Source organism: Mesorhizobium sp. WSM4871, assembly GCF_055811295.1.
On record NZ_JBVVPU010000003.1, the window covers coordinates 350632 to 406756 of the forward strand.

Sequence of the window (56125 nt, forward strand, 5' to 3'; positions counted from 1 at the left end):
CGGGCCAACGCCGAGAGGATGTTCCTGTCGATGCGGTCCAATTGGTCTTCTGTCATCGATTTTGTGGTTCAATTGAGGGAAATCAGGCCATATGATAGGTCAATCGACCTATCATGTCGGTTTCTTTGGCACGACTGAAATTTGGCTTTGTGCTAGCTTGCGCCATTCGGTCCGGTGATCGCCGGCCCGCTCCCTGATGCTCGCTTCATAGGACCGCCATGCCAGCGCTCGAGCCCATCCGCCAGCAGATCCGTGCCAATTATCTGCCAGACGAAGACCAGGCGGTGAAACGGCTGGCCGAGGCGACGGGGCTGTCGACAAAGGACCGCAACGCGATCTCGGCCCGCGCCGCCGATCTGGTGCGGGCGGTGCGCGGCTCGTCCGATCCCAGGCTGATGGAGGTTTTTCTCTCCGCCTACGGCCTCTCGACAAAGGAGGGCGTGGCGCTGATGTGCCTCGCCGAGGCGCTGCTGCGGGTGCCCGACACCGAGACGATGGACGATCTCATCGCCGACAAGATCGCGCCGCACGACTGGTCGGCGCATTCGGGCGGTTCGAGCTCGATCTTCGTCAATGCCTCGACCTGGGCGCTGATGCTGACGGGCCGCGTGCTCGACGAGGGCGAGGGCGGCATCGAGGGCACGCTGCGGGCCATGGTGCGCCGTCTGGGCGAGCCGGTCATCCGCAAGGCGGTTGCGGCCGCCATGCGCGAAATGGGCGAGCAGTTCGTGCTCGGCCGCACCATCGCCGAGGCCGTCAAGCGCGGTCGGCCGATGACGCAGAAGGGCTATCTCTATTCCTTCGACATGCTGGGCGAGGCGGCTCGCACCGAGGCCGACGCACTGCGCTATCACAAGGCCTATGCCGACGCCATTTCCTCGCTAGACGCCGGCGCCAACGGGCCGGACATCCGCCAGAACCACGGCATCTCGGTCAAGCTTTCGGCGCTGCATCCGCGCTATGAGGTGGCGCAGAAGGAAAAGATGCTGCCTGTCATGGCGGAGCGGCTTTTGTCGCTGGCGCTGGCGGCGCGCCATTCGCGCATGGGCCTCAACATCGACGCCGAGGAGGCCGACCGCCTCGACCTGTCGCTCGACGTCATCGAGCGGGTGCTGGCCGAGCCGGAGCTGGCCGGCTGGAACGGCTTTGGCGTCGTCGTCCAAGCCTATGGCCCGCGCGCGGCCTTCGTCATCGATTGGCTCTACGCATTGGCGAAGAAGTACGACCGCACCATCATGGTGCGGCTGGTCAAGGGTGCCTATTGGGACACCGAGATCAAGCGGGCACAGATGCTGGGACTCGACGGTTATCCCGTCTTCACCCGCAAGGCCAACACCGATGTCTCCTACATTGCCTGCGCGAAAAAACTGCTGTCGATGACCGACCGCATCTATCCGCAATTCGCCACCCACAATGCCCACACCGTGGCCGCCATCCTGTCGATGGCCGAGAACCGCGATTCCTTCGAGTTCCAGCGGCTGCACGGCATGGGCGAAGCGCTGCACGAGACGGTGCGGCAGGCCGAGGGCACGCGCTGCCGCATCTATGCGCCGGTGGGCGCGCATTCCGATCTGCTGGCCTATCTGGTGCGCCGGCTTTTGGAGAACGGTGCCAATTCCTCCTTCGTCCATCAGCTCACCGACGAGGAGGTCGAGCCGGAGGATATCGCCCGCGACCCGCTCGAAACGGTGGAGAAACAGGGCCCTGCCGCCAATCCAGCGATTGCGCGTCCCGCGATGATCTTCGGCGCCGGACGCCGCAATTCCAGGGGCTTCGACATCACCGATACGGTGACGCTGGCCGCCATCGACAAGGCCAGGGCGGGGTTCGCCGGGCCGGATCGCTGGCACGCCAAGCCGATCACCCGCGCCGCCGGCTACGGCAAGCAACGCTCCATCGTCAATCCGGCCAGGCCTGACGAGGTGGTCGGTACGGTCAGCGAGGCTGCCGCCAAGCAAGTGGCGACCGCCGTGCGCATAGCGGTCGAGGCGCAGCCGGCCTGGGCGAAACGTCCGGTCGCCGAGCGTGCGGCCATCCTCAACCGGGCCGCCGATCTCTACGAGGCCAACGCGGTCGAGTTCTTTGCGCTGGCGACGCGCGAGGCCGGCAAGTCATTGGCCGACGGCATTGCCGAAGTGCGCGAAGCGGTCGACTTCCTGCGCTACTACGCAGCCGAAGCAGCCAACGCCGAAGCGGGCACACAGGCGCGCGGGGCCATTGTCTGCATCTCGCCGTGGAATTTTCCGCTGGCCATCTTCACCGGCCAGATCGCCGCTGCGCTGGTGACCGGCAATTCGGTGATCGCCAAGCCGGCCGAACAGACGCCGCTGATCGCCTTCCGCGCCGTCGAGATGCTGCGCGAGGCCGGCGTGCCGGAAGACGTCATCCAGCTTCTGCCCGGCGATGGACCGTCGGTCGGCGGACCGCTGACCGCCGACCCGCGCATTGCCGGCGTCTGCTTCACCGGCTCGACCGAGGTCGCCAAACTGATCGAGAAGCAACTGGCCGAGACCGCCGCGCCCGATGCGATGCTGATTGCCGAGACCGGCGGGCTGAACGCGATGATCGTCGATTCCACCGCACTCCCCGAACAGGCGGTGCGCGACATCCTGGCGTCGGCTTTCCAGAGTGCGGGCCAGCGCTGCTCGGCGCTGCGCGTGCTTTACGTGCAGAAGGACGTCGAGAAGAAGATGCTGGAGATGCTGAAGGGGGCGATGGAAGCGCTCAGCATCGGCGATCCCTGGCGGATTTCCACCGATGTCGGCCCGGTCATCGATGACGAGGCTAAGGACTCGATCCGCGACTATTGCACCAAGATGGGCCTGCAGGGCCGGCTGATCGCCAAGCTCGAAGCGCCGAAGAGCGGCCGCTTCGTCGCGCCGCATGTGTTCCGGGTCAAGGGTATCGAGGAGATGGAGCGCGAGGTGTTCGGGCCGGTGCTGCATGTTGCCAGCTTCGACGCCGAAAAGATCGATGCCGTCATCGCCGCCATCAACCGCAAGGGCTATGGCCTGACCTTCGGCCTGCACACCCGTATCGAGGGCCGCGTCCAGCATTTCGTCGACGGCATCCATGCCGGCAACATCTACGTCAATCGCAACCAGATCGGCGCCGTGGTCGGTTCGCAGCCCTTTGGCGGCGAAGGACTTTCCGGCACCGGGCCGAAGGCGGGCGGCCCGCATTATCTCCGGCGCTTTCGCAAGGGCCCCGAGGCCGGCACGCATATCGCCGATGGCCGCAAGGTGACGGCGACCGAACTTGCCGACAATCTGCCGGACCCCGCGCTTGGTGGCTGGTCGACACGGCCCGACCGCGTCGCCATCCTGCGCAAACATCTGCGCGGCAAGGGCGCGGCGGCGATCGGTGCCGCCGCCAGCATCGATTTCGGCCAGGTCGACCTGCCGGGGCCGACCGGCGAGGCCAACACGCTGTCGCTGTCGCCGCGCGGAAGGGTGCTGTGCCTAGGCCCGGATCAAGACACGCTGCTGGCGCAGACCATTCAGGCGCTCGCGGCCGGCGATGCCGTGCTTGCCGTGGCGCCTGGTGCTCCGGCGGCGCTGTCGGCACTGACCGGCAAGGGCTTGCCACTCGCCGCCATCGACGGCCGTCCCGACCCGGTCGAGGCACGCTCGCTGCGTGTCGACGTCGTTGCCTTTTCCGGCACGCCCGAGGCCGCGCGCGTCGTGCGGAAAGTCATCGCCGATCGTTCCGGCCCGATCGTGCCGCTGGTCAGCGAAGTGCTCAACCCGGCGGCTTATGCTCATGAAAGGGCTGTCTGCGTCGACACCACGGCCGCCGGCGGCAATGCCAGCCTGCTGGCGGCAGCGTAAGGCTTTTCACTTGTTGGGAATCGCCCTGTATTGACAAGGAGCCGCACCGGGCCGAACAGAGGGGACAACTCGACCGGGCCCGAACAGATGCATCATACGCCACCACGCCTTGAGCTTCCGCGTGTTGGCGTCGTCATCACCAGTCACAATTATCGGGCCTATGTCGAGGATGCGATCCGTTCGGTCCTGGCGCAGACCTATGAGAAATGGGACTGCGTCATCGTCGATGACGCTTCGACCGACGGCTCGGCCGACCATATCCGCCGGCTACTCGAAGCGATCGGTGACCCGCGCTTCAGCCTGTTGGTGCGTTCGCAAAATGGCGGCCAGCTTGAATCGTTCCGCGATGGTTTCGCCGCGGGCGAGGCGCCATTCGTGGCGTTCCTCGATTCCGACGACATCTGGTTGCCGAATTTTCTCGTAGCGCACCTTGCCGCCCATTTGAATGCGACGCGCCCGGCGTCGCTGTCCAGTTCCGATGTCTTTCTGGTCGATCGCGACCGCACCTTGCTGGCCGGCACCTACATTCAATTGCGAAAGCCGCGTTCCAAGCCGGATACTTCAGGCGCGGCCATCACACCCGGTAGGCAGCTCGGCGAAATGGCGCCCGAGATCGCCTACGCTTCGGACCACCCGATCACCCATTTCAGACCCGGCGCCTATGGCTGGATGTGGGCGCCAACATCTTCGATGGTCTTTCGGCGCGGCGCGCTGGAACCGGTTCTGGCTTTCCCATTCAAGGCCAGGATAGGGACCGACTATCTGGCGGCGACATGCGCGCATCTGGAGGCCGGCAGCCTGATCTTGTCGGAATGCCTTGGCCTCTACCGCCTGCACGGAGCCAACGCATCCACCAACATCACCTACGCCGGAGGCCATGTGCAGCAGTCGCCGGTGTACCGAGCGCAGGAGATGACCATGGCGGCGGATGTGGTCGACTATGTCGTGGCCAATGCGGAGCGGCTCAGCGTCGTCAATGGCCAGGACTTCGTGCCCGGGTTCCTGTCGCAGCATGTCAGGCGGTTTGGCAGCCTGGGCGACGATCCGCGTGTCATGCCTTTTCTTGATCGCCGAAGCCGTTTGCGGCGACGGCGCAAGCGCTTCGTTCGGGCGCTGCGACGATTGTTCGGCGGGCCTGAGAATCGGCGGGCGTGAAGGGTGTCGCCGCCGAACCGTCACACCTCTTCCGGCGCGCAACCGAATTTCAGCAGATTGCCATGCGGGTCCCAGACGTAGAATTCCTTCATGTTCCACGGGCGAACGGTGAAGGGGCTGAGTTTCTCGACGCCGCGAGCGGAAAATTCGGCGTACAGCGCCGGCACCTCGCCGCCTCTGATGTAGCAGGACGACACTTCCGGCAGCCTGCGGTCGTCGCTCCTCCAGAAATGAATCTCCATCTCGTTGCGGCGCATGATCAGATACTCGTCCATCTCCGGTCCGACGATGCCGAAGCCGAGCTGGTCGCGATAGAAATCACGCGTTGCCGTGATATCGGGCGAGGGCAGGACGGGAATGGAGCGCGCCGGGTCAACAGCGGGCGATGCCATGTCACGCGCCCTCGACGACCGAAAAGCCCTCGAACTGCGGATGGCCGAGATAGTGCACCTTCGAGGTGCCGGTGTTGCGGTGCGCGGCGCGAAAATTCTCGGATTTTGTCCAGGCGACAAAATCCTCATGGCTCGCCCACACCGTGTGCGAGGCGAACAGCGTGTAGCCTTCGGTTTCGTTGACCGGTCCGCGCAGCAGGTGGAATTCCTTGAAGCCCTGCATCTCCGAAAGACTGGAATCGCGGTTCTTCCAGACGTCCTCGAAAGCGTCCTCCGAGCCTTTCTGGACCTTGAAGCGGTTCATGGCGATGTACATTGGGGGCTTCCTTTCAGGATTGGCGACGTGTGAGGATTGATGGATTGGAGGTTGTCAGAACGGGCCGATCCGCGCTTTGAATACCCAACTTGACCTGCCGGTCTCGACTGGGATGGGAGGGAACGGGGCTTGCTGGCGCACCAGTGTCAAAGCGAATTGATCAAGCTCGGCAGAGCCCGAGCTTTCTGTAAGCTGTATGTCGCCGATGCTGCCGTCGGCCACGACAACGAAAACGACCCTGGCATTGTTACGAGCTTTCGCCTGTATCGATTTCGAAACGCGACGGTTGGCGCGGGAAAGCTTCTTCTGAACTTCACCGCTGTAGCGGGATTCCGCCGCATTGCCAGCCACGGTCTGCTCTTTGCCCGTGCTGGAGGTCACCGCGTCGCGTTCTTCGCCATCCGCGGCGCCGCGGGCATCGTTCGTTTCGCCCGCTCCGCCAAAACCTGCCTCCGCGCGTGGCCTTGCGGTCGGGATCGGCGGCTGTCCGATATCGGCAGAAGGCGCCACGGTGCTTTCGGCCGGAGCAGCCGGTTCTGCAGGTGTTTCAATCTTTGGAACCACGTCCTGTTCGTCCAGGCGTGGGGTGTCGGCCATCAGTGTGTCCGGCGCGGGTTGTTTGATAATCTCCGGCGAGGGCGCGGGCGGCTGCGCGGCCATTTCCCTGGCTGGCCGGTCGGCAGGCGGCTCGGGCTTGACCCTGGCCGGCTGCGGATCGGGCACCAAGGCGACATCTATCGCGCCCGGGGTCTGACCATCCAAGGCGCTGCCGACCACGTTGGCTCCGGCTTGATCGGTGCCTTCCATCTGGATTGCATCCCTGGAATCGAATGTCCCGGCGGGTGCGATCAGAAACGCCGCCGCCACAGCGGCGTGGAGCAGGCAGGAGGCGATGATCGCCACCGTCCATTTGCGGTTCCCGGCTGACTGCGCCTGCGCAAGCGGCTCGGCTGGCGTGATCGCCAGTTCGCTGCCGGCGTCGGGGAGGGGGCTGATTTTCTGCATGTCTCGCGGCGAGACCTGCCGCGAGCGACATGGGATTGTCAAATCAAGATCGGTTGCCGCCCATGGCAGCGGACCGGACACGGGCCATGCCACGGTGTTATGCGTGAATGCGGTATGCAGCCCCACTCAGACCCCGAAGGCGATGCCGGTCTTGGTCTCGGTCTTCAGGCCGCGCATGCAGGCGGCGGGTTCGACGCTTGCGCCCGTGCATTCCGTCGCGCTGTTGATCAGCACGCGGCTGAGCTTGGTGCAATCGGTGCCGGCAAGGTCGAAACGCGTGACCTTGGTCTTGCCCGCAGGCAATTCCTTGAAGTCGAGCACGGTCAGCCGGTCGACGACGCCGGCCTCGTTGAACAGCGCGATCTCGAACGCAGCCTTGGTGAGATCCGTGCCAAGGCCGTTGTTGACGACGAAGGTCAGGCGGCAGCCCTTTTCGGAGGGCTGCGCTGCGTTGAGCTCGAGGGTCAGCGATGGGGCCGGCGCGGCCTGTTGCGCCAGCGCCGGGCCCATCGCAAGCGACACCGCAAACGCCGAGGTCAGCAGACGAAGCGATGTCGTCAAACCTGTCATTGTCATCAGCCTCCAAACCGCATGGTCGCCGCCAGCTTCAGCGTGACGCCAGGCTCGTAGATGACACTGGTGGACGATACGTTCAACGGGTTGGTGTATTTGGCGTCGAACAAATTGTCGGCGCGAAAGTCGACCTTGAAATTGTCGGTCGCCTGATAGCTGGCGAAGGCATTGACCAGCGTATAGTCCTTGGCGATCGCGTTGCCCTTCGGCTTGCCGTTGTACTGCACTTCGCCGCCGACCGTCAGTTTGTCCTCGAGGAAGCGCAGGCCGAGTTGCGCCGTGACCTGGGAGGAGGGGATGGTGGCAAGGTCCGCCCGGTCGCCTTCGTAGGAAATGGTGTGGCCATCGATGAACGACGCGGAAAGGCCGGCATATCCCCATGCGGCATCGTAGAACGCTTCCATTTCGAAGCCATCGATCTTGGCCTTGGCGAAATTCTGGTACTGGAAGCAGATGGGGATGCCCGGCCCGAACGGACAGCCGCTGGTCGGGTCGAAGGCCGACAAGGTGACGCCGTCGATATAGTCGTCGACATTGTTGTTGAAGTAGGCGGCTTTCAGCCGCAGCGCGTCGTCGGCCTGGATGACGCCGTTGGTGCTGTAGTTGACGCCGAATTCCACCGTCTTGCCGGTTTCAGGCTTCAGATTGGGATTGGGCAGGAACGGGAAGGTGACGCCTGCCGGATGGTTGCCGCTGATGAGGGTTTCCGACAGTGAAGGGGAGCGATATCCCTCGGCATAGGTGCCGTAGAATTGCAGTCCCGAAAGGCTCGCGCTCTCGAATGGCGAGACGCCGATGGTGATGCGCGGCGACAGCCGGTCGCCGGAGGTTTCGCCGACATCGCTGTCGAGCTTGTAGCTGTCGTAGCGCAGTCCGGCGATGACTTCGAGCCAATCCCAGGTGAGCTTGTCCTGGACATAGGCGCCGGAAACGTTCCGCTTGCCCGAGGGCGTGTAGAAGCTGTCGCCGCCTGCCGTACCGCCCGTCTCGACGTCGTCGCCAACCCAGTCGCCGCCATAGGTCAATTCGTGCGCAATCGTGCTGGTCTCGAACCGCGACGTGTTCCAGATGTCGATGCCGGTGGTACCGACATCGAAAGTCGATAGCGAACCTGCCGGCAGCACGACAGGAAGACCGGTGACCGGGTCGAAGCGGTTCTGGGGGACCAGCGTCGTCAGATCGAGGTTGGTCTTGTTGTAGGAGGCGTTGATGTGCAGATCGAGCCAGCTCCTGGCATCGTCTGTGATGTTGTAGCGGGCGGTGAAGGTGTTGGACTTCAAGTCGGCGTCGTTCACCGGGATGCCGCCGCTGATCTCGTTCCATCCGTCGCTCGAGCCGACCCAGCCGAGCTTCAATTCGCTGTTTTCGCTCGGGCGGATGGTGGTCTTGAGCAGGCCGCTCAGCACGTCGAATCCGGTGCCGTTGACTGTGTCGCCACCGCCGTCCTTGTAGTCGTCATAGTTGCGGTAGACGACGTTGCCCAGCACGTCCCAATTTTCGTTGAAGCGGTAGGCGCCGGTGGCGCTGGTGGTCCAGCCCTCGCCATTGCTCTCGTAGCGCCCGGTGAGGGAGCCAGCCCAGGTCTCGCCCGGCTTGAGGAAATCCTCGGCATCCTTGGTGTCGAAGAAGACGACGCCGCCGATCGCGCCGGAACCATAGGTGTTGGCCACCGGCCCGCGGATCACGTCGACGGATTTGATGAGCTCGGGATCGATGTAGAAGGTCGACTGAGGGCCATGATCGGAGCGCTGGAAGTTCTGGCGGGCGCCGTCGAGGATCACCTGGACGCGGCCGAAATCCTGCAGGCCACGGATGTTGATGGAGGAACTGACGCGCCTCGCATCGGCCTGGACCGCCACGCCCGGCACGCCCAGCAACATCTCGTTGGGCGTCGTTGCCATGCGCCGCTCCAGCTGCTCCTGGTCGACATGACTGGACGAAGACAGGGATTCGATCGCCGTCTCGCCAGTGCGGCTGACGACCAGGATCTGGTCCAGCAACGTCGCGCCGGCCGGCGTCTGGGCCGCTTCAGCCTGCTGCGCCTGATCAGTCTGCTCTGTCGCCTGTTGAGCGCCAGCCGGTGCTGTCAGCAAGCTGATTGCTGCCGCGCCGGTCAGCAATGCGGCTATTGTCCTTGCCGTCGACCGATGCACCGGGCCTGGATTCTCCAGACCAAGCCGTCCCCAATTTGCCAACCCCATGCCCCAACTCCAAAAATCCAGGTTCGATGCTGGCTGGCTTGGCGCTCGCTGGCATTTTGATCGTGTCCGGTGTCTTAAATGTTGACTCACTTACTCCGGTATTGCACTGACTAGTAAACATGATTATTCAAGTCAAGAAATGAATCGGCATCTACGCAACGCCTAGCCAGACGCCCGGCACAGGAAAGGGATCGATCCAATGAACACGCACAATCCCAGTGACTTTCGCTATCGCGTCCGCCGTTCCGACGACAACTCAGCTCGTTTCGACCGGGTCCCGCTTGCCGTGAGGACGCTCTCCAGCAACACGCTGTTCCAGGGCGAGCACGAGATCGGCATCGAGCACCACGGCGCGCTCTATCGGTTGAAGATCACCCGCCAGGGCAAGCTGATCCTCAACAAGTAGCTGCAGGCGCGTGGCTGTAAGACGAGTGGCTGTAAGACAGGCAGGTGTTCAAGACATGGACCAGCGCGTAAAACCCGCCCCGCATGAAATCCGGCGAGCGCGGGCGGACAATCCCAAGATGCGCGAGCGCGATCTCGCCGCCCAGCTCGATATTTCGGAGGCCGAACTGGTCGCCGCGCATTGCGGCGACGGGGTCATGCGCGTCGAGCCGCGCGTCAACGATCTTCTGACCGGGCTGGAGGCTGTCGGCGAGGTCATGGCGCTGACCCGCAACGAAAGCGCGGTGCACGAAAAGATCGGCGTCTACGACAAGGTCGTTACCGGCAACCATAATGCCATGGTGCTTGGCGAGAACATCGACCTGCGCATCTTCCCGAAAGTCTGGGCACACGGCTTTGCCGTGGAAAAGCGCGACGGCGGTGAGATCAGGCGCAGCCTGCAGTTCTTCGATGCGGCAGGCGAGGCGGTGCACAAGGTGCATCTGCGGCCCGCGTCCAACCTCTATGCCTATCAGAAGCTGGTGGCCGAACTCGAATCGCCGAACCAGGAACCGACCGTCGCGGTCTCAGGGAGCGGGTTCGAAGACGAGGCCGAAGCTCCGGCCGCTTCGGCTGATGTCGACGATTTGCGCGAGCGCTGGAGCCGGCTGACGGACGTGCACCAGTTCTTCGGCATGCTGAAGACGCTGAAGCTCGACCGCCGCCAGGCAATGCGCATGGTCGGCCAGGACTACGCCTGGCTGCTCGACAATGACGCCGCCAGCGCCATGTTCCATCATGCCGCCAAGGGCGAGATGCCGATCATGTGCTTTGTCGGCAATCGCGGCTGCATCCAGATCCATTCCGGCCCGATCAAGTCGATCAAGCCGATGGGGCCGTGGATCAACGTGCTGGACGAGACCTTCCACCTGCATTTGCGGACCGACCACATCCATGAGGTCTGGGCCGTACGCAAGCCGACCAAGGACGGCCATGTCACCTCGCTCGAAGCCTATGGCGCCGACGGCAAGATGATCATCCAGTTTTTCGGCAAGCGCCATGAAGGCGAAAGCGAGCGCGAGGACTGGCGGTTCCTTGCTGAAAACCTGCCGCGCATACCAAGCCCGACAGCAGCCTGAGGACAACGACATGGCTTCTTTTTTCAAGCTTGCTCGTGCTGGCAGGTTGGCGCCCCTTTCCAAACGGGTGCTTGCGCCGGCGGTCGCCCTTTCCGTCGTTTTCGCGGCTCTTCTGCCGGCCCGCGCCACGGAAGACGCAGCGGTCTTTGCCGACAATTCGAAAATCGCAGCCATTGGCGGCTCGATCACCGAGATCGTCTTTGCGCTCGGCGAGCAGAGCCATCTGGTCGCACGCGATTCAACCAGCCGATACCCCGAGGCGGCGCTCGGCCTGCCCGATGTCGGCTATATGCGCCAGCTTTCGCCGGAAGGTGTGCTTTCAGTCAATCCGTCGGGCATCCTGGCGCTGCACGGCAGCGGCCCGAAGGAGGCCGTCGACGTGCTGAAGAAGACGAGCATCCCGTTCATCGAGGTGCCCGAGCGCTACGATCGTGAAGGCATCCTCGAAAAGATCCATATCGTCGGCAAGGCGCTCGGCGCCGACGCCAAGGCCGATGCGCTGGCAGCCGAGGTCGATGCCAAGCTGGAGGCTGCCGAAAAGCAGACCGCTTCGATCAAGGACCGCAAGCGCATCCTGTTCGTCCTGTCGTTGCAGGGCGGCAAGATCCTCGCCGCCGGCAGCCAGACCGCCGCCGACGGCATCATCAAGCTTTCCGGCGGCGTCAATGCGATCGACGGTTTTTCCGGCTACAAGCAATTGTCCGACGAGGCCGTCGTCACCGCCAGGCCGGACGTGATCCTGATGATGAACAATGCCGGTCCGGCCGTATCGGATGACCAGCTGTTCGGCAGCCCGTCCATTTCATCGACGCCGGCGGGCGTTGCCCGCAAGGTGGTCCGCATGGATGGCGGCTATCTCCTCGGCTTCGGGCCGCGCACCGCCGACGCCATCCATGATCTTGCCGTCTCGCTCTATGGCGGGCAGGTCACGGACTGAGCGGGCGACGATGGCCGATCAATCGATCGCAGGTGCGGCGGGCGTTATGGCAACTGCATCCGAAGGCGACCGTTCGGGACGCGCCCGGATCGTCATCCTGTTTTTGTGCGTGGGACTTGTCCTTGTCGTGCTGTTGTCGCTGACATCAGGCGCATCCGATGCGTCGGCCGTCAGCGTGGTCAGCGACTGGTTGTTGGGTGCGGCGCCCGGCAATGAGGCGTTGAACGCTCGCGACCGCCTGATCGTCTATGACATCCGTTTGCCGCGCGTCATCCTCGGCGTGCTGATTGGCGCGGCACTTGCCGTCTCCGGCGCGGTCATGCAGGGGCTGTTCCGCAACCCGCTGGCCGATCCCGGCCTCATTGGCGTTTCGGCCGGATCGAGCCTTGGCGCGGTGGCCGTTATCGTGCTTGGCGCCACGGTGCTGGCGCCATTCACGGCGGCACTGGGGACGCTTGCCTTGCCGCTCGCGGCATTCTGCGGTGGGCTGGCGACGACATTGGTGCTTTATCAAGTCGCCACCAGGCATGGCCGAACCTCGGTCGCCACCATGCTGCTGGCCGGCATAGCACTGGCGGCGCTCGCCATGGCGCTCACCGGCATCCTGATCTTCATGGCCGACGACCGCCAGTTGCGCGATCTGACCTTCTGGCAACTCGGCTCGCTGGCTGGCGCGACCTGGCAGAAGATCGGTTCGGTCGGGCCGATCATCGTGCTGGCGCTGGCGGCGATGCCGTTCCTGGCGCGTGGTCTCAACGCGCTGGCGCTCGGCGAAGCCACCGCCGGCCATCTCGGCATCCCGGTGCAAAGGCTGAAATACACCGCGATCGTCGGCGTTTCGGCGGCGGTCGGGGCATCCGTCGCCGTCAGCGGCGGCATCGGCTTTGTCGGCATCGTCGTGCCGCATCTGCTGCGCCTGGCGATCGGTCCGGACAATCGCTATCTGCTGCCGGCGTCGGCACTGCTCGGCGCTTGCCTGCTGCTTTTGGCCGATGCCGTCGCGCGCACCATCGTGGCGCCGGCCGAACTGCCGATCGGCATCGTCACGGCGATCGCCGGCGCGCCGTTCTTCCTCTGGATACTGCTGCGCAAGCGCGGCGTCGTCGACCTGTGAGATGGGTTTCATGATTGAAGCGCGGGATGTTTCGGTGGCGATTGGCGGCAAACGCATTGTCGTCAATGTCGATTTCGAGATGCGGCCCGGCGAAGTCGCGGCGATCGTCGGTCCCAACGGTTCGGGCAAGACGACCTTTCTCAAGGCGTTGTCAGGCGATCTTGCCTATTCGGGCCAGATCGCCATCAACGGCCGCGATCTTGCCGCGATGAAGCCGGTCGAGGCCGCGACAGTGCGTGCCGTGCTGCCGCAGGCGGCGACGCTGTCCTTCCCCTTCACGGTGCGTGAGATCGTCAGGCTCGGCCTGATCGGCGGACGCTCTGGCGTGTTGCCCGGCGAGGACGAGCGCCTGCCCGAACGGGCGTTGGCGCGCGTCGATCTCGACGGCTTTGCCGGCCGTTTCTACCAGGAGCTTTCGGGCGGCGAGCAGCAGCGCGTGCAGCTAGCCCGCGTGCTCTGCCAGGTCTGGGCGCCGGTGCTCGACGGCAAGCCGCGCTATCTGTTCCTCGACGAGCCGGTTTCCAGCCTCGACATCAAGCATCAACTGATCATCATGAACATCGCCCGCGATTTTGCCAGAAGGGGCGGCGGCGTGGTCGCCATCCTGCACGACCTCAACCTGACGGCCATGTATGCCGACCGCATTTTCGTCATGCACCGCGGCAGGCTCGCCGCCACCGGCTCACCGCAGGATGTGCTGAGCGATGACCTGATCGAAAAAGTGTTCGACTGCCGGCTGAAGGTCGGCGCGCTGCCGCCGGGAAATATGCCGTTCGTGCTGCCGCAATCGGCGGCTTAGATTCAACTTTCGATAAGCAGACCAAAACCGCGCCGCCTTTCGACGGCGCGGTTTTTATCAGATAGTCAACACAAGCAACTGAAAAGCTTAGAAAAAGCCTTTTCGCTGCCACCAGCCGGCACGCTTCGGCTTTTCTTCAGTCTTTTCTTCAGTCTTGGCTTCCTCGGCAACGGTCGAGGAGACGACGGGCACGACCGGAGCATCCACCGGCGCGGGCTTGCGCCGCGACGGGCGGGCCTTCGGCGTTTCATCGGAAGCCGCCACGGCTATTTCTTCCGAAACGGGCGCAAGGGGTTCGTCCGGGGCTGCCGAGGTGACGTCCGCGACAGTTGCGGCGACAGTTTCCGCAGCCGCCTTCCTGGGCTTGGCGACGCGGCGCGGCTTTTTCGGCTTCTCTGTGCTCGGCGCTTCGTCATTGGCTGGAGCGAGAACCGCAAGCTCTTCGACCGGTGTTGCAGCGACCGGTACGATTGCTACAGGCTCGCTTTGCGGGACGTCGGCCTCGGCGGCGGTGGCTGCTTCGCCGGCGCTTGCGTCTTCGTCGTCTTCACGGCGATTGCGTTTGCCGCCGCGCTTGCCGCGCCGCCGCTTCTTGCCTTGGCCGTCATCGGAAGCTTCCGTGGCATCGATGACGCCGACCGGTGCTTCCTGACCGGCTTCGGCAATTTCATCGCTGGCATGTATATCGCCAGCATCTTCATCACTTGTCGCTTCGACGGCGCCATCCGCCGGCATCGAGGCGGAAGCACCTTCCACCGGCGCGCCATGCTCGCGGTCGCGGTCCTTGCCGCCACGCCGTCTGCGGCGCTTGCGGCGCTTGCGATCGCGGCCTTCGCCATCCTCGCCGGATCTTGGCTGCTGCGGCTGCTGGCCGTGGCGCGACTGGTCCGCTTGCACGGGAGCCTCGTCCTCCTCCTCGACGGCGATTTCGTCCTCGGGCTCTTCCGGCTCGACATAGGCGGGCAGGCTGCGCGCCTCGACGAAACCCTCGGGCTTTTCGGCCAGCGCGCCGCGGAAGATCGCGTAATGCTGGGCGCCGACCGTGTCGTCGGCCTCCAAGGTGATGGTCAGGCCGAAGCGGCTTTCGAGTTCGACCAGCGTGCCGCGCTTGTGATTGAGCACGTAGAGCGCGGTCGCCGCTGGCGTCCGCACCGTTATGTGGCTGCGCGAATCCTTGAGCAGGAATTCCTCGATCGCCCGCACCACCATCAGCGCCACGGACGAATCGGACCTGACATGGCCGGTGCCGCCGCAATGCGGGCACGGCTTCATGGTCGATTCCAGCACGCTGGCGCGGATGCGCTGGCGCGACATCTCCATCAGGCCGAAATGCGAGATGCGGCCGACCTGGATGCGGGCGCGATCGTTCTTGAGGTGATCCTTCAGCCGCTTCTCGACGGAGCGGTTGTTGCGGTTCTCCTCCATGTCGATGAAGTCGATGACGATCAGGCCGGCAAGGTCGCGCAGCCTCAGTTGCCGCGCGACTTCCTCGGCCGCTTCCAGATTGGTGTGAAGCGCGGTGTCCTCGATCGAGTGCTCCTTGGTGGAACGGCCCGAATTGACGTCGATGGCGACCAGCGCCTCGGTCTGGTTGATGATGATGTAGCCGCCGCTCTTCAGCGTTACCTGCGGCTGCAGCATGCGGTCGAGCTGCGCCTCGATGCCATTGCGCACGAAGATCGGCGTCGTGTCGCGAAACGGCTGCACCACCTTGGCGTGGCTCGGCATCAGCATGCGCATGAAATCCTTGGCCTCGCGGTAACCTTCGTCGCCGGAAACCAGGATCTCGTCGATGTCCTTGTTGTAGAGGTCGCGCACGGAACGCTTGATCAGGCTGCCTTCCTCATAGACCAGGGCAGGAGCCGTGGACTGCAGCGTCAGGCTGCGGACGTTTTCCCAAAGCCGCATTAGATATTCGTAGTCGCGCTTGATCTCGGCCTTGGTGCGGCTTTCGCCGGCGGTGCGCAGGATGACGCCCATGCCTTGCGGCACTTCGAGATCGGCGACGACTTCCTTCAGCCGCTTGCGGTCCACCGCGCTGGTGATCTTGCGCGAAATGCCGCCGCCGCGCGCCGTGTTCGGCATCAGCACGGAATAGCGGCCCGCAAGCGAGAGATAGGTGGTGAGTGCGGCGCCCTTGTTGCCGCGCTCCTCCTTGACGACCTGCACCAGCAGGATCTGCCGGCGCTTGATCACTTCCTGGATCTTGTACTGGCGGCGCACGGGCTTGCGGCGGTTGCGCACTTCCTCCAGTGCATCCTCGGCGCCGACCGATTCGACCTCATGGTCGTCCGGGTGCGAGGGCTGCACCTCTTCCAGCATACCGCGATCATTGTCGCTCGAGGTGGCTTCACCGACGGACTCTGTCTGCGGGACGGCTTCGGAGATCACATCCGCCTCGATGCTGGCGGCAATGGAATTGGGGCCGCCTTCGGCGGAGGTCTCATCATCCGCGACGTCCTCGCCGCGAGCTACGACATCCTCGCCGCGATCGGCAGCGTCTTCATCGTGATTCGCGCTATCAGCAGCGGCGTTACCATGTTCGGGCGCGGCGTCGACGTTTTCCGCGACCGCATCCTCATGGCTCTCATTATGATCGCCGCTCTCATCGGAATCGGCAGAATCGGCCGCGCTTGCGTCGCGCTTGTGTTCGCCGCGGTCACGGCTCTTGCCGCCACGACGGCGGCCGCGCCGGCCGCGCTCGCGGCTCTGGCGGTCTTCGCCTTCGCCGTCCTCTTCGTCCTCGTCCTCCGCCTCCTGCGCTTCCGCGCGCAACAGCGCCTGACGGTCGGCGACCGGGATCTGGTAGTAGTCGGGGTGGATTTCACTGAAGGCGAGAAAACCGTGACGGTTGCCGCCATATTCGACAAAGGCTGCCTGAAGGGAGGGTTCGACGCGGGTTACGCGGGCGAGGTAGATGTTTCCTTTGAGCTGCTTCTTGTCCTGGGATTCAAAGTCGAATTCTTCGATACGGTTACCGCGAACGACGACAACACGTGTTTCCTCCGGGTGGGAGGCGTCTATCAGCATTTTGTTGGGCATTATTTCGTTTCCCGCCGGCAGCCGTCATCGATTGCAGCTTGCGGGGCAAAGCCCTTCGCTGCGGGTGAACATGGGTGCCGGACATTTGAACGTCCGCCGGCCGCCGCTTGAGCGCCATGACGGTGCCGCCCGCTGCCACAATGGCGCGGTTTGCTGCGGACCTTTCCATGATTGCGCTTGAAGCCATCGTAACCAGCGGATCCTTTTTGAACCAAAGCCCGGAAAATCCGGACCAGCTTGTTTGCTCGTACAGAGCCGGCGCGGAACAATCCCGGCCGTTTTCCTCACGCAGGCGATTCCCCCGCCACGGGCTCGCGCCTGCGAAATTCATCGCGATCACCTGATGCCTTTTCGCTTGAAGCGAAGGAGCCGCCTTTCGTCTGACCTGTAGCAGGAAGCTGCGGAAGAGGACGGTTCCAGGATTGCAGTGATCCACCATCGCTTTTATGATTTGGCGGGTTGGAAGGCAACCCCGATTTCCGATGCCGGCAAAAAGCAGTTCCGTTACGGCAAGTACAGGGTTTGGGCCTTGCATGAAAAGGCTTGGTTAACCTTCTCTGGATACCAATCGTTAATCGAGTTCGCGGCTTAACCGGCTCTTCAACAGCATGATCGCCGTCTGGCGCCAAACAGAAGCGACTGGAAGAAAATGGGACTGGCAGGCTTCACAGACAAGGGCAGGCGCGCCGGAGGCATTTTCTCCCGTGCCGCCTGCCTGTTGCTGTTGCTTGCCGTTTGTCTGGCTTTCCCGCCGGTTTCCTTTGCCGTCGAGACGCCACTGCGCGCGACGAGCTACAAGATGGCCGGCGATGCCACCAAGATGCGCATCGTCGTCAATTTCGATCGCGAACCCGACGTCAAATGGTTCCTCCTGCGCGGCCCCAACCGCCTGGTCATCGATCTGCCAAGCACGCGATTCGCCGTCAATGCCAAGGATGTGAAGGCGCGTGGCCTGGTCAGGAACGTGCGCTACGGCGATCTCGGCGACGGGGTCTCGCGACTGATCCTTACCGGCAAGGGCCCATTCGCCGTAGACCGGCTCGACGTGCTCAAGAACGACGACGGCGAAGGCTATCGTATCGCCATCGACATGTCGGCGGCGTCCGCGCGCGAATTCGACGCCGCTCTTGCCAATCAGGCGCTGACCACCGGCTCTACGGTCTCCTCCGACAAGGGCGGCAGGATCGGCACCGGACCGGTCTCCAATCCAGGCCATCGCTTCACCGTCGTCATCGATCCTGGCCATGGCGGAATCGACGGCGGCGCCGAGGGCCTGAACGGGACGATCGAAAAGAACGTCACGCTCGCCTTCGCCACCGAATTGCGCGACAAGCTTGCCGCGGTCGGCAAATACGACGTGTTCATGACGCGCGACAGCGACCAATTCCTGCGGCTGGACGACCGTGTGCGCATTGCCCGCCAGCACGAGGCCGACCTGCTCATCTCGATCCATGCCGACACGATCAGCGTCAAGGGCATCCGCGGCGCAACCGTCTACACCGTCTCCGACAAGGCTTCCGACCCGCAAGCCCAGGCGCTTGCCGACCGTGAAAACCTCTCCGACCAGTTCGCCGGCATGGAGATCAAGGACGACAACAAGGAAGTGACCGATATTCTGATCGACCTGATCCGCCGCGAAACGCACAGTTTCTCGATGAGTTTCGCCCATACTCTGGTCGGCCAGCTTTCCAGCAGCGTTGGTCTCATCAACAATCCGCAGCGTTCGGCCGGCTTCAAGGTGCTGAAGGCACCGGACGTCCCGTCCGTGCTGGTAGAACTCGGCTATCTCTCCAATGCCAAGGACGAGGCGCAACTGCTCAGCGCCGACTGGCGCGGCAAGGCGGCCCAGAGCATAACCAACGCCGTCGCGCTGTTTGCCTCAGCCAAGGCCGGAACAGGAACCGGAGGCTGAGATGCCGGCCATCGCCCACAACCAGGGGCAGCGTTGCGCGGTGACAACACCCCGTGCTTTTATTGTCAGCTATTCGAAGCCGAAATCCTGGCCTGCCGTATTTTACCCACATGATGGCGACATGGGTTTTCGAATGCGGATCGGGATCGTCTCGAAAGCTTGCGCGAAAGGCGGCTTTGTTTAGGAGATTCCCGAACCAAGGACTGGAGCGGGCATGATTCGTCTCATTGGCTATTTCTTCGGCATCGGCACGGCGCTGGCCCTTTTGGTCGCGGCGGGCGTGGCGATCTATATCAGCCATTTGTCGAAGGATCTGCCCGACTACGAGGTCCTGGCCAAGTATGAGCCGCCGGTGACGACCCGCATCCATGCGTCGGACGGCGCGCTGATGGCTGAATATGCGCGCGAACGGCGCCTGTATTTGCCGATCCAGGCAATACCGGACCGCGTCAAGGCGGCGTTCCTGTCGGCCGAGGACAAGAATTTCTACAACCACCCCGGCATCGATATGACCGGACTTGGCCGCGCGGTCATTGTCAATCTGCAGAATTTCGGATCGGGCAAGCGCCAGGTGGGCGCCTCGACCATCACCCAGCAGGTGGCGAAGAATTTCCTGCTGACCTCGGATCAGACCTACGAGCGCAAGATCAAGGAGATGATCCTCGCCTTCCGCATCGAGCAGGCCTATTCGAAGGACAGGATCCTGGAGCTTTATCTCAACGAGATATTCTTTGGCTTCGGCGCCTATGGCGTCGCCGGCGCCGCGCTCACCTATTTCGACAAGTCGGTGAACGAGCTCAGCGTGTCGGAAGCAGCCTATCTGGCCTCCTTGCCGAAGGGCCCCAACAACTATCATCCCTTCAAGCATACCGACCGTGCGCTGGAGCGCCGCAACTGGGTCATCGACCAGATGGTCGAAAATGGCTACGTCACGCATGAAGAGGGCGAGAAGGCCAAGGCCGAACCGCTCGGCGTCACGCCGCGCCGCACCGGCACCTATCTGTTCGCCGGCGAATATTTCACCGAGGAAGTGCGCCGCCAGATCATAGCACGCTATGGCGAGAACGCGCTGTACGAGGGCGGCCTGTCCGTTCGCACGACGCTCGATCCCAAGATGCAGCTCCTCGCCCGCAAGGTCATGCAGAATGGCCTGATGAAGTTCGATACGTTGCGCGGCTATCGCGGGCCGGTGAAGAGCATCGATATCTCAGGCGACTGGGGTGTGCCTTTGAGCGGCGTCAAGAGGCTGGAGGACGTGCCCGAATGGTCGCTCGCCGTCGTGCTCGACAGTTCGGAAAGCGGTCTGTCCATCGGCCTTCAGCCGGCACGGCAGGTCTCGGGTGACCTCGTCAAGGAGCGCATAGAGGGCTCGGTGAGCCGCGAGGACATGAGCTTTGCCATGCGCCATGTGGTCGATGGCAAGACCGTCAAGGCGAGGTCGCCGGCGGATGTGCTGAAGCCGGGCGACGTGATCTTCGTCCAGAAGAAAGAGGGCGCCGACGGGGCTTATATCCTGCGTCAGGTGCCCGAAGTGGAAGGTGGCCTGATCGCCATGGACCCGCACACCGGCCGCGTCCTGGCCATGGTTGGGGGTTTCTCCTACGCGCAATCGGAGTTCAACCGCGCGACGCAGGCCATGCGCCAGCCGGGTTCCTCATTCAAGCCGATCGTCTATTCGGCCGCCCTCGACAATGGCTATACGCCGGCTTCGGTGATCATGGACGGGCCGATCACCATCCAGAGCGGCAACACGACCTGGACTCCGAAGAATTACGACGGAACGGTTGCCGGACCGGCGACCCTGCGCTCCGGCATCGAGAAGTCGCGCAATCTGATGACGGTGCGCCTGGCCAACGACATGGGCATGAAGCTGGTCGTGGAATATGCCGAACGCTTCGGCGTCTATGATCATCTGGCGGCGTATCTGCCGATGGCGCTGGGTTCGGGCGAGACCACCGTGATGCGCATGGTGTCGGCCTATTCGATCATGGCCAATGGCGGCAAGTCGATCAAGCCGTCGCTGATCGACCGCATCCAGGACCGTTACGGCAAGACGGTGTTCAAGCAGGACGAGCGCGGCTGCGAAAATTGCAATGCCCCCGAATGGCACAACCAGCCCGAGCCGGAACTGGTCGACAATTCCGAGCAGGTGCTCGATCCGATGACCGCCTATCAGATCACTTCGATGATGGAGGGCGTCGTCCAGCGCGGTACCGGCGCCACCATCGCCGAGCTCGGCCGCCATATCGCCGGCAAGACCGGAACGACGAACGACGAGAAGGATGCCTGGTTCATCGGCTATACGCCCAATCTCGTCGTCGGCCTGTATATGGGTTACGACCAGCCGAAAGGTCTCGGCAAAGGCGCGACCGGTGGCGGTCTCGCGGCGCCAATATTCAAGGACTTCATGCGCGTGGCGCTGGACGGCACGCCCAATGTCGACTTCCAGGTTCCCGAAGGCATGAAGCTGATCGCCATCAATCGCAAGACCGGCATGCGCGCCAACGAGGGCGACGCAGGCACCATCATCGAAGCCTTCAAGCCGGGCACCGGTCCCGCCGACAGCTACTGGGTGATCGGCATGGGCGCGGACGGCTCCAACGCCTCGGGCGGGGCGCTGTCGCCGCAGGCCAACCAGGCCATCCAGTCTGGCGGCGGCGGTCTCTACTGACGGACGGCCTGTTTGGTCGGCCTGGTCGGTCGGCCCAGTTGGTCGGCCCAGTTGGTCGGCTTGCCCGGTCCGCCGGCGCAGATCCAGCCCAGCCCGACGCCGGATGAGCAAGCGCGAACTCACCGGAGCGATTGCCTTGCCGGCTGGCCATTTGGCTTTACAGGTGGCGGTGCCGTGCCTATGTATCGCGCCGACCGGAGTGGAAGCGCTCCGGGCGCTATTTCCAAAACAGGACAAAAACTCAGCCATGCGCGCGGAAACGCAAAACATCGTCGACGAGATCAGGCAGGCGATAACCCTGCTGAGGAGGCATCTTTGACTGGGATCAGGCCATAAAGCGGCTTGAATACCTGAATGTGCGCGCCGAGGATTCCAGCCTTTGGAACGAACCTCTGGAAGCGCAGAAGCTGATGCGCGAGCGCCAGGGCCTGGAGGAAGGCATTGCGGCGGTTAAAAGTCTCACCCAGGCGCTGGACGACAATGTCGGCCTGATCCAGCTTGGCGAGGAAGAGGGCGACGAGAGCGTCGTCGCCGAGGCTGAAGCGTCGATCCGCTCGATGCGCGGCGAAGCAAAGGCCCGCCAGATCGAGACGCTGCTTTCGGGCGAGGCGGACGCCAACGACACCTATCTCGAAATCCATGCCGGCGCCGGTGGCACGGAAAGCCAGGACTGGGCCTCGATGCTTCTGCGCATGTACACGCGCTGGGCCGAGCGGCGCCGCTTCAAGGTGGAGGTGCTGGAAGTGCATGACGGCGAAGAAGCCGGTATCAAGTCCGCTACGCTGCTGATCAAGGGTCACAACGCCTATGGCTGGCTGAAGACGGAATCCGGCGTCCACCGTCTCGTGCGCATTTCGCCCTATGACAGCAATGCGCGCCGTCACACGTCTTTCGCCAGCGTCTGGGTTTATCCCGTCATCGACGACACGATCGAGATCGACGTTTCCGAATCCGATGTCCGCATCGATACTTATCGCTCGTCCGGATCGGGCGGCCAGCACGTCAACACCACCGATTCGGCGGTCCGCATCACCCATCTGGCCACCGGCATCGCGGTCGCCTGCCAGGCCGAACGCTCCCAGCACAAGAACAAGGCGAAAGCCTGGGAGATGCTGCGCTCACGGCTCTACGAGGAAGAGCTGAAGAAGCGCGAGGCGGTGGCCAATGCCACCGAAGCGTCGAAGAGCGATATCGGCTGGGGCCACCAGATCCGCTCCTACGTGTTGCAGCCCTATCAGTTGGTGAAGGATCTGCGCACTGGCGTCGAGAGCACAAGCCCGTCGAGCGTGCTGGATGGCGACCTCGACGATTTCATGGAAGCCTCGCTGTCGCAGCGCATCGAGGGTGGCGCCGGCGAAGTGGTGGCTGACATCGATTAACGGCCGACGGTGCCGCCGCGAGGCAGCCATGTCGTCGAGCAACCCTGCTCGGTTCCGGATTCGAAGCCGAGTATCGAAAACGACTTATAACAGGTTGTTCTAATAATTTATCGATCGTGCGCGATCCTTTCTGGAACCGTTTTGCGGTTTCCGGAATTGGTGCGCAGTCGCTTGTTGGGCTGAATCATCAGCAATTTCTTGCGCCAACCAAGGAATCAGCCCAGCATCCAGGGCTTGGGAGAAAAAGCATTTATGGCCGGACGCGGCATATCTGCGACCTGACGATCCGGCTACTGGGAAGACACGTTCTGGGCGGGGCAAGCGAAACGCTTGATAACTCGTTGGATAGGACTGCGCCCATGCCTGCTTCATTGACCCGACCGGCTTCAGCCGTACAAACGGCGGGCCGCCTCTTGTTGTCCCAACTGCTGTTTCCCTTGTTCACGACCGGGGCGATTGCGGTGCTGACGGCACCTGCGCTTGCGCACGACGCCACGCCGACCGCGGCGAAGCCGCAAGGCTGGAGCTATCCATTCGCCTGCTGTGCGAACTATGATTGCCGTACGACCCATACGGGCGAAGTCCTGGAAAAACCTGAGGGCTATGTGATTGCCGGCACGGGCGAGGTTGTTCCCATGACCGACAAGCGCGTCAAGGACAGCCCGGATGGCGAGTTCCACTGGTGCGCGCATCAGGCTGGCCTCGACGCCGGCAAGACCATCTGCCTGTTCGTGCCGCCGCGCTCCTACTGAGCGTATCAGAGCGACGTGCGTTCACTTGGACGCATAAAGTACGCTCTAATAGATCAGCGTGAATTCGCGCTTGTTCGACGACTTCGACCTCGATGTCGCATGATCCCGTTCAAACGCGACGCGCTTCAGAATTGGGCCGGGAAAAGCCTTGACCAGCCGCTTTTCCCGTTCCGTTTTTCGCCGCATTTCATGTTACAACGAGGCAGGAAGGGCTGATTTGGCGCGCCTTCGGCGCGACCGCGGTTTGGAGAGGGACTACCCGATGAAAAAGACTGTGCTCGTCGTTGTGGCGACGGCTGTGCTCGTGAGCGCCTGCACCACCACCGATCCGTATACCGGAGACCAGAAGATCTCCAACACCGCGGCCGGTGCCGGTCTCGGGGCGCTGGCCGGCGCCGGCGTCGGCCTGCTTGCCGGCGGCAATGATCGCCGCAACGCGCTGATCGGCGCTGGTATCGGTGCGCTGGCCGGCGGCGCCATCGGCGCCACCATGGACCAGAACGAGGCGGAACTGCGCCGGCAGCTTGAAGGTACCGGCGTCAGCGTCACCCGCACCGGCGACCAGATCATCCTCAACATGCCGTCCGACATCACCTTCAATGTCGACCAGGACGCCGTGAAGCCCGGCTTTTATGACGTCCTGAATTCGGTGGCGCTTGTGCTGAAGAAGTTCAAGCAGACCACGGTCGACGTATTCGGCCACACCGATTCGACTGGTAGCGCCGAGCACAATTTCGACCTGTCGCAGCGCCGCGCCTTGGCGGTGGCCAACTATTTGTCCGGGCAGGGCGTCGATTCCCGCCGCTTCGCCGTCACCGGCTTCGGCAAGACGCGTCCGATCGCCTCAAATGCCACGGCCGAGGGCCGCGCACAGAACCGCCGCGTCGAGATCCAGCTCTCGCCGCTCACCTGAGCAGTTCGGCATTAAACGCGAAAAACGGCCCCGTTGCGGGGCCGTTTTTGTGTCTATGGACGTTTGTGCTCTGCCGCCCAACGAAGAGTATTAGCTAGTTCTAACGAACTGCTTTCGCGCAACTGCGGAAAGGATTAGCATCGACGCTGTTCCAGAGGGGATGAGGCGGTACAAATCGGCCGCGCAATCAGCATCGTTAACGCCTCGGTCTTGCACGGCCAGATCAGAAAATCTGGGAGGAATGCATGACAAGAACAACTCGCCTTGGGCGTTGCGGCGTCCTCGTTTTGACAGGTGTGATTGGCGCATGGCTTGGCATGGCCACGGCCCGGGCCGAGGACGCCAGCAAGGCCGACATCGATGCCTTGAAAAAATCGCTGGCCAAGTATGAAGATTACACGGCCGCCGTTCGCGACCTCTATCTTTCGACCGTGGGCTGCGTCCATTACAGCGGAGACAAGATACAGGGCGCGATGGATTACCCGAAGGGCGCCATGGGCATCCATTTCGTCAACGTCCCCAGCGTCGGCCAGAAACTCGACCCGATGCGCCCGAATGTGCTGATCTACGAACCGAGCAAGAAAGGTCTGCGCTTGGTGGGCGTGGAATGGCTGGTGCCCCTGACGCCAGACACCAAGGAACCTCCGAAGCTCTTTGGCCAGGTCTTCCAGGGGCCGATGGAGGGGCACTATCCCCTGATCCCGAAGGAGTTCGTCCACTACGATCTTCATGCGTGGTTGTTCAGGGACAACCCGAACGGCATGTTCAGCCCCACGAACCCGAGCGTGAAATGCGACGAGGCCGAGTTCCCGCTGCTGGAGAAACCGACCAAGATGATGCCCGGACCGATGTGACGGCTACCCGGTTGCAGCGTGGCGCGCCTTAAAGCGCGTCGCGTTTGAGCGGATTCATGCGACGCGCTTTAAGTTCTTGTTTTCATGCATGTCGTCATCGCAAAACCGCTGCACACTTTTGCGCGACATGCATTAGGGCGGTTCAACGATTTTTGGGATCGTTGAACCGCTTCTCGATTGATTTGTCAGACCTTGGCGATAATCCGCATGAAGGCCGGCATGTCGTCGCCGAAGCCGACGGTCGCGTCATTGTCTTCCTGGCGATGGCGGGCAGGGCGGTCACGCTGCGGTTTGCTGTCGCCACGTTCGGGCGTCCGCTGTGCGTTGCGGTCGGATGAGGGCTTCCGGTCGGGTGAAGACTGGCGGTCGGGTGAAGCCTGACGTTCGGGCGAAGCCTGGCGGTCGCTGTTTTCCGAACGGATCGCTTCCTTGCGTGCGCGCCGCTCGCCGATGTCGGCGACCGCCGCCTCGGCCACATCAGGCTGCTCCTCGCGCGTCGCTTCCTGTGCAGCGTCTTCGCCGGGCTTGGCGTGGCGCTCACGTGGCTTGCGCTCACCCCTGTCCTTGCGGTCGTCGTCCTTGCGGCCGGCGCGACGCGGGGCGCCACGGCCACGACGCGGTGCTTCGTCCTCGCCTTCGTTGGCGACCACCGTCGACAAATCGCCGTCATGCCACTCGATCTTGGTGCCGATCAGTCGCTCGATGGCGTCGATGTATTTGGTGTCCGACTTGGTGGCGATGGTGAAGGATTTTCCCGAGCGTCCGGCGCGGCCGGTACGGCCGATGCGATGGACATAGTCTTCGGCGTGGATCGGTACGTCATAGTTGAAGACATGGCTGACATCGGGAATGTCGAGGCCGCGCGCCGCGACGTCCGAGGCGACGAGATAGCGCAACTTGCCGTCGCGGAAATTGGCCAGCATCTGCATGCGCGCGCGCTGATCCATGTCGCCATGCAGCGCACCGGCGTCGAAATCATACTTCAGCAACGAGCGGAAGAGTTCCGAGACCTCGACCTTGCGATTGCAGAAGATGATGGCGTTCTTCAGCTCTGCATCCTCGGCCTTGATCAGGTTGCGCAGCGTCTCGCGCTTGTCCCACGGCTTGGAGCCGGACTTCACCAGCCGCTGAATGATATTGGTGGCGGCGGACGCGGCCTTCGAGACCTCGACGCGCACCGGCGCATGCAGGAATTTTTCGGTGAGCTTGGTGATCTCCGGCGGCATCGTCGCCGAGAAGAACAAAGTCTGGCGCGTAAACGGGATCATCTCGCAGATACGCTCGATGTCGGGGATGAAGCCCATGTCGAGCATGCGGTCGGCCTCATCGATGACAAGGATCTCGACGCCGTTGAGCAGCAGCTTGCCGCGCTCGCGATGGTCGAGCAGACGGCCGGGCGTCGCGATCAGCACGTCGGCGCCGCGCTCCAGCTTCTTGTCCTGCTCGTCGAAGGACACGCCGCCGATCAACAGCGCGATGTTGAGCTTGTGATTCTTGCCGTATCTGATGAAATTCTCTTCGACCTGCGCTGCGAGTTCGCGCGTCGGTTCCAAAATCAGCGTGCGCGGCATGCGTGCGCGTGCCCGGCCTTTTTCGAGGCGCGTCAGCATCGGCAGCACAAACGATGCCGTCTTGCCGGTGCCGGTCTGGGCGATGCCTAAAATATCCTTGCCGAGCAAGGCGTGCGGGATGGCGCCAGCCTGGATTGGCGTCGGCTCGGTGTAGCCGGCATCGGTGACTGCGGAAAGGACCTTTGGCGACAGGCCAAGGTCTGCGAAAGTCAACGCTTCTTGAGCGATCTGGGTGTCTGAGGACAAGTGTTGGCTGTCTTTGGCTGAGTTCGGGGGCGCAACGGTAGCCGTCGCGGCAAGCGCCACGCGCTTGCGATATTGTGCATTGCACTAGGCGCAAGCCCGCGATTTGTCAACAGAAACAGCCGGGATTGGGACGATTGTGAAGTCGTAACCTTAATCGCCGTGCTTAATCACGCTGGCGGACATGCGCCGCTTCAATAACGGAACTGCTCGGCAAGGATGCGTTCGTTCCACGAATGGTTGGGATCGAACAGCAGCGTCGCCGTCGCATTTGGTGATTCCCGGACGGTAACCGAGGTCACCGCCTTGACTTCGGTGTGGTCGGCGGCGGCGTTCACCGGCCGCTTTTCCGGCTCAAGAATGTCGAAGCGCACGGTCGCCTTGTTGGAGAGCAGCGCGCCGCGCCAGCGGCGCGGGCGAAACGGGCTGACCGGGGTCAGCGCCAGCAGCGGCGCGTCGAGTGGCAGGATCGGCCCATGCGCGGATAAATTGTAGGCCGTCGAGCCGGCCGGCGTCGCAATCATCACGCCGTCGCAGTTCAACTCCTCCAGCCGTTCCTGCTCGTCCACGGTAATGCGGATCTTGGCCGTCTGATAGGACTGGCGCCACAGCGCGACCTCGTTGATCGCCAGCGCCGAAACTGTTTCGCCTTCATGCGTTACCGCCAGCATCTCCAGCGGACGGATCGTTTCGGCCACAGCCGCGGCGATGCGTTCGGTCAGGCCGCTGGCGCGGTACTCGTTCATCAGGAAGCCGATGGTGCCACGGTTCATGCCGTAGACCTTCTTTCCCGTGCTCATCGTGTCGCGCAAGGTCTGCAACAGGAAGCCGTCGCCGCCGAGGGCCACGACGATCCCGGCCTCCTCGACGGATGCCTGGCCATAGCGCGCCGAAAGGCTCTGCAGCGCCGCATTGGCGTCGGCGGTGCCGGAGGAGACGAAGGCGAAAGGGCTGGCGGCTTTGCTCATGGCTCCCGAGTGGCGGCCGGTTGCTGGGGCTGCGCCAGCGCCGGGGTAGCATGGGCAGGCATTTCTGCAAAGGGAGGCGCCGAGGCGCCGGTGGCGATTGTTCGCGCATCATGTCGCGACACAAGCGAATGTGATGGTTAAGATCAGGCTTAAACTCTCGTAAAGCCGGATCGGTCATGTTAGCCGACAATGGACGGGCGGCGTGGGGGCTAACCAGTCGAGGCCGATCTATTGCCACTGGCACGCCTGATTATCGTCTTCCTGATGCTGGGAGGTTTCGCCCTGGCCTTCGCCCAACTGGTGCGCCAGTCCGAAGAAATGAGTTTCCGGCCCCAGCCCACGGCTTCACGCTGCGGCGACGCCGCCGGCACGCCGTGCCCGCAAAGGGCGCTGTGAATTCGCAAGGCTCCGGAACGCGCCGCCTGAATTCCTTCACTCTCTAGCGGCTCCACAGCTGTGAATACACAGCCTGCGCCAAGGCCGCTCATTGCAATTGGGGTCGGTCGCGATCTACATGGCGCTTTGGCGGAAAAGACACGTGGCCTTGGATGGCCCGATGTCGAGGGGTTGAATTTTTTATGGCGCGCAGCGTTTTGGTATCCGGAGGCTGCGGCTTCATCGGCTCACATTTGATCGACCGCCTGTTGCTACGCGCCGATCTGGAGACGTTGGTTGTCGTCGACAATCTGTGGACAGGGTCGCGGCAGAACATTGCGCATATCGCCGATCCGCGCCTGAGCCTGGAAATCCAGGACGTCGAGAACTTCCGGTCCGATCGACGCTTCGACGAGATCATCCACCTTGCCTCGCCTGCGTCGCCTCCCTGGTACATGCGCTCGCCGGCCCGCACCATCAAGGCCAATCTGGGCGGAGCCCTCAATCTTTTGACCTTGCTCAAACCGGGCGGCCGCTTCTGCTTCACCTCGACCTCGGAAGTCTATGGCGATCCGCTGGTTTCCCCACAGCCCGAGAGCTACAGGGGCTCGGTGGATTGCACCGGACCCAGATCGTCATACGACGAAAGCAAGCGCTGCACGGAGTCCTTGCTGTTCGAGACGCAACGTGTCGACGGCCTTGACGTCCGTGTGGTGAGGCTCTTCAACGTCTATGGTTCGCGAACGCGGATCGACGACGGCCGCGCGATTTCGAACTTCATAAGTCAGGCCCTGACAACCGGAATCCTGACCGTGTACGGCGACGGCTCTCAATCGCGGAGTTGGGGTCATGTCGACGATATCGTCGACGCCCTGGAGCGTTTCTTTTGGCGCGACAACATCTCACATCGAGGCCCGCTGAACATCGGAAACGATTGCGAGGTGCCCGTGCTGCAGATCGCGAAATTCGTCTGCTCACTTGTTCCGGGCGGCTCCATCGAGCATCGTCCGCCAGCACCCCAGGATCCGACAAATCGGTGTCCGGATTTGACTTTGGCCAGACGCATTCTCCCTGGCTGGAAAGCGAAAACCGGTTATCAGGATGGCATTGAGCGCACCCTTCATTGGTTTCGGGAACAGATGGCGGCCGTTGACGCCGGCCCCGTTGCGCCGGCATTTCTCGACACGGTGTCCAGCCGTCCTTCGAAATAGGGTTCGAACACGGTCTCGAACGCCTTGAGGGCCGAGCCGATGGCCTGGTGCATGTCCAGATAGCGGTAAGTGCCCAGGCGGCCGCCGAAATGAATGTTCTTTTCCCGGCCCATGCGCGCGACATAGCGCCCATAGGTCGCCTGGTCCCTGCGTGTATCGATCGGATAATAGGGTTCGTCGGCGCGGCGCGCGAAACGCGAATATTCGCGGCCGATCAGCGTTTTCCCGCTTGTATGCTGGCGCTCCGGGTTGAAATGCCGGAACTCGAGCACGCGTGTATAGGGCACGGCTTCATCGGCATAGTTCATGATCGAGGTGCCCTGATAGTCCGGCGTATCCATGATCTCCAGTTCGATGTCGATGGTTCGCCAGCCGAGTTCTCCTTCGGCATAGTCGAAATAGCGGTCGATCGGACCGGTGTAGACGACCGGCACGCCCTCTGGCAGCACGTTCCTGATATCGAAGAAGTCGATGCCAAGCCTCGTCTCGATGAGATCGTGGGCGAGCATCTTCTCGAAGATCGCCGTATAGCCGTCCAGCGGCTGGCCCTGGAAGCGGTCGTTGAAATAGCCGTCCTCGAAATTGTAGCGGACGGGCAGGCGCGTGATGACCTGCGCGGGTAGCTCGCGCGGGTCGGTCTGCCACTGCTTGGCGGTATAGCCCTGGATGAAGGCCTCGTAGAGCCGCCGTCCGACCAGGGATATCGCCTTCTCCTCGAGATTGCCCGGCAAACGGTCGCCAAGTTCCGACGACTGCTCGGCAATCATGGCGCGAGCCTCGTCGGGGCTGAAGCGCCGGCCGAAGAACTGGCAGATCGTGGCGAGGTTGATCGGCAGCGGATAAACCTGGTCGCGATGGGTCGAGAAGGCACGGTGACGGTAGGCGCTGAAGTCGGTGAAGTTCCGGAGGTAACGCCAGACCTCTTCGTTCGATGTGTGGAAGAGATGCGGCCCGTAGCGGTGTATCTCGACGCCTGTGGTCGGATCCGGTTCGGTGTAGGCATTGCCGCCGATATGCGGGCGCCGGTCGATCACCAGTACGCGCCGGCCGAGCTTCGTGGCGATGCGCTCGGCGAGCGTCGCGCCATAAAATCCGGCGCCGACGATAAGGATTGCGGCACCGTTCAGCACGTTGTCGTTCATTCGTATACCTGCTCTTGAGGTTTGAGGCCGGCCTTTACACCAAACCCGGGTGAGCGCGAAGGGTCACCGTCGGGGTCCGTCGAAGCCAGGGAAGATCAGACGCTCCGATGGACGGTCCTATGCGTCGAAGTAGCGGATGCCAACCGATTTCATGTCTGCTATGACCGGCGCGGCCGATGTGGGCGATCGCTCGCAAGTGTCATCGGAAAAAGCGGCGGCAGATCTGCGGCCACGGCAGGACATGACCATCCCATGAAGTTGATTGTCGTAACTCCGGCCGGCCGCGAGAGATATCTTCGCTTGCTCAGCCATCATGTCCTGAAAAGCGCGGATGTTTACGAATGGCATCTGTGGGACAATTGCCGCAACGAGGCCGATCGCGCCTACCTGCAACGCCTGGCTGCGACAGATAAGCGCTGCGTGATAAAGACGCTTCCCCAAGCCGACGGCAGCAACAATGCGATCGGCGATTTCTTTCGCTTCTGCGACGACGCCGACGCTTTCTATCTGCGCCTGGACGATGACGTGGTTTTTCTGGAGGAAGGCTTCTTCGCCCGCTTCATGAAACGGGTCATGGCGGAAAAGGGGGCGGCCCTCTGGTATGCGCCGCTGATCATCAACAATGCGATCTGCAATACAATGATCAAGTACCTGTCCAGGGTTCTGGTCGAGGGACCGCTCACGTGCCAGGCTTCATGCGAGTTCTCCTGGGCTCATGCAAGCTTTCCGCAGGCGCTTCATCCGGTCTTCATCGAAGCCGTCCGGACCAACCGGCTCGGCGATTTCCGCGTCCCGGACCGGGAGGTCAGGCTGTCGCGCTTCTCGATCAACGCAATCGGCTTTTTCGGATCGGACATAGTCGAGCTTGGCGATGGTTTCTTTCCGCCAGGCGGCGACCATGGTGGTGAGGAAGAATGGCTTTCAGCAACGCTGCCGGCAAAACTCGACCGTCCAGGCAAGGTGCTCGGCGATCTGGTCGTGGCGCATTTCAGCTTCTTCACCCAGGAACGCCGCCTTCTGCAGACGAACATTCTGGACAGATACTATGAACCCGCTGGCTTGGCTCCTCCGGTCTATCAGATACCCGCTATCCGGCTGAAGGATCGGCTAAGGCCGTGGCGCAAGCTCAAAAGGGACCGGGCGCCGAAATACACGATCTCGCTTCCCGCAATCGTTGCCGGCTGACCCTGTGCCGGGCGGCGGCTGATCCGTCTTCCGCAAGTGTCTGACACGCCGGAACCCGCTGTCAAAATTCGCACATAACCACTCAGGAAGCATCGTTGAAATGGCGGGCCTCAAGGCGGTGATCCCGAATCTGCCCCTACCTGTCCGCATCGCCGAAAAGGGAAGCGGCTTGGTGCATCGGCTCAATCGAGGCGAAATGTACTGCCAGTTCAGCAGGGGAGGGTTGGAGGCAAGTTTCCGCGCTGTCTGGCTTCAAAGGCACATACAAGTCCTGACCCTTGTTGCCGAAGCGCTGGCATCGCTCGGCGTTCGCAGCATTCCGCCTTTCTATGTCAACCTGGCCGACGCGCCGTTTAAAAAGAGATACAGGCACCGAACGCGTTTCGGCTTTTCGTCGGCAGACGGATATACCGAGATCGCCGCGCCTGATTTCATTTTCAATGGCTGGCCGGAGGCGAAATTCGACGACTTCGATAAAAAAACGTCGGCGATGGCAGCCGCGTCGGAAGGGCCGCCACGCAAGAACAGTGCGTTTTGGGCCGGGCGCTGCATGAACGACGCGCGCAAGGCGACTGTCCGGGCCGCGACAGTCCGGCCCGATCTCCTGGAAGCCTACGACACCGCGCCTGAATACGACCGCGCGTCCGTGGGATATTCCGGCGCTTTCAAGACCATGGAGGAACAGGCAGCCACATACAGATACATGATTGACGTGGAAGGTGCGGGCTACAGCGGTCGCCTGAAATTGCTGCTCCACACCAGACGTGTTGTGCTGATGCAGGAACGACCGTGGCATGAGTGGTTCTTCAGGGACATCGAGCCGTTCCGTCACTATGTCCCGGTGGCACGAAACATGTCCGACCTGGTCGAGCGTATCGAATGGTTGCGTGCCAATCCAAAAATGGAGGCCGAAATAGCGGCGGAGGCGCAGGAATTCGCGCGAACCCACCTGACGCGCTCGGCCGCGGTGGCCGCATGGGCCTGCTTGCTTGAAGATCACGTGGCTGCCGGTGGCAATTTGAAATCCGGTGTGAAGTAGCCATCCAACGGAGGGCCGCGCCGGATTGCCGCGACAGCTCGGCACGGGACGCGTGGAAGCTGATGCTTATCGGGCCTGAGGCACGTGGCAGCCGGCTTGCCGCTTTTGCGCGAGATAGTCGTCGACCAGCTGGCGATAACGCACCTTGCCGAAGCTCGGGAAATGGCCGCCATGCACGACCGTGACATCGAGATCGCGCATGCGAAGCAGCGTTGCGACATAGTCATCGACCAGCGAATGGTAGACATCGTCGATCAGCGGGCCGTCATAGATGATGTCGCCGGATAACAGGATGCCCGTCCTGTTTTCGTAGAGCGCGATGCCGCCGGGCGAGTGGCCTGGCGTATGGATCACCTCGAAGGCCCGGTCGCCGAGATCGACGACGTCGCCCTGTTCGAGCAGACGGCCGGCTGGCGCCGGCAGGATATGGTAGCGCGCCGTGTCCCATCCCTGCGGCATGCCATCGAACATCTCGTCGGTCGCATAGCGGTCGGCGACCGTCCATTCGTTGCGGGGGTCGGCCAGGATTTCGGCCTCCACGCGATGCACGCAGCGGTCGGGAAATTCGTGGTGACAGCCGATATGGTCGAAATGCGTGTGGCTGGCGACGCACAGGAGCTTTCGCTCCGTCACCAGCGGTACGTGAGAGCGCAGGCTGAAATGACCGAGGCCGGTATCGAAGAGGAGATCGCGGTCGCGGCCGCGCACATGCCAGATGTTGCAGCGGAAGAACGGCTTGATCCACGGCTCATGGATCAGCGTCACGTCGTCGCCCATGCGGATGGCTTCGTACCAGTTGGGGGCGTCGATGACCGGAAGCATGCCCATCGCTCACTCCGTCAGCAGGATGATCTCGCCAGCGTTGCACGAAATGGCTGTTGTGTCGCCCGGCTGGATGGCAGCCGTAGCGGGGGCTTTGGCGATGAACTGCAGTCGCGCATCTAAAGTGGAGGTGGCCAGCACCCGCTTGAAACTGCCCTGGAAGACGACGTCGCTTACCTCGGCCGTGCCGAGCGCAACCGCGCCTCCGGCCGCGCCGAGGACAAGGTGCTCCGGCCGGATGGCGAGGGCGACTTTCGCGCCTGGCTGCAAGGCAGCGGGCAACAGGACCGCGCCGGCTGATGTCGCGACCGAGATCGTCCCGTTCTTCGCCTCCGTCACGTTTCCCTGCAGGATCGTGCTTTCGCCCATGAAGGTCGCGGAGAAGCGCGTCGCCGGCCGCGCATAGACACGCTCGGGAGGGCCTTCGTCCTCGATGCGGCCATCATTCATCACCACGCAATGGTCGGCCAGCGCCATCGCTTCTTCCTGGTCGTGGGTGACATGGATGAAGGCGGTGCCGACCCGCTTCTGAATCGCCTTCAGCTCGTCCTGCATCTGCCGGCGCAATTTGAGATCGAGCGCGCCGAGCGGTTCGTCCAGCAACAGCACGGCCGGCTCGATGACCAGCGCGCGCGCCAGCGCAACACGCTGCCGCTGGCCGCCGGAAAGCTGGTGCGGCTTCTTGTCGAAGGCGGACGCCAGGCCGACCAGCGCCAACGCCTCGCGCGCCCTGGCGGCGCGTGTTGTGGCATCGACGCCTTGCATGCGCAGGCCGAAGCCGACATTGGCGCCGACGCTCATATGCGGGAACAGCGCATAGTCCTGGAACACCGTGGTCGTCGGGCGCTTCGCCGGCGGCACCGAAGTGCAATCCTCACCGCGTATGAACACCTTGCCTTCGCTCGGGCTGACAAAGCCGCCGAGAATGGAGAGCAGCGTCGTCTTGCCGGAGCCCGAGGGGCCGAGCAGGATGGTGTAGCTGCCCGGTTCGATCCGCAGCGAGACGTTCTTCAGCACCGTCTGCTGGCCGAAGCGGTGCGAGACGGCACGGATATCGACCAGGGGCGCGGTCACGCCGGCTTTCTCCGCAACAGCGTTAGTTCGAACAGCACCACCAGCACGATGGAGACGGCAAAGACCAGCGAACCGATGGCATTGGTCTTGGGATTGAGGCCGGAGCGCAAGAGGTTCCAGATCTCGACCGGCAGGGTGGTATCGAAGCGGGTCAAGAGGAAGGAGATGACGAACTCGTCCCAGGAGAAGGTCATCGACAGGAAGAAACCGGCGAAGATCGCCGGCGCCATGACCGGCACGGTGATCAAAAGCAGCACCTTCCATTCGGGTGCACCGAGGTCGCGCGCGGCGCGCTCGATATTGATCTGGTGGTCGCCCATCTGGCTGTAGATGATAGCAAAGCAGAGCGGCAGGTTGATCACGACATGGCCGATGCCGGCCGCCAGCAGCGACTTCGGCACGCCGGTCCAGTTGAACAGCACCAAGAGCCCCATGCCGATGATGAGATAGCTGACCGTCAGCGGCAGCGTGATCAGCCCGCGCAGAAGGGCCGAGCCGGGCAACGTGAAGCGGGCGAATCCCCAGGCGGAGAGGAAGCCGAGCGTGACGGCGGCGAGCGAGGAGAGCACGGCGACGAGCAGCGAGTTGACCAATGCCGAGGTCAGCCGCGTGTCGGAGAGCACCGCGCCGTACCAGCGCAGCGACGGGCCGGTGAAGGGCGGGATCGGAAACGACGTCGCCTGCAGCGAGAACAGCACCAGCACGATCACCGGCAGGAAGATGAAGCCGTAGACGGCAAGCGCGTAGAGCCAGGAAGCGATACGGACAAGAGCGCGCATCTCAGGCCCGCTCGATCTTCAGCCAACGGGCGCAGGCGAGGTAGGCGACGGTGACGACCGCCATCAGGATGATCGACAGCGCCGACGCCAGCGGAAAGTCGCCACGCCGGCCGATCTGCATCATCACCAGCTGCGGCATCAACAGCTCATTGTTGCCGCCGAGAATCTGCGGCGTGATGTAGTCGCCGATGCAGAGCACGAAGGTGAGGAAGGCGCCGACCATGATGCCGGGCAATGTCAGCGGCAGGACGACATGCAGGAAAGTCCGCACCGGCCCGGCGCCGAGATCGGCGGCGGCCTTGCGGTAGCTCGGGCTGAGCTGCTTCAGATTGGCGAAGATGGTCAGCGTCAACAGCATGACGAAGAAGTGCACGAAGCCGGTGACGGTGGCGAAACGCGTGTTGGCAAGCTGCAGCGGCTCGGCAACCAGGCCGAGACTGGTCAGCGTCCGGTTGACGACGCCGTTCTGCGCCAGCACCAGCAGCCAGGAATAGGAGCGCACGACGTAAGAAGTCCAGAACGGCAGCACGGCCAGCATCAGCGCCAGCCGCTGCCAGCGTTCCGGCACCTGTTCGGCGAGGATCCAGGCAAAGGGGTAGGCGAGCAGCACCGAGACCAAGGTGACGATGGCGGTCACCTCAAGCGAGTTGACCATCGCGCGCCAATAGGACGGATCGGTGAAGAACTGGCTGTAGTTGGCGAGCGTGAAGCCGCCGCCTTCATGCGCCGTGAGGCTGGAAAGCCCCATGGCGACGAAGGGCAGCACGAAGAACAACAGTGTCCAGCCGAGCGCCGGCGTGACCAGCGCCCAGGGCAGGGCGAAGCCCGCCCAGGGCAGGGCGCGCCCGCTGTTGGTAGCGTTGCTCACGACCGGCAGCCGGTCATTGCGCCTGCAGCATTTCGGTCCAGACGTCCTGCATCTTCTTGTCGAGATCGGCATTCGGCGCCGGGTAGGACTGGGCGCGGGCGAGGAAGCCAGGCTGCTCGTCGAAGCGCAGGATCTTCTTCTGGTCGTCGGTGAGTGCTGCCTTGGCATTCGCCGGCATGCCCCAATAGCAGGAGGAGGTGGCAAGCCGCGCCTGGCCTTCCGGGCTCATAATGTACTGGATGAACTTCAGCGCCATGTCCTTGTTTTTGGAATCCTTGAACATCGCCAGCGATTGCGACCAGAGCACCGCACCCTCCTTCGGGATGGAGAAGTCGAGCGCCGGGTTTTCCTTGGCCAGCCCTGCCGTCACCCATTCGCCGCCGCCGACCAGTATGTCGACCTCGCCGGTGGCCAGCGCGGTCTGGCTGGCGGTGACTTCGCCGACCAGCTTGGCGTTGGCCTTCATCTTGAGAAGTTCGGCCTTGATGGCGGGAAGGTCGGCTTCGGTCAGCTCCGCTGTCTTCTTGCCGATGGCCAGCGCCGCCATGCCGATGACCGGCAGATAATAGTCGTAGATGGCGATCTTGCCCTTGTACTTGTCGCCGGTGAGGGCTGCCATCGACTGCATGTCGGCCGGATCGACCTTGGTCTTGTTGTAGCCGATGGTGTTGTAGCCGAACTTTTCGGTGATGCCGTAGCGCTTGCCATCGACGATGGTGGAACTGTCCATCTTCACCTCGGGAAAGAGATCAGCGACAGGCAATTTGTCTTCGGGCAAGGGTTCGAACAGGCCTTTTTCGACGCCGCGCGGAATGTCGATACTGTCGATCACCATCACGTCCCAATCGCCGGGCTGCGACTGTTCGACGATCGCCAGGCCGGCGCCGGTGCCTTCGAATTCCTTGACGTTGACCTTGACGCCATTGGCTTCCTCGAAAGGCTGCAGCAGCGCCGGGTCGGCATGATCGCACCAGATCAGCGCGTTGAGATCCGCGGCCTGGGCGCCGGTCGCGAGCAGCAGGGCCGCGGCCGCTGTTGCGGCACGCAGATGGATTTTCAGAACGGACGTAAAATTCATGGACATCGAGTGTTCTCCCTTGCCTTTGTGGCTTCTTGCAAAAAATTGAACCAATTCTAAAATTGAGTCAATTCTGTTTTTGTGGCAAACAGCCGATATGAGTGGATTGCGGGCAAGGCAAAAGGCGGACCGGCACCGCCGCATCATCGAGGCGGCGGCGGCGCTTTTCCGCGAGGCCGGTTATGAGGGCGCCAAGATCGAGACGATCGCCGCTCAGGCCGAAGTGTCGATCGGCACGATCTACAATTACTATGAGAACAAGGGCGACATCCTTGGCGCCGTCGTTTCGATGGAGGTCAACGAGGTACTCAATGCCGGGCGCGGCGTCGTTGCCAACCCGCCGGCCAATGTCGGCGATGCGCTGGATACGCTGCTTGGCATCTATATCGAGCACTCGCTGCATTATCTCAGCAAGGAGATGTGGCGGCAGGCGATGGCAATCTCGACGCAGCTTCCCGAAAGTCCGTTCGGCCAGGCCTATACCGGGCTCGACCGGGCGCTGACCGAACAGATCCGCGCGCTGATTGCCCGACTGCAAGAGATCGGCCTGGCGCGCCGCGACATCGACGGGCCGGCGCTCGGTGAACTCATCTTCAACAACATGAACATGATGTTCATCGAATTCGTGAAGCGCGACGAGGCGAGGATCGCGGAATTGCGCGCGGCGATACGCCGGCAGAACCGGATTCTGGTGGCGGCGATTGCGGTTTGAAAATCCGCCATAGGGAACAAAATTCACCATTCCATCAGATAATAAGTCGAAGTAACCAATCAGAAATTCGCCGCCGTCGACAATGCCGTCCGGTCTTTATGCCGAAAGGTTTCGTGGTGGCTATCTGGCAACCTCTCTTTGCGAATCTTGCCGCCTCCGCTGTCATGCTGGTTGCCTGGAGTTCTGTGGGCGATTTCGTGGCCCGGTTGAGCGAGACGCGCCAAAGGCTGCTGTTTGGCGTGGTGATGACCGCAGGCACCGTCGGCTCGATGATGATGGCCTTCGAGGCTTCCCCCGGCGTCTACAATGATTTTCGCGGGCCAATGATCGCCGTGACAGGCCTTTTCGGTGGGGTGCCCGCAGCCGTTATGGCAGCCGGCGCGGCCTTGATGTATCGCCTGTATCTTGGCGGAGCGGTCTTCTCGGGCGTTTTGAGCATTATGCTTGCGACGGCCATCGGATTGCTTGGCTATGCTCTGCGTAGATCCCGGCGCATCCGATACCTCGACCTCATATTCATGGCTGCCGCGATTGCGACGTTGAGTTCGTTGCTTGTGCTGACGCTTCCCATGGAAAAGCAGGCTGTCCTGATATCGCAGCTTGGGCAGCGTGTTTTGCTGGCGTTTGTGGCCACCCTGCTGCTGGGCGTTCTGCTTCTCCAGGAAATGCGGCGTCGCGAACTGTCCGTCGCCAACCAGCTTTTTCGCTCCATGGTCGACGCCTTGCCGGATTGCCTGAACATCAAAGGTGTCGATGGCCGGTTTCTGGCGGCAAATCCGGCCACGGCGAAACTGATGGGAGCGGCGAGCGCGGACGACCTTCTCGGCAAGACCGATTTCGATTTCTATCCGCCGGAACTCGCGAAACAGTTTCGTGACGACGAACTGGCGGTGCTGCGGGAGGGAAAGCATGCCACCATCGAGCAGCCAGGCATTTTTGCCGGTGGCTCGACAGGTTGGCTGTCGACCTTGAAGGCGCCGATGACGAACGATGTGGGCGATGTCATCGGGCTGATCACGCACAATCGAGATGTCACGCTGCGCAGGACGTTGCAAACAAAGCTCGAAGAGACCCAGGCCTATCTGGATCAGGCGCTTGAGAACATGAATGACGGGTTGGCGATGTACGATCCAGATGGCGTGATTCTGTTCTGCAACAATCGCTACAGGGAATTGTTTCCTCTCACTGCACATCTGCGGATGCCGGGTTCCAGCTTCGCCGATATCATTCGGGCGTCGGTCAAGCTTGGCGAGGAGCCGCTTGGTGCTCGCAAAAGCCTGGACGATCATCTGGCCGAAAAACTTGCGACGCTTCGCGAGGACGGCGAGAAGCTGGTCGAACTCGGCGATGGCAGAACATTCGCCTTACGCACCAAGGTCCTGGCCAATGGCTGCACCGTGCAGACGATCTCTGATGTAACGGAGCGGCGCAGTTTCGAGAAGAGTCTCGAACGCCAGGCGCTGCATGATCCTCTCACCGGCTTGCCAAACCGCGCCTTCTTCAACCGCGAACTCAACAGGCTGGTCGACAAGGCGCGATCGGAGAGCGGCGAGCTTGTCGTCATGCTTCTCGACCTCGACCGCTTCAAGGAGGTCAACGACAATTTCGGACATGCCGTGGGGGACAGGCTTCTGGTCGAGATTGCCCGGCGTCTCGAGAAGGCGATCAGGCGCGGTGACATGGTTGCGAGACTGGGTGGCGATGAATTCGCCGTGCTGATGTATGGTCCCACGGACGGCACCGGCGACGTCAGCCTGGCGACACGGATCATGAAGAACCTGACACAGCCGCTGAAGATGGACGATGTCACCCTGCTTCCCGGCGGAACCATCGGTTATACCGTCTTTCCCAGGGATCAGGCAGATCCGGAAGGGCTGCTTAGGAATGCCGACAAGGCGCTCTATCAGGCCAAGGCAAGAGGCCGGGGCACCTGGAAGGCCTATGACCCAAATGCGGTTGCGACCACTGCCGCTCGACGCGGGTAATGACGCGCCACAAAGGCGCGGAGATCGTCAGCGGCATTGGCAACTCCGAAGCGACCACTACCTGCATCCGATCGAAATCAATCAGCCGGCAGACCTGCCAGAGCGAGGATTTCAGGGGCTGGCGTGATATGTCCGTGCGGTTTGCAGTAGCTTGGGTCGATCGCCCGATAGCCAAGCAGATTGGCGAGCGGCGCCAGGATTCCTAGCGCCACCTTCTGGATCGCGGGTGACGGCCGGGTGAAGACGATCACGTCGGCAAATTCCCTGGCGATCACTGCCGCCTGAAGCGGCGACGCCCTGCCTTTCTTGTCCACCTTGCCGGCATTGGCCAGGCCGAAGAGCATGCCGATCAGCAGCTCGAAACGGTTCGGGTCAATGTGGTCCGCGCCAGGCGCCCGGTCGAATTCGATCAGGACATGCGCCTCATCGGTCTTGCTGCTGTTCCACCAATCGTGCGCCACGCCAGCCTCCACCGTTGCGGATTGGCCGGGCTCCAGGGAGAAAGTCTTGCCGGCGATGCGGGCGTCGAGCCGGCCGCTGAAAACGGTGAACCGTTCGATCATGTTCGGGTGGAAGTGCTCGCCGACCACCGCGGCCCCCGGCCGGGCGGTCAAATGGGCGATGCCTGGTCCCTGGCCGCGGTCTTCGGTGCCGCGCAGGATCACGGCAAACTCGCCAGTCACCTTGTTCTCGTAGACATCCCCACAGCGTGACATGATGAGCTCGTAGCTCGGAACACCGGCGCATCCCGGTGCCGCACTCGCCACCATACGGCCAAAGGGACTGCTGTTTCAACGACGCTTGAGGGGACGATCGCGAAAACGCCTGCGCTGACTTCCCGCAAGTGCAATCGCGATTTTAGCGGGCATGCCTGGGCGGCCGCGCACGGGGAAACGGCACGATCGTCACTGGCGCCTTGCGGAACTCGGCGATGGCTATTTCCTCGATCAGCGCATCCAGCGCCTGGCTGACGCGTTGGCTCGTTTCGTCGATGCCACTGAGGCGGTTTTGCGCGCACTCCAAAAGCTCGCGCGCTGCTGCGAAGTCACTTCGCATGACAACACCCATTGGTTCACCCATGGTTTGGCCGCCGCACGGATATTGTCAGCGCGCTAAATTGAGCGACTACTAATATACACAGGAGAAATTTAATCGAATGGTATTGAATGGCGGGGCTGGATGCAGTCGTAGCTGACGGCGCCCTCGTCTTTCGAGAAAGGCTTCGGCGGCTCGGGCTATAGAACCCGAAAACCTCTGAATTTCTTGCCGAACCGCATTCCATAGACATTGCACGTCGCAGATGAGGCGACGGAATCGTTGCAGCGTCAATTCTGTTCTGCGCCAGTTGTCTCAGGACCGGGTACGCCAGCCTCACTCAATGCACGAGCTAGCTTTGCGAATAGATTCGGATGACCCCGTTTGCTCGTGGGGTCGCCACTGACCGTGGTATGAAACCATCCTGAATGCGGCAAGGTCAGATGTATGTGACCAGTGCTTGCGTCGTACCACGCGCCAATGTTGAGATAGGCAGTGTTGCCCCCCTTTTCGCTTCTCCGAATGTCGTCTGACATTTTGAACCTCCTGATCTGTGTTGCACCATAGCCAGGTGTTCGGCCTTTGGCCAATTGCGAAGTCATCAAAGATGAGCAGAATTTGCATTCCTCGAGCGGACAAATTGACTCCATAGGCTAACCGGTAGAACATGTAATCTAATCGTGGAGGGCGATAGATGCTATGGAAAGTAGTGGCACTAGTCCTGTCTTGGGTTGCTGTTATGTCTGATGCAACCGCGCAAGAAAACGGACCAATCATTATTTCCGAACAAATTCAGAGGATTGCAGCCGAGTATCCAGTGGCAGATCGCCTTGGGATAGAGTGGGGCGCCGCAACTCCGGAGCAAGTTGGAAAATACGTGGGACTGATTGCGGCTGTAGGTGAGGCCGCAAAAGGGATAGCCTTGAAAAATGGCAGAGAAAATCCATCGGATTCAGATTTCCGTGCGGCCTTTTCTGCTTGGTGCGTCTTCCCACCGAATAAGCCGCCATTGGCGGAACCATATTGGCCCCAAGCTTTCCGAGCGTTCGGCAACGGAATGGTCCGCCACGAGATACGCACTGCAGTAGGGCCGCTCGCAATCGAACTTCCTAGCCTCATCGATAGTGGTGACGGAACTAAAGCGGTTGAGTCGACTTGGCCGACAGACAGTAAGGGCTATTTCGATGAGGTTATTAATCTTAAGGCATTGGACAACGTGAAATGACTGCTGCTTCAATTATTGACAATTTTCCATACTGGGACGTTGGCGCAGCCGTCTTGTGGCTTTTGCTGCTAAATTGGCACTGGCTTTCTTACGTTCCTCCCACTCAGGCTGAGACTGTTGATGAAAGAGCGCTCGGCGCAAGCTTCATATCAGCACAGCTAAGCGCAGTTATAACAGGGGCGTCGGTTATTCTTGCAGGTCTTGGTGCTTTCATTGCGTTGAAGAATGGAGCGATGGAGTTCTCGCTTAGATACAGCCTGTTCTTGTCGGCGCTTTGGGCGGTATTCGCCTTAGCAATTGCTCTTTATGCATTTGGGGTTCTGCCTCACCACGCACCAACTACTAATGTTGTGCGCGTAAGAGGTGTAGCGATGCTTTGCTCGGCGGCGCTTTTTTTCAGCCTTGCTGCAGGCTTTCGTTTTTTGTGGGGCGTGTCTGGATTATTGCTTCTGTAGCTTTCGCTTCGGTAATTGCAGACCATTTGGTGCCGCCAGCGGGAGTTCCTTTTCAATGAGGTTCTGTATCGGTCGAGCCAATGCGGCGTTCACCCCTGAGGATACCCGTGGGCACATCCTCTCATATCTGTCGTACGCAATTATCGCACTTAACTTATTGATTTTACTGGTGCCCCCGGACGGAATCGAACCGCCGACCTTCGGTTTACAAAACCGCTGCTCTACCAGCTGAGCTACAAGGGCACGGCGCTCCGGTAGCATATTTGTTGCGCGAGTAAAGACAAAACTCCATTTTCGGTTATCGGCAGTGGTGCATGAGCCGCCGGGGAGGGCATCCTGAAAACGGCATTCGCTTCCTATATCTGGTTGAGGTGCAATCGCTTGCGCGAGGGTGTCGCATGATCAGACTCATCATCATTCTGCCGATCGTCGTGGTGGCCTGGCTTCTCATGGTGAAACTCATCCGGGACCTGAAGAATGCCAATATCGACTGGACCGGGGTTACCACGATCGTCGGCTTCATCGCGCTCGCCTTCTGGCTGCGCCACGTCACCGGCATGGGATGAAGCGGTGAAAAGAGTCAGTAGTCGGTAGTCGGTAGTGAATCGCAGCGCGTCATGGCACGCATCTCACTACTCACGCACCAGCACCACAAGCACGGCAAGGTGATCATCATCCTTGATCAGGTGACCCGGTTCGTGAAAGGGCGGCTTCGGCCGCCTTTTTTTGCGTCCGGGTTGGCGCCGCCGGTGAAGCTGCCGATCTCCCCCCTTGCGGGGGAGATGCCCGGTAGGGCAGAGGGGGGTGGGAAGGATCGCTAACTTTCGAGATCCAGGCTTCGCCAAGAGAACCCGAAGGATGTAACTACGATTGATTTACAGGTCGGCGGGACAGCACCCCCCTCTGTCCTGCCGGACATCTCCCCCGCAAGGGGGGAGATTGGCCGTGATCAACGCCCTCGCCAATCTGTTGCGTGGTCAAACTAACCTTGCCGTCAGCGCGACCTCGGGCCGGTCGATTTTCTCCGTTCGAAAAAATCTCCAAAAACTCTTCGAACCTTTTTCCTTGCCGACACGACTGATGGTCAAGGGGCGGATGGATCGCCTCTCGCAACGAAGCAAGGAGACCATCATGCGCACTTTCATTTCCGGCCTCATCGCCACCTCCGTCGCCGCCGCCATGCTGGCCGGCACCATTCAGCCTTCGGCTGCTCATGGCAGTCATCACAGAAGGCACCTTGGCATCGGCATCGCCGCCGGCGTCGGCGGCTTCCTGCTCGGCACAGCAATTGCCCAGCCGCGCACCGTCTATATCGAGGAAGAGGGCGGTTCCTGGCATGTCCGCCGCTGCCTCGATCGCTACCAGAGCTACGATCCCTACACCGACACCTATGTCGGCTACGACGGTTATCGCCGCTATTGCCGGCTTTGAGAGAGAGGTGGACCGTTTCAGGCAAAAGAAAAGGGGCACCCCGCTGCCCCTTTTCTGCAGTCTGGGTTGCGATGTTGAACCCGGCACCGCAACCGGTTCCAGCGAGGGATGTACAGGGATTTTTCGACAGCTTAGTCTGGCGATGAAGCCACAAGAGGGGGAGGGACGCTTGGACGAGCACGAACCCAAGGAAGAGCGGATTGAGACGCTTTTCCGCAACGGCACGATCACCACCGTCGGCATTCTACTGGCTTTCTCGCTGGGTTTCATCACGCATTGGGCCGCCAACCCGATCCCTTGGGAAATCTATCACCTGGCAGCCGTCGTGCCGATTTTGATCGGCATTGCCTTGCAGATACGAGCGCTGCGGTTGCTGCTCGACACAACGGCCCTACAGCGACGCGTCTATGAACGCGCCAACCGCATCTTCATCGCCGGCCTCATCTTCACCGCCTGCGGAGTTGGGCTGGCGATGCTGCTTGACTTCTACGACCTATCGACCAGGAGCGCCGTGCCCGGGGCCTAGCTCCGACCATCCTGGCAGATGTCGCACCATTCAGCGCCGACCAGCCGGGCCATGCGCTCGACGCCGATCTTGACCGCCGCATTGGTTGCGCCGGCCGCCGGCACGACCTGGTCATAGGCGCGCAGCGATACGTCGCAATAGACCTGCAGCGGCGAGGCGAGGCCGAAGGGGCAGACGCCGCCAACCGGATGGCCGGTGATCTCGGCCACCTGCCCGGCATCGAGCATGCGCGGCTTGCCGCCGAATGCATCGCGAGATTTGCGGTTGTCGATGCGCGCGTCGCCGCGGGCGACGACCAGCATGACGCGGTCACCGACGCGCAGACAGATGGTCTTGGCGATCTGCCCCGGCTCGACGCCGTGCGCCTCGGCCGCGAGCGCGACGGTCGCTGAGCTTGTCGGCGTTTCGATCACCTCGATGTCGGGGGCATGTTCGGCGAAGAAGGCTTTGACGGACTGGAGGCTCATGCGTCTTTTCGGCTGGCGGAAGATGGACGCAACCTTGGCCGTAGCCGGGCCGCTGTCAAGGCGAACGCGCTGCGCCAATCTCGAAGAGTGAAGCCGGTTCGGCGGCGCGGCTTGGTGAAGAAGGGGGCGGCAGGCCACCGATCATCCTGGTTATTTCCGTTGCGGCTTCGCGCACCAGCGGGCCGATCTCGGCCAGCCGCTCCGGCGTCACCCGCACCGTCGGGCCCGAGACCGAAACGCCGCCGATCGGCTCGCCGAACTCGTTGAAGATGGCGGCGGCGACGCAGCGCATGCCCGGATGCCGTTCCTCGTCGTCGACCGACCAGCCGCGCAGCTTGATTCTCACCAAATCGTGCGCCAGCGCGGAGATGTCGGAAAGCGTGTTTTCGGTGAAGCGCTCCAGCCCGGCCTTGCGCAGGATGGTGGCGACACGGTCGGGATCCAGATGCGCCAGCACCGCCTTGCCGATGCCCGACGCATGGAAGGAACTGCGCGTGCCCGGCCGGAAGAAGGCGCGGATCGCCTGATGCGTCTCGACCTGGCTGACGAAGACGACACAATCGTCCTCGGCGACGCCGAGATTGGCGGTCTCGCCGGTCTTCTCCATCAGTTCCTGCATGACGATGCGGGCGCGATCGACCAGCTTGCGGCGGCGCAGGAACGCCGCGCCCATGCGGTAGGTCTCGACGCCGATCGACCAGAGCTGGTCGGTGCCGTCGAATTCGACCATGCCGTGGTTCTCCAGCGTCGTCAGCATGCGGTAGGCGGTGGACGCCGCCAGGCCGGAACTGGCGGCGATCTCGCTCAGCGACAGGCCGCTGCCTTCGGCGACGATGGCAAGGATGCGCAGCGCCCGGTCGAGCGACTGCACCGAGGTGGCCTCGGCGGGGCCATTGAAGGAGCGGGGCCGGCCACGCTGACGTTTTTCGCTCGTTTCCATGGCGTCATTGTCGCCAAATCTCGCCAAACACGCAATGAAAAAGTTTTTCACCGGCCAGGGCAGATCGATTTCTGGAAAACGGAAAGCACAATAAAATCAGTGGATACTGTCATCTTCTTAGAAATGAAAAAATATTCTGAAAAAATTGAAAAATAGTGGGAGCGCTGTCATCCTTGGCCATCAACACATTTGCGGAGGCTTGCTATGGCCAGGATGCGCGCTGTCGACGCTGCGGTTCTCGTTCTCGAAAAGGAAGGCATTTCCTGTGCCTTTGGCGTGCCGGGCGCGGCGATCAACCCGCTCTATTCGGCGCTGAAGGCGAGGGGCTCGATCCGCCACATCCTGGCGCGCCATGTCGAGGCCGCTTCGCATATGGCTGAAGGCTATACGCGGGCCAAGGCGGGCAATATCGGTCTGTGCATCGGCACCTCCGGCCCGGCCGGCACCGACATGATCACCGGGCTCTATTCGGCGGCGGCGGATTCGATCCCCATCCTGTGCATCACCGGCCAGGCGCCGCGGGCGCGGCTCAACAAGGAGGATTTCCAGGCCGTCGATATCGCCGCGATCGCGGCGCCCGTGGCGAAATGGGCTGTCACCGTCATGGAGCCCTATCTGGTGCCGATGGCGCTGCAGAAGGCGTTTCACCTGATGCGTTCATCACGACCGGGACCGGTGCTGATCGACCTGCCGGTCGACGTGCAACTGGCCGAGATCGAGTTCGACATCGACGCCTATGAGCCGCTGGCGCCGTTCAAGCCGGCGATGTCGCGCGCCCAGGCCGAGAAGGCGCTGGCGATGCTCAACGCAGCTGAAAAGCCGCTGATCGTCGCCGGTGGCGGCATCATCAATGCCGACGCGTCCGATCTCCTGATCGAATTCGCCGAGATCACCGGCGTGCCTGTCATCCCGACGCTGATGGGCTGGGGCGCGATCCCCGACGACCACCGGCTGATGGCCGGCATGTGCGGGCTGCAGACCTCGCATCGCTATGGCAATGCGACGATGCTCGAAGCCGATTTCGTCTTCGGCATCGGCAACCGCTGGGCTAATCGCCACACCGGTTCGGTCGACGTCTATACCAGGGGCAAGAAATTCATCCATGTCGATATCGAACCCACGCAGATCGGCCGTGTCTTCGCGCCGGATCTCGGCGTCGTCTCGGATGCGGGTGCTGCGCTGAAGATGCTGCTCGATGTCGCCACCGAGTGGAAGACGGCCGGAAAGCTGCGCGACTGGTCGGGCTGGGCGAAAGAGTGCCAGCAGCGCAAGAAGACGATGAAGCGCAAGACGCATTTCGACCAGGTGCCGCTGAAGCCGCAGCGCGTCTATGAGGAGATGAACAAGGCATTCGGCCGCGACACCACCTATGTCACCACGATCGGCCTGTCGCAGATCGCCGGGGCGCAGTTCCTGCATGTCTACAAGCCGCGCAACTGGATCAATTGCGGTCAGGCCGGGCCGCTCGGCTGGACGCTGCCGGCCGCGCTTGGAGTGCGCGCCGCCGACCCGGACCGCACCATCGTGGCGCTGTCCGGCGACTATGATTTCCAGTTCATGATCGAGGAGCTGGCCGCCGGCGCGCAGCACAGATTGCCCTACATCCACGTCGTCGTGAACAACGCCTATCTCGGCCTGATCCGCCAGGCGCAGCGCGGCTTTTCCATGGATTTCGAGGTCAGCCTCGCCTTCGAGAACATCAACCGGAAGGACGATGCCGAGGCCGGCTATGGCGTCGACCATGTAGCCGTTGCCGAGGCGATGGGCTGCAAGGCGGTCAGGGTGCGCAAACCGGAAGAGTTCGCTTCGGCCTTCAAGCAGGCGCAGCGGCTGATGAAGGAACATCAGGTTCCGGTCGTGCTCGAATTCATCCTCGAACGCGTTACCAATATTTCGATGGGCACCGAAATCGACAAGATTACCGAATTCGAGGAGCTTGCCGAAAGCCATGAGGATGCTCCAACCGCGATTGTGATGTTGGACTAAGATCTGCGGAGAAAAGGAGAAAAAGAATGCCGCGTTTTTCAGCCAATTTATCGATGCTCTTTGGCGAGCATGAATTCCTCGACCGCTTCGACGCGGCCGCCCGCGCCGGCTTCAAGGGGGTCGAATATGTCGGCCCTTATGACCATGCGCCCGATGTCGTTGCGGCCAGGCTGAAGAACAACGGCCTCAGCCAAGTGCTGTTCAACCTGCCGGCCGGCGACTGGGCAAAAGGCGAGCGCGGCATCGCCGTGCTGCCGGATCGCGTGCCGGAATTCCGGCAAGGTATCGCCAAGGCGATCACCTATGCCCATGCGCTCGGCTGCGAGCAGGTCAACTGCCTCGCCGGCATCGCGCCACAGGGCGCCGATCGTGTGGTCCTGGAAAACGTCTTTGCCGACAACCTCGCCTTCGCGGCTGAGAAGCTGGAGCAGGCCGGCATTCGCCTTCTGATCGAGCCGATCAACACGCGCGACATTCCGGGCTTTTTTCTCAACTATTCGGACCAGGCGCTGGCGCTGATCAACCGCATTGGTTCGAAGAACCTGTTCCTGCAATACGACATCTATCACATGCAGATCATGGAGGGGGATCTCGCCCGTACCATCGAGGCCAATCTCGACCGCATCGCCCATATCCAGCTTGCGGACAATCCCGGCCGTCACGAGCCGGGGACGGGCGAGATCAATTTTCCTTTCCTGTACGAGCACATAGATCGCATTGGCTATTCCGGCTGGGTCGGCGCGGAGTACAAGCCGAAGGCCGGGACGGAAGCCGGGCTGGCCTGGTTCAAGGAATTGGCCGGGCAGGGGAGTGCTGCGGTTTAAGTGCTGGGATTTGCTTCAACGTTTGCGCTGCCCCTCACCCTTACCCTCTCCCCGTATAGAGACGGGGAGAGGGGGCGCCAGCGTTGGAGCGCTACCCTTCTCCCCGTCACTATACGGGGAGAAGGTGCCGGCAGGCGGATTAGGGGCAGCGCCGACCTCTGAATGAATTCGAACAAAGATTTTCAGGAGACTAGAGATGGAAACCATCGGCTTCATCGGCCTTGGCATCATGGGCGCGCCGATGGCGGGGCACTTGCTGGATGCCGGCTACACAGTCGTGGCAAGCGACCACCGTTCTAAGCCGCCGGCCGAGCTCGTTGTCAAAGGCCTGAAGACCGTCACCGGCCGCGATGCCGTGGCCAAAGCCGCCGACATCATCATCACCATGGTGCCTGACACCCCGCAGGTGGCCGACGTGCTGTTTGGCGACAAGGGCGTCGCGTCCGGCCTCGCCAAGGGCAGGCTGGTCATCGACATGAGCTCGATCTCGCCGATCGCGACCAAGGAATTTGCCAGCAAGATCAACGATCTCGGCTGCGACTATCTCGATGCGCCGGTGTCCGGCGGCGAGGTCGGGGCCAAGGCGGCGTCGTTGACCATCATGGTCGGCGGCGAGGAAAAGGCCTTCGAACGCGCCAGGCCCGTCTTCGAGAAGATGGGCAAGAACATCACCCTGGTGGGACCGAACGGCGTCGGCCAGACCACCAAGGTCGCCAACCAGATCGTCGTCGCGTTGACCATTGAAGCCGTCGCCGAAGCGCTTGTTTTTGCGTCAAAAGCCGGCGCTGATCCGGCCAAGGTCAGGCAGGCGCTGATGGGTGGGCTGGCAGCCTCGCGCATCCTCGAAGTGCATGGCGAGCGCATGGTCAAGCGCACCTTCGCGCCGGGCTTCCGCATCGAACTGCACCAGAAGGATCTCAATCTCGCGCTGGAAGGGGCAAAGGCGCTTGGCGTAGCACTTCCCAACACCTCGACGACCCAGCAATTGTTCAACTCTTGCGCGGCGAACGGTGGAGCAAAGGAAGACCATTCGGCACTGGTCAGGGCACTGGAGCGGATGGCGGGGCATGAAGTGGGTGAATAGTGAATAGTGAATAGTGAATGGTGAATGGTGAATGGTGAATAGTGAATAGAAATCAATAGCTAGACAGAAACGTATCTGGTCTTAGCAACCATTCACCATTCACCATTCACTATTCACCCAAGAAACTTCCTCGCCGCATAAAGGCTCACCGCCGCGGCGTTCGACACGTTGAGCGAGCGGATGGCGCCGGGCATGTCGAGCCGGGCCAGCGTCGTCACCGTCTCGCGCGTCTTCTGGCGCAGGCCCTTGCCTTCGGCGCCGAGCACCAGCGCTATTCTGTCGCCGGAAAAGCTCTTTTCGAGCTCCGCCGGTCCATCCGAATCGAGACCGATGGTCTGGAATCCGGCCTCGTGAAGCTGGCCAAGCGCATCGGCGAGGTTCTTCACCTCGATCTGGTCGATATGCTCCAGCGCGCCGGAGGCGGATTTCGCCAGCACGCCGGATTCCTGCGGGCTGTGGCGCGCGGTGGTGATGAGTGCGCCGGCGCCGAAAGCGACCGCCGAGCGCAGGATTGCGCCGACATTGTGCGGATCGGTGACCTGGTCGAGCACCAGCACCAGGTGGGTGTCGCCGAGCGCATCGAGGCGTTTCGGCTTCAGCGGCTCGGCTTCGACCAGCACGCCCTGATGCACGGCGTCCGAACCGGTGATCCTGTCGATCTCCCTGGGCTCGACCAGCTCGGCCTTGAAGGGCAAGGCGGCGAGATCGGCGATCGCCAGCCGCTCGGCGGCGTTGCGCGTCACCAGCATCTTCCTGATCTTGCGGCGCGGATTGTCGAGCGCCGCCCGCACCGTGTGCAGGCCGTAGAGCCGCACCAGCCCGTCGCCAACGCTTTCGCCAGGCGGCACCGGTTGGCGCGGCCGGAATGCCGGGGCGCCGGCCTTCTCGTCGCGGTGGGCGCGGCGCAGCTTGGCGTAATGGGTGTCTTTCGGGGTGCCGGTCTTGTTGCTCATGGCTGGCTTCTATAACCGCCTCTTTCGGCTAAGGATATGGCACGTCGCCGCGGATGCCGGACAACAGCGAAAAAGCCTGGCTGCGCGGTTGACACCCAATGGCCTTGCCGCCATAAGGCGCTTCGCTGATTTCGGAGAAAACCAGAGGTTTCCTCCCTGATCGGTGAGAATGCCTCGTTGCATGGCTCCGGCGGCAGACTGGAGAGGTGCCCGAGTGGTTAAAGGGGACGGACTGTAAATCCGTTAGCTTAGCTTACGTTGGTTCGAATCCAACCCTCTCCACCACTGCCGGCCCGGAAGCCCTGAAACGTGAAAGCATCGGACCGAAAGTGCATGGCGCTTTTCGGGTGAATCCGGTACTTCAGTACAAGGCGCGGGTATAGCTCAGTGGTAGAGCAGCAGCCTTCCAAGCTGAATATGCGGGTTCGATTCCCGCTACCCGCTCCAGTTTCCCATTACAAAATCAAGGCGTGCTCTAGCTGTTGAAGGCGGATGCAACCTGATGCTGCGGCGGCACCTGTCCGTTCGGCGTCAGCTTGTCGACGATGCCAGGCAAGGCAGCGGACAGTTGCTTGAGCACATCCTGCTCGCTCATCCCCGACCTTTGCGCGATTTCGCGGATGATCTGTGGACCCAGCGCATTGCCCAGATCATTGGCGTTGTCTACCTCATCCGCTTCAAGATCTCCCGCACCAGCGTGTTGAAGCCGGCGGCGAGCCCTTTGGCGAGGATTGGCCACAATTCATCGAGCAGGCGCCTGATGGCTGTTTCGAGGGCCGTGTCACGCCCGGGTCTGACCGGCAGATTGGGCATCGCGCCCATTGCCGCCATCACATCCTTGCGCAACCGGTCGCCGCAGGCTCTCGGGCCGACGACCGACGGGTCGAAGGGCAGCCGGGCAAAATCCCATTTTCCGCGCTGCTTGATGCCCAGCGTGCTTTCGACCTCGGCATGGGAGAGCACCGTCCTGGGCGTGACCTTGATGCGATAATATTTGCAGAGCTCGGCGACGACGATGGCCAGCGCATCCCACTGTGTCTTCGTCATGGGGTAGCGGCCGGCGCTGAATGGCCGTTCCTCCGCTCCGGCCATGCAGCAGAGCGAAACGCCGATCGAGCCGCTGTTGCAGTTGAGCGTGTGGGCAGCGTACCCCGGTTTTACCCTGCCGGAATTGAGCGCAATGGAAGGCCGGCCCCTGACGAGGCCGCCATTGCCCTCGACCAGAATATGATAGGCGTCCTTGTCGGTCTCGCACGCCGAATGCGAGCCGGCCGTCCAATGGCAGACGACCCGCTTCATCGGAACGTTGGGGATCCAGTCCGGCGGCAGCGCCACAGCAAATCCCCGCAACAAATCTGGCGAACGGAATCACTATAATTTCTTTGAAGAAGAATGCGAAAACGAAACGATAATTTGGTTGAGCTTTTCTAACACTTGATACTCAGCAGCTACTCTTGGGGGGCTTGGCTGCAAGGTGACCAAGTGGATGTCGCACTGGGTGCCAAAGGTTGTGGGAAGTTATGCGCGCAACGCGAAACATCAATAAACAGGGTGTATTGTGGTATTGTAGCGTGTTTGGCCTAGGGGAAGTTCGATGGGGGTCTTTGACATTTTCTCGAAACGCCAGAAGCGGATACGCGGCGAATTTCCTGACATCTATCAGTATGATTCGATCCCAAACGGACTACGGGTCCAAATTGTACAAATTCTGTCAGCGACTCTCGGCAGCGGATCGGATTTGCATGAAGGCGCTCCGCTGGAGACCTACAAGGCGATAGTAGAAATACTATGCAAGGAGTATGGTATATTTACTCTCCCTCCTACTACTAACAGAAGAATCACAAACTATATGGAGGAATTATTAACATTTTTTATGAATGCGAGTGACAACGAAAAAGCTTTAGATGTTATTGAAATAAGCTTTAAAGTTGTCGACAAACTGACCCGCAAGTGGGAGTATTTGCACCGTCCAAACTATTCGGAACTTGCAGACGAAGCGCTTGCCGAACTTAACACAAGATTTAAGGAGCATGGAGTTGGTTTCCAGTTTATTGATGGAGAAATCATCAGAGTCGACTCCGAGCTGATTCATGCAGAGGCAGTGAAGCCGGCTCTTCGCCTTCTGAACACCCGCATGTATAAAGGTGCCCATGAGGAGTTCATAAGTGCATACGATCACTACCGGCACGGAAAAAATAAGGAAGCTCTAAACGACTGCCTAAAGTCCTTTGAGAGTACAATGAAAGCCATTTGCGACAAACGACGCTGGCAGTACAGCCCATCTGACACAGCCAGCAAACTTCTTCAGGTGTGCTTCGACAACGGGTTGGTGCCATCATTTTGGCAAACCCAGCTAACCTCTCTGCGCTCTTTGTTGGAGAGTAGTATTCCGACAGGTCGGAACAAACTCAGCGGCCACGGGCAAGGTTCTACCCCAGCGCCCGTTCCCGACTACATCGCCGCCTACATGCTGCACATGACAGCTTCAACACTCGTTTTTTTGACGACCGCCGAGGCCGCTTTGCCCTAGCTATCCGTCACATGTTCTTCATATTGGGGCAGGTCGTCGGTGATTGTGAACCACTTTGCCTTGGAGCCGACAAAGATATGCTGCGTCGGGCGGATGGCCGGTTCGTCGACGAGGGTCCCCATCGCGACGTGGACAAAGACGCCGTCGCGGACGACCGAATAGAGCAGCGAACCGCATGATTTGCAGTGCACATTATGGTTGGTTTCGTCGCCGAAGATCAGCAGATTGTCCTCGCCCCTGGTCAGGCTGAGCTTCTCCCGCTCGATACCGGCAAACGGCTTGAAGGCAGAGCCGGTCGTGCGCCGGCAGTTCGAGCAGTGGCAGTTCGCGGCGTAGATGAACTCGTCCGCCACCGCGTAGTGAACGGCGCCGCACAGGCATTTTCCGGTGAGCGTGTGATTGCTGGCATTCTTCTGGCTGGTCACTGGCCTCTCCATTCAGCTAATCGACCGCATGGCTGAGCACAGCCTAGGCGACGACGGCCAGCCGGCGCTTGCGCTCGTCGAGCGACACGATGGTCAGCCCGCTGGCCACCACCAGCAGGATGCCGCAGACCGCCAGCGCATTCGGGAACTGACCGAACACCACGAGGCCCGAAATGACCGCCCAGACGGTGAAGCTGTAATAGAATGGCGCCACCGCGCTCGTGGGCCCGACGCGATAGGCCATGAAGATGAAGAAATGGCCGAAGATCAGGAACAGCCCGGCGCCGGCGATCAGCAGCAGATGACGGCCCGCGGGCGCCGCCCATTGCTCGGTCGCAACATGCGCGATGCCCGAGCCGGCCAGCACCACCACGACGGCGGAAATGGCGACAATCATGCCTGGCACTTCCGCGGCGACCTTGCGCCCGGCGAGATCGCGCGCGGCGGCGAGCGCCGCATTGCCGAGCGCCAGCGCCGCATAGACCGAGATGCCTTGCATCGTCGGTTGCGCCACCATGAGCGCGCCGATGAAGCCTAGCCCGATCAGCGCCATGCGCATGCCGCCGATCCGCTCGCCGAACAGGATCGAGGAGCCGACCAGCATGAGCAGCGGCGTGATCTGCCCCAGCGCGGTCGAATCGGCGATCTGCATGTTGGCGAGCGCCACCACGTAGCAAAGGATCGCCCCCAGCTCGAGCAGGTTCCTGCGCAGGACCTTCCCGTCGAAGATCAGCGGGATCTGCCTGCTATAGCCGAGCAGGAACAACAGCGGCATGCCCCACAGCGTGGCCGCCATGCCGCGCAGGAACAGCACCTCGTAGGGCGGCAGGCCAACGGTGGCGAGCTTCATCATCGTATCGTTGACCAGATACGACCCGGTCGAGACGATCATGAACAGCGGGCCGCGAATGGAGCTGGGAATGAACTGCATCGGTCGAACAAATCAGACGGATGCCGCGGCGGCAATGGGCCAGGCTTGCGCTGTGATTCCGGCAAGGGCAGGTGGCAATGCGGCCTTCGACGGGTCGGGCGCCTGCCTATTTCATTTCCCGGCTGGCGTTCCTATATCCGCGCCACATCCCCCGAAAATCGGATCATGGGTTCAGACCGGGCGGGTAAGCGCTTCGCCACAAGGCACTTGTGTTTTCCGGCCGTTGTCGCTAATCGCCCCGCATTCGACTGAACTGAAGGTCCAGGCCGTCCAAGGAAAGAGACTATGGCAAAAGGTAAATTCGAGCGCACTAAGCCTCATGTGAACATTGGCACGATTGGTCACGTCGACCATGGCAAGACGTCGCTGACGGCGGCGATCACCAAGTATTTTGGCGAATACAAGCGCTATGACCAGATCGATGCGGCGCCCGAGGAGAAGGCGCGCGGCATCACGATCTCGACGGCGCATGTCGAATACGAGACGGCCAACCGCCACTATGCCCATGTCGACTGCCCCGGCCACGCCGACTATGTGAAGAACATGATCACCGGTGCGGCGCAGATGGACGGCGCGATCCTGGTGGTGTCGGCCGCCGACGGTCCGATGCCGCAGACGCGCGAGCACATCCTTTTGGCCCGCCAGGTCGGCGTGCCCTCGATCGTGGTGTTTTTGAACAAGGTCGACCAGGTCGACGACGCTGAGCTGCTCGAACTGGTCGAGCTCGAGGTGCGCGAGCTCCTGACCAAGAACGAGTTCCCCGGCGACGACATTCCGATCGTCAAGGGTTCGGCTTTGGCCGCTCTGGAAGATTCGGACAAGAAGATCGGCGAGGACGCGATCCGCGAGCTGATGGCTGCGGTCGACGCCTACATCCCGACCCCGGTTCGTCC

55 protein-coding genes, 3 tRNA genes and 1 pseudogene (2 of these 59 running past the window's edge) are annotated in these 56125 nt (G+C 61.9%); 34 read left to right on the forward strand and 25 right to left on the reverse strand.

Annotated elements, in window-relative coordinates:
* Window positions 1–56 carry the 5' portion of an Lrp/AsnC family transcriptional regulator gene (locus tag AC0L2H_RS08315; RefSeq protein ID WP_107650411.1) on the reverse strand. The gene continues 397 nt to the left of window position 1, outside the view, so 56 of the gene's 453 nt are visible here — the first part of the coding sequence; its start codon is at window positions 54–56; its stop codon lies off the left edge, out of view.
* A gap of 162 nt (window positions 57–218) precedes the next feature.
* Between AC0L2H_RS08315 and putA the strand changes: the two genes are divergently transcribed.
* Together putA and AC0L2H_RS08325 are read left to right on the forward strand one after the other, a co-directional pair.
* Window positions 219–3830, forward strand: a complete 3612-nt coding sequence (gene putA, locus AC0L2H_RS08320) for a bifunctional proline dehydrogenase/L-glutamate gamma-semialdehyde dehydrogenase PutA (RefSeq protein ID WP_473589772.1) — start codon at window positions 219–221, stop codon at window positions 3828–3830.
* Between the two features lie 87 nt (window positions 3831–3917).
* Window positions 3918–4985 carry a glycosyltransferase gene (locus AC0L2H_RS08325; RefSeq protein ID WP_473589773.1) on the forward strand — a complete coding sequence of 356 codons (1068 nt, stop codon included), beginning with the start codon at window positions 3918–3920 and terminating at the stop codon, window positions 4983–4985.
* Between the two features lie 20 nt (window positions 4986–5005).
* Here the strand turns inward: AC0L2H_RS08325 and AC0L2H_RS08330 are convergent, their stop codons facing one another.
* The 5 genes from AC0L2H_RS08330 to AC0L2H_RS08350 form a co-directional block, all read right to left on the reverse strand.
* Complete coding sequence (locus tag AC0L2H_RS08330) at window positions 5006–5377, reverse strand: bleomycin resistance protein (protein WP_473589774.1); 372 nt, start codon at window positions 5375–5377, stop codon at window positions 5006–5008.
* Between the two features lies 1 nt (window position 5378).
* Window positions 5379–5693, reverse strand: a complete 315-nt coding sequence (gene hmuQ / locus AC0L2H_RS08335) for a heme-degrading protein HmuQ (protein WP_473589775.1) — start codon at window positions 5691–5693, stop codon at window positions 5379–5381.
* Window positions 5694–5747: 54 nt separating this feature from the next.
* Window positions 5748–6698, reverse strand: a complete 951-nt coding sequence (locus AC0L2H_RS08340) for a TonB family protein (protein WP_473589776.1) — start codon at window positions 6696–6698, stop codon at window positions 5748–5750.
* A gap of 126 nt (window positions 6699–6824) precedes the next feature.
* A complete protein-coding gene (locus AC0L2H_RS08345) occupies window positions 6825–7268 on the reverse strand; it encodes a hypothetical protein (protein ID WP_473589777.1) in 444 nt (147 codons plus the stop codon).
* Between the two features lie 5 nt (window positions 7269–7273).
* Window positions 7274–9472, reverse strand: a complete 2199-nt coding sequence (locus AC0L2H_RS08350) for a TonB-dependent hemoglobin/transferrin/lactoferrin family receptor (protein ID WP_473589778.1) — start codon at window positions 9470–9472, stop codon at window positions 7274–7276.
* Window positions 9473–9671: 199 nt separating this feature from the next.
* On the opposite strand from AC0L2H_RS08350, the gene hemP reads away from it, so the two are divergent.
* The 5 genes from hemP to AC0L2H_RS08375 are packed head-to-tail and all read left to right on the forward strand — an operon-like array spanning window position 9672 to window position 13845.
* Window positions 9672–9878, forward strand: a complete 207-nt coding sequence (gene hemP / locus AC0L2H_RS08355) for a hemin uptake protein HemP (RefSeq protein ID WP_006335375.1) — start codon at window positions 9672–9674, stop codon at window positions 9876–9878.
* A gap of 55 nt (window positions 9879–9933) precedes the next feature.
* Window positions 9934–10995, forward strand: coding sequence for a hemin-degrading factor (locus tag AC0L2H_RS08360; protein WP_473589779.1), 1062 nt, complete (start codon window positions 9934–9936; stop codon window positions 10993–10995).
* Window positions 10996–11005: 10 nt separating this feature from the next.
* Complete coding sequence (locus tag AC0L2H_RS08365) at window positions 11006–11932, forward strand: heme/hemin ABC transporter substrate-binding protein (RefSeq protein ID WP_473589780.1); 927 nt, start codon at window positions 11006–11008, stop codon at window positions 11930–11932.
* Between the two features lie 10 nt (window positions 11933–11942).
* Complete coding sequence (locus AC0L2H_RS08370; protein ID WP_473589781.1) at window positions 11943–13046, forward strand: FecCD family ABC transporter permease; 1104 nt, start codon at window positions 11943–11945, stop codon at window positions 13044–13046.
* Window positions 13047–13056: 10 nt separating this feature from the next.
* Window positions 13057–13845, forward strand: a complete 789-nt coding sequence (locus AC0L2H_RS08375; RefSeq protein ID WP_473589782.1) for a heme ABC transporter ATP-binding protein — start codon at window positions 13057–13059, stop codon at window positions 13843–13845.
* 87 nt (window positions 13846–13932) lie between these two features.
* Here AC0L2H_RS08375 and AC0L2H_RS08380 read toward each other — a convergent pair whose 3' ends face one another.
* Window positions 13933–16887, reverse strand: coding sequence for an Rne/Rng family ribonuclease (locus tag AC0L2H_RS08380; protein ID WP_473589783.1), 2955 nt, complete (start codon window positions 16885–16887; stop codon window positions 13933–13935).
* A 107-nt stretch (window positions 16888–16994) separates the two neighbouring features.
* On the opposite strand from AC0L2H_RS08380, the gene AC0L2H_RS08385 reads away from it, so the two are divergent.
* From AC0L2H_RS08385 to AC0L2H_RS08425, 9 genes are all read left to right on the forward strand, one after another.
* Window positions 16995–17231 carry a hypothetical protein gene (locus AC0L2H_RS08385; protein WP_473589784.1) on the forward strand — a complete coding sequence of 79 codons (237 nt, stop codon included), beginning with the start codon at window positions 16995–16997 and terminating at the stop codon, window positions 17229–17231.
* 305 nt (window positions 17232–17536) lie between these two features.
* Window positions 17537–18799: an N-acetylmuramoyl-L-alanine amidase gene (locus AC0L2H_RS08390; RefSeq protein WP_473589785.1), complete on the forward strand. Its 1263-nt coding sequence runs from the start codon at window positions 17537–17539 to the stop codon at window positions 18797–18799.
* A gap of 1 nt (window position 18800) precedes the next feature.
* Window positions 18801–18983, forward strand: coding sequence for a hypothetical protein (locus tag AC0L2H_RS08395; RefSeq protein WP_473589786.1), 183 nt, complete (start codon window positions 18801–18803; stop codon window positions 18981–18983).
* A 30-nt stretch (window positions 18984–19013) separates the two neighbouring features.
* Window positions 19014–21470 (forward strand): penicillin-binding protein 1A, encoded by a 2457-nt coding sequence (locus AC0L2H_RS08400; protein WP_473589787.1) that lies wholly within the window; start codon window positions 19014–19016, stop codon window positions 21468–21470.
* 103 nt (window positions 21471–21573) lie between these two features.
* On the forward strand, window positions 21574–21789 hold the full coding sequence (locus AC0L2H_RS08405; protein ID WP_473589922.1) for a hypothetical protein: 216 nt from the start codon (window positions 21574–21576) through the stop codon (window positions 21787–21789).
* A protein-coding gene (gene prfB / locus AC0L2H_RS08410; protein ID WP_097574928.1) for a peptide chain release factor 2 occupies window positions 21718–22849 on the forward strand; the annotation gives its coding sequence in 2 pieces (ribosomal slippage) (window positions 21718–21783 and window positions 21785–22849; 1131 coding nt in all). The genes AC0L2H_RS08405 and prfB overlap by 72 nt, the downstream gene beginning before the upstream one ends.
* A gap of 359 nt (window positions 22850–23208) precedes the next feature.
* Window positions 23209–23601: a hypothetical protein gene (locus AC0L2H_RS08415; protein ID WP_473589788.1), complete on the forward strand. Its 393-nt coding sequence runs from the start codon at window positions 23209–23211 to the stop codon at window positions 23599–23601.
* A 262-nt stretch (window positions 23602–23863) separates the two neighbouring features.
* Complete coding sequence (locus tag AC0L2H_RS08420) at window positions 23864–24514, forward strand: YiaD family glycine zipper/OmpA-like lipoprotein (protein WP_107650221.1); 651 nt, start codon at window positions 23864–23866, stop codon at window positions 24512–24514.
* A 245-nt stretch (window positions 24515–24759) separates the two neighbouring features.
* Window positions 24760–25368, forward strand: a complete 609-nt coding sequence (locus AC0L2H_RS08425) for a hypothetical protein (protein WP_473589789.1) — start codon at window positions 24760–24762, stop codon at window positions 25366–25368.
* A gap of 185 nt (window positions 25369–25553) precedes the next feature.
* On the opposite strand, the gene AC0L2H_RS08430 is transcribed toward AC0L2H_RS08425, so the two are convergent.
* A complete protein-coding gene (locus AC0L2H_RS08430) occupies window positions 25554–27185 on the reverse strand; it encodes a DEAD/DEAH box helicase (protein WP_473589790.1) in 1632 nt (543 codons plus the stop codon).
* Window positions 27186–27376: 191 nt separating this feature from the next.
* Window positions 27377–28150, reverse strand: coding sequence for an NAD kinase (locus AC0L2H_RS08435; RefSeq protein WP_473589791.1), 774 nt, complete (start codon window positions 28148–28150; stop codon window positions 27377–27379).
* A gap of 231 nt (window positions 28151–28381) precedes the next feature.
* Here AC0L2H_RS08435 and AC0L2H_RS08440 point away from each other — a divergent pair, with 231 nt between their 5' ends.
* Together AC0L2H_RS08440 and AC0L2H_RS08445 are read left to right on the forward strand one after the other, a co-directional pair.
* Entirely contained in the window at window positions 28382–28546 is a 165-nt protein-coding gene (locus tag AC0L2H_RS08440) for a hypothetical protein (RefSeq protein ID WP_167434379.1), read from the forward strand.
* A 182-nt stretch (window positions 28547–28728) separates the two neighbouring features.
* On the forward strand, window positions 28729–29736 hold the full coding sequence (locus AC0L2H_RS08445) for an NAD-dependent epimerase/dehydratase family protein (RefSeq protein WP_473589792.1): 1008 nt from the start codon (window positions 28729–28731) through the stop codon (window positions 29734–29736).
* Here the strand turns inward: AC0L2H_RS08445 and glf are convergent.
* Window positions 29646–30878: a UDP-galactopyranose mutase gene (gene glf, locus AC0L2H_RS08450; protein ID WP_473589793.1), complete on the reverse strand. Its 1233-nt coding sequence runs from the start codon at window positions 30876–30878 to the stop codon at window positions 29646–29648. The two genes, AC0L2H_RS08445 and glf, sit on opposite strands and share 91 nt — an antisense overlap.
* Window positions 30879–31130: 252 nt before the next feature.
* Between glf and AC0L2H_RS08455 the strand changes: the two genes are divergently transcribed.
* Together AC0L2H_RS08455 and AC0L2H_RS08460 are read left to right on the forward strand one after the other, a co-directional pair.
* Entirely contained in the window at window positions 31131–32063 is a 933-nt protein-coding gene (locus AC0L2H_RS08455; protein WP_473589794.1) for a hypothetical protein, read from the forward strand.
* 100 nt (window positions 32064–32163) lie between these two features.
* Complete coding sequence (locus tag AC0L2H_RS08460) at window positions 32164–33102, forward strand: glycosyl transferase family 90 (protein WP_473589795.1); 939 nt, start codon at window positions 32164–32166, stop codon at window positions 33100–33102.
* A gap of 66 nt (window positions 33103–33168) precedes the next feature.
* On the opposite strand, the gene AC0L2H_RS08465 is transcribed toward AC0L2H_RS08460, so the two are convergent.
* Genes AC0L2H_RS08465 through AC0L2H_RS08485 form a run of 5 tightly spaced genes read right to left on the reverse strand, consistent with a single transcriptional unit; the run spans window position 33169 to window position 37729 of the window.
* Entirely contained in the window at window positions 33169–33930 is a 762-nt protein-coding gene (locus AC0L2H_RS08465) for an MBL fold metallo-hydrolase (protein WP_473589796.1), read from the reverse strand.
* 3 nt (window positions 33931–33933) lie between these two features.
* Window positions 33934–34998: an ABC transporter ATP-binding protein gene (locus tag AC0L2H_RS08470; protein WP_473589797.1), complete on the reverse strand. Its 1065-nt coding sequence runs from the start codon at window positions 34996–34998 to the stop codon at window positions 33934–33936.
* Window positions 34995–35777 (reverse strand): ABC transporter permease, encoded by a 783-nt coding sequence (locus AC0L2H_RS08475; RefSeq protein ID WP_473589798.1) that lies wholly within the window; start codon window positions 35775–35777, stop codon window positions 34995–34997. The genes AC0L2H_RS08470 and AC0L2H_RS08475 overlap by 4 nt, the downstream gene beginning before the upstream one ends.
* 1 nt (window position 35778) lies before the next feature.
* Complete coding sequence (locus tag AC0L2H_RS08480; protein WP_473589799.1) at window positions 35779–36645, reverse strand: ABC transporter permease; 867 nt, start codon at window positions 36643–36645, stop codon at window positions 35779–35781.
* Between the two features lie 13 nt (window positions 36646–36658).
* Complete coding sequence (locus tag AC0L2H_RS08485; protein WP_473589800.1) at window positions 36659–37729, reverse strand: polyamine ABC transporter substrate-binding protein; 1071 nt, start codon at window positions 37727–37729, stop codon at window positions 36659–36661.
* 91 nt (window positions 37730–37820) lie between these two features.
* Here AC0L2H_RS08485 and AC0L2H_RS08490 point away from each other — a divergent pair, with 91 nt between their 5' ends.
* Window positions 37821–38435, forward strand: coding sequence for a TetR/AcrR family transcriptional regulator (locus AC0L2H_RS08490; RefSeq protein ID WP_473589801.1), 615 nt, complete (start codon window positions 37821–37823; stop codon window positions 38433–38435).
* Between the two features lie 272 nt (window positions 38436–38707).
* Entirely contained in the window at window positions 38708–40420 is a 1713-nt protein-coding gene (locus tag AC0L2H_RS08495; RefSeq protein ID WP_473589919.1) for a diguanylate cyclase domain-containing protein, read from the forward strand.
* A gap of 77 nt (window positions 40421–40497) precedes the next feature.
* On the opposite strand, the gene AC0L2H_RS08500 is transcribed toward AC0L2H_RS08495, so the two are convergent.
* The gene (locus tag AC0L2H_RS08500; protein ID WP_473589802.1) at window positions 40498–41136 is read right to left on the reverse strand and encodes a cupin domain-containing protein; all 639 of its coding nucleotides are present in this window, start codon (window positions 41134–41136) and stop codon (window positions 40498–40500) included.
* 142 nt (window positions 41137–41278) lie between these two features.
* Window positions 41279–41488 carry a hypothetical protein gene (locus AC0L2H_RS08505; RefSeq protein WP_473589803.1) on the reverse strand — a complete coding sequence of 70 codons (210 nt, stop codon included), beginning with the start codon at window positions 41486–41488 and terminating at the stop codon, window positions 41279–41281.
* A 706-nt stretch (window positions 41489–42194) separates the two neighbouring features.
* Between AC0L2H_RS08505 and AC0L2H_RS08510 the strand changes: the two genes are divergently transcribed.
* Window positions 42195–42680, forward strand: coding sequence for a hypothetical protein (locus AC0L2H_RS08510; protein WP_473589804.1), 486 nt, complete (start codon window positions 42195–42197; stop codon window positions 42678–42680).
* The gene (locus AC0L2H_RS08515; RefSeq protein WP_473589805.1) at window positions 42677–43135 is read left to right on the forward strand and encodes a hypothetical protein; all 459 of its coding nucleotides are present in this window, start codon (window positions 42677–42679) and stop codon (window positions 43133–43135) included. The genes AC0L2H_RS08510 and AC0L2H_RS08515 overlap by 4 nt, the downstream gene beginning before the upstream one ends.
* A gap of 167 nt (window positions 43136–43302) precedes the next feature.
* Here AC0L2H_RS08515 and AC0L2H_RS08520 read toward each other — a convergent pair.
* Window positions 43303–43378, reverse strand: a tRNA-Thr gene (locus tag AC0L2H_RS08520).
* A 155-nt stretch (window positions 43379–43533) separates the two neighbouring features.
* Between AC0L2H_RS08520 and AC0L2H_RS08525 the strand changes: the two genes are divergently transcribed.
* From AC0L2H_RS08525 to AC0L2H_RS08535, 3 genes are all read left to right on the forward strand, one after another.
* Window positions 43534–43701, forward strand: coding sequence for a hypothetical protein (locus tag AC0L2H_RS08525; protein WP_473589806.1), 168 nt, complete (start codon window positions 43534–43536; stop codon window positions 43699–43701).
* Between the two features lie 565 nt (window positions 43702–44266).
* On the forward strand, window positions 44267–44566 hold the full coding sequence (locus tag AC0L2H_RS08530; protein ID WP_473589807.1) for a BA14K family protein: 300 nt from the start codon (window positions 44267–44269) through the stop codon (window positions 44564–44566).
* Between the two features lie 169 nt (window positions 44567–44735).
* Window positions 44736–45092: a hypothetical protein gene (locus AC0L2H_RS08535; RefSeq protein WP_473589808.1), complete on the forward strand. Its 357-nt coding sequence runs from the start codon at window positions 44736–44738 to the stop codon at window positions 45090–45092.
* Here the strand turns inward: AC0L2H_RS08535 and AC0L2H_RS08540 are convergent.
* Together AC0L2H_RS08540 and bhcR are read right to left on the reverse strand one after the other, a co-directional pair.
* A complete protein-coding gene (locus AC0L2H_RS08540) occupies window positions 45089–45559 on the reverse strand; it encodes a YbaK/EbsC family protein (protein ID WP_473589809.1) in 471 nt (156 codons plus the stop codon). The genes AC0L2H_RS08535 and AC0L2H_RS08540 overlap by 4 nt on opposite strands.
* Window positions 45560–45614: 55 nt before the next feature.
* Entirely contained in the window at window positions 45615–46499 is an 885-nt protein-coding gene (gene bhcR, locus AC0L2H_RS08545; protein ID WP_473589810.1) for an HTH-type transcriptional regulator BhcR, read from the reverse strand.
* A 204-nt stretch (window positions 46500–46703) separates the two neighbouring features.
* On the opposite strand from bhcR, the gene gcl reads away from it, so the two are divergent.
* The 3 genes from gcl (at window position 46704) to AC0L2H_RS08560 (ending at window position 50393) form a co-directional block, all read left to right on the forward strand.
* Window positions 46704–48485, forward strand: coding sequence for a glyoxylate carboligase (gcl, locus tag AC0L2H_RS08550; RefSeq protein WP_473589811.1), 1782 nt, complete (start codon window positions 46704–46706; stop codon window positions 48483–48485).
* A 26-nt stretch (window positions 48486–48511) separates the two neighbouring features.
* Window positions 48512–49309, forward strand: coding sequence for a 2-oxo-tetronate isomerase (gene otnI / locus AC0L2H_RS08555; RefSeq protein ID WP_473589812.1), 798 nt, complete (start codon window positions 48512–48514; stop codon window positions 49307–49309).
* A 196-nt stretch (window positions 49310–49505) separates the two neighbouring features.
* Window positions 49506–50393 carry a 2-hydroxy-3-oxopropionate reductase gene (locus AC0L2H_RS08560; RefSeq protein ID WP_473589813.1) on the forward strand — a complete coding sequence of 296 codons (888 nt, stop codon included), beginning with the start codon at window positions 49506–49508 and terminating at the stop codon, window positions 50391–50393.
* Window positions 50394–50506: 113 nt separating this feature from the next.
* On the opposite strand, the gene AC0L2H_RS08565 is transcribed toward AC0L2H_RS08560, so the two are convergent.
* Entirely contained in the window at window positions 50507–51346 is an 840-nt protein-coding gene (locus AC0L2H_RS08565; RefSeq protein ID WP_473589814.1) for a TrmH family RNA methyltransferase, read from the reverse strand.
* A 200-nt stretch (window positions 51347–51546) separates the two neighbouring features.
* On the opposite strand from AC0L2H_RS08565, the gene AC0L2H_RS08570 reads away from it, so the two are divergent.
* Window positions 51547–51631, forward strand: a tRNA-Tyr gene (locus tag AC0L2H_RS08570).
* A gap of 88 nt (window positions 51632–51719) precedes the next feature.
* Window positions 51720–51793, forward strand: a tRNA-Gly gene (locus tag AC0L2H_RS08575).
* A 28-nt stretch (window positions 51794–51821) separates the two neighbouring features.
* Here AC0L2H_RS08575 and AC0L2H_RS08580 read toward each other — a convergent pair.
* Together AC0L2H_RS08580 and AC0L2H_RS08585 are read right to left on the reverse strand one after the other, a co-directional pair.
* Window positions 51822–52055, reverse strand: a pseudogene (locus tag AC0L2H_RS08580) (YidB family protein); the annotation flags it as partial.
* Window positions 52010–52681 carry an N-acetylmuramoyl-L-alanine amidase gene (locus tag AC0L2H_RS08585; RefSeq protein WP_473589815.1) on the reverse strand — a complete coding sequence of 224 codons (672 nt, stop codon included), beginning with the start codon at window positions 52679–52681 and terminating at the stop codon, window positions 52010–52012. The pseudogene AC0L2H_RS08580 and the gene AC0L2H_RS08585, both read right to left, overlap by 46 nt.
* 259 nt (window positions 52682–52940) lie before the next feature.
* Here AC0L2H_RS08585 and AC0L2H_RS08590 point away from each other — a divergent pair, with 259 nt between their 5' ends.
* Window positions 52941–53876 carry an STM4504/CBY_0614 family protein gene (locus AC0L2H_RS08590; RefSeq protein WP_473589816.1) on the forward strand — a complete coding sequence of 312 codons (936 nt, stop codon included), beginning with the start codon at window positions 52941–52943 and terminating at the stop codon, window positions 53874–53876.
* Here AC0L2H_RS08590 and AC0L2H_RS08595 read toward each other — a convergent pair.
* Together AC0L2H_RS08595 and AC0L2H_RS08600 are read right to left on the reverse strand one after the other, a co-directional pair.
* On the reverse strand, window positions 53873–54313 hold the full coding sequence (locus tag AC0L2H_RS08595; RefSeq protein WP_473589817.1) for a GFA family protein: 441 nt from the start codon (window positions 54311–54313) through the stop codon (window positions 53873–53875). The two genes, AC0L2H_RS08590 and AC0L2H_RS08595, sit on opposite strands and share 4 nt — an antisense overlap.
* Window positions 54314–54344: 31 nt before the next feature.
* A complete protein-coding gene (locus AC0L2H_RS08600) occupies window positions 54345–55232 on the reverse strand; it encodes a DMT family transporter (RefSeq protein WP_473589818.1) in 888 nt (295 codons plus the stop codon).
* Window positions 55233–55517: 285 nt separating this feature from the next.
* Between AC0L2H_RS08600 and tuf the strand changes: the two genes are divergently transcribed.
* On the forward strand, window positions 55518–56125 hold the 5' portion of the coding sequence (tuf, locus tag AC0L2H_RS08605) for an elongation factor Tu (RefSeq protein ID WP_256753628.1). 568 nt of this gene lie beyond the right edge of the window; the window shows 608 of its 1176 coding nt (coding positions 1–608); its start codon is at window positions 55518–55520; its stop codon lies beyond the right edge, outside the window.

Coding starts and splice junctions, on each gene's coding strand:
- AC0L2H_RS08515 (WP_473589805.1), top strand. CDS start 42,677: ATGACTGCTGCTTCAATTATTGACAATTTTCCATACTGGGACGTTGGC.
- AC0L2H_RS08330 (WP_473589774.1), bottom strand. CDS start 5,377: ATGGCATCGCCCGCTGTTGACCCGGCGCGCTCCATTCCCGTCCTGCCC.
- AC0L2H_RS08475 (WP_473589798.1), bottom strand. CDS start 35,777: ATGCGCGCTCTTGTCCGTATCGCTTCCTGGCTCTACGCGCTTGCCGTC.
- AC0L2H_RS08560 (WP_473589813.1), top strand. CDS start 49,506: ATGGAAACCATCGGCTTCATCGGCCTTGGCATCATGGGCGCGCCGATG.
- AC0L2H_RS08505 (WP_473589803.1), bottom strand. CDS start 41,488: ATGGGTGTTGTCATGCGAAGTGACTTCGCAGCAGCGCGCGAGCTTTTG.
- AC0L2H_RS08415 (WP_473589788.1), top strand. CDS start 23,209: ATGCCTGCTTCATTGACCCGACCGGCTTCAGCCGTACAAACGGCGGGC.
- hemP (WP_006335375.1), top strand. CDS start 9,672: ATGAACACGCACAATCCCAGTGACTTTCGCTATCGCGTCCGCCGTTCC.
- AC0L2H_RS08600 (WP_473589818.1), bottom strand. CDS start 55,232: ATGCAGTTCATTCCCAGCTCCATTCGCGGCCCGCTGTTCATGATCGTC.
- hmuQ (WP_473589775.1), bottom strand. CDS start 5,693: ATGTACATCGCCATGAACCGCTTCAAGGTCCAGAAAGGCTCGGAGGAC.
- AC0L2H_RS08540 (WP_473589809.1), bottom strand. CDS start 45,559: ATGAGCCTCCAGTCCGTCAAAGCCTTCTTCGCCGAACATGCCCCCGAC.
- gcl (WP_473589811.1), top strand. CDS start 46,704: ATGGCCAGGATGCGCGCTGTCGACGCTGCGGTTCTCGTTCTCGAAAAG.
- AC0L2H_RS08445 (WP_473589792.1), top strand. CDS start 28,729: ATGGCGCGCAGCGTTTTGGTATCCGGAGGCTGCGGCTTCATCGGCTCA.
- AC0L2H_RS08465 (WP_473589796.1), bottom strand. CDS start 33,930: ATGGGCATGCTTCCGGTCATCGACGCCCCCAACTGGTACGAAGCCATC.
- AC0L2H_RS08435 (WP_473589791.1), bottom strand. CDS start 28,150: ATGAGCAAAGCCGCCAGCCCTTTCGCCTTCGTCTCCTCCGGCACCGCC.
- AC0L2H_RS08485 (WP_473589800.1), bottom strand. CDS start 37,729: ATGTCCATGAATTTTACGTCCGTTCTGAAAATCCATCTGCGTGCCGCA.
- AC0L2H_RS08350 (WP_473589778.1), bottom strand. CDS start 9,472: ATGGGGTTGGCAAATTGGGGACGGCTTGGTCTGGAGAATCCAGGCCCG.
- glf (WP_473589793.1), bottom strand. CDS start 30,878: ATGAACGACAACGTGCTGAACGGTGCCGCAATCCTTATCGTCGGCGCC.
- AC0L2H_RS08565 (WP_473589814.1), bottom strand. CDS start 51,346: ATGAGCAACAAGACCGGCACCCCGAAAGACACCCATTACGCCAAGCTG.
- AC0L2H_RS08380 (WP_473589783.1), bottom strand. CDS start 16,887: ATGCCCAACAAAATGCTGATAGACGCCTCCCACCCGGAGGAAACACGT.
- AC0L2H_RS08455 (WP_473589794.1), top strand. CDS start 31,131: ATGAAGTTGATTGTCGTAACTCCGGCCGGCCGCGAGAGATATCTTCGC.
- AC0L2H_RS08345 (WP_473589777.1), bottom strand. CDS start 7,268: ATGACAGGTTTGACGACATCGCTTCGTCTGCTGACCTCGGCGTTTGCG.
- otnI (WP_473589812.1), top strand. CDS start 48,512: ATGCCGCGTTTTTCAGCCAATTTATCGATGCTCTTTGGCGAGCATGAA.
- AC0L2H_RS08405 (WP_473589922.1), top strand. CDS start 21,574: ATGAGCAAGCGCGAACTCACCGGAGCGATTGCCTTGCCGGCTGGCCAT.
- AC0L2H_RS08590 (WP_473589816.1), top strand. CDS start 52,941: ATGGGGGTCTTTGACATTTTCTCGAAACGCCAGAAGCGGATACGCGGC.
- AC0L2H_RS08360 (WP_473589779.1), top strand. CDS start 9,934: ATGGACCAGCGCGTAAAACCCGCCCCGCATGAAATCCGGCGAGCGCGG.
- AC0L2H_RS08500 (WP_473589802.1), bottom strand. CDS start 41,136: ATGTCACGCTGTGGGGATGTCTACGAGAACAAGGTGACTGGCGAGTTT.
- AC0L2H_RS08510 (WP_473589804.1), top strand. CDS start 42,195: ATGTCTGATGCAACCGCGCAAGAAAACGGACCAATCATTATTTCCGAA.
- AC0L2H_RS08525 (WP_473589806.1), top strand. CDS start 43,534: ATGATCAGACTCATCATCATTCTGCCGATCGTCGTGGTGGCCTGGCTT.
- putA (WP_473589772.1), top strand. CDS start 219: ATGCCAGCGCTCGAGCCCATCCGCCAGCAGATCCGTGCCAATTATCTG.
- AC0L2H_RS08460 (WP_473589795.1), top strand. CDS start 32,164: ATGGCGGGCCTCAAGGCGGTGATCCCGAATCTGCCCCTACCTGTCCGC.
- AC0L2H_RS08365 (WP_473589780.1), top strand. CDS start 11,006: ATGGCTTCTTTTTTCAAGCTTGCTCGTGCTGGCAGGTTGGCGCCCCTT.
- bhcR (WP_473589810.1), bottom strand. CDS start 46,499: ATGGAAACGAGCGAAAAACGTCAGCGTGGCCGGCCCCGCTCCTTCAAT.
- AC0L2H_RS08390 (WP_473589785.1), top strand. CDS start 17,537: ATGGGACTGGCAGGCTTCACAGACAAGGGCAGGCGCGCCGGAGGCATT.
- AC0L2H_RS08425 (WP_473589789.1), top strand. CDS start 24,760: ATGACAAGAACAACTCGCCTTGGGCGTTGCGGCGTCCTCGTTTTGACA.
- AC0L2H_RS08340 (WP_473589776.1), bottom strand. CDS start 6,698: ATGCAGAAAATCAGCCCCCTCCCCGACGCCGGCAGCGAACTGGCGATC.
- AC0L2H_RS08530 (WP_473589807.1), top strand. CDS start 44,267: ATGCGCACTTTCATTTCCGGCCTCATCGCCACCTCCGTCGCCGCCGCC.
- AC0L2H_RS08495 (WP_473589919.1), top strand. CDS start 38,708: ATGATGGCCTTCGAGGCTTCCCCCGGCGTCTACAATGATTTTCGCGGG.
- AC0L2H_RS08325 (WP_473589773.1), top strand. CDS start 3,918: ATGCATCATACGCCACCACGCCTTGAGCTTCCGCGTGTTGGCGTCGTC.
- AC0L2H_RS08420 (WP_107650221.1), top strand. CDS start 23,864: ATGAAAAAGACTGTGCTCGTCGTTGTGGCGACGGCTGTGCTCGTGAGC.
- AC0L2H_RS08595 (WP_473589817.1), bottom strand. CDS start 54,313: ATGGAGAGGCCAGTGACCAGCCAGAAGAATGCCAGCAATCACACGCTC.
- AC0L2H_RS08375 (WP_473589782.1), top strand. CDS start 13,057: ATGATTGAAGCGCGGGATGTTTCGGTGGCGATTGGCGGCAAACGCATT.
- AC0L2H_RS08395 (WP_473589786.1), top strand. CDS start 18,801: ATGCCGGCCATCGCCCACAACCAGGGGCAGCGTTGCGCGGTGACAACA.
- AC0L2H_RS08490 (WP_473589801.1), top strand. CDS start 37,821: ATGAGTGGATTGCGGGCAAGGCAAAAGGCGGACCGGCACCGCCGCATC.
- AC0L2H_RS08370 (WP_473589781.1), top strand. CDS start 11,943: ATGGCCGATCAATCGATCGCAGGTGCGGCGGGCGTTATGGCAACTGCA.
- AC0L2H_RS08400 (WP_473589787.1), top strand. CDS start 19,014: ATGATTCGTCTCATTGGCTATTTCTTCGGCATCGGCACGGCGCTGGCC.